This window comes from Pseudomonas sp. LPB0260, assembly GCF_013388395.1.
Map to the genome: position 1 here is coordinate 6,213,078 of NZ_CP058247.1, position 54,844 is coordinate 6,267,921.

Sequence of the window (54,844 nt, forward strand, 5' to 3'; positions counted from 1 at the left end):
GCGCGCAGCCGCTATCGGTGCTGCGCGAGCATGGGCCAAAGCTGGCGATAGAGAATTTCATGGAGTTGCGCAGTTGGCTGGAACGTCGCGCAGCCGGACTGATTGGTGGGGTGAGTCAATATGTCGGATGAATGGAAGGCGTCGGCTGTGGGTGAGAGTGATGCCAAGAGCTGGAAGTTGCTGGAGAAGACGCTTCTAGCGGGGGTTCAGGAGCAGCGCCGGGCGAGGCGTTGGGGGATCTTTTTCAAGCTGTTGACCTTTGTCTATCTGTTCGTCGCCTTGGCCCTGTTCGCGCCGCTGCTCGATTGGCAGAAGGGTGTCGCGAAGGGTGGTGCGCATACCGCGCTCATCGAGGTGCGAGGGATGATTTCCGACAAGGAGGTGGCCAGTGCCGACAACATTGTCGGTAGTCTGCGTGCGGCCTTCGAGGATGCCAATACCAGGGGCGTGGTTCTGCGGATCAACAGTCCGGGCGGCAGTCCGGTGCAGTCGGGTTACATCTATGACGAGATTCGTCGTCTGCGCGCCCAGTATCCGGCGATCAAGCTGTACGCGGTGATCAGTGATCTCGGGGCCTCGGGCGCTTACTACATCGCCAGTGCCGCGGATCAGATTTACGCCGACAAGGCCAGTCTGGTGGGCTCTATCGGTGTCACTGCGGCGGGCTTCGGTTTCGTCGGGGTGATGGAGAAGCTGGGGGTCGATCGTCGGGTCTATGCCTCGGGCGAGCACAAGACGTTTCTCGATCCGTTCCAGCCGCCCAAGGAGGAGGAGGCGCGCTTCTGGCAGGAGGTCCTCGAGACCACCCATCGCCAGTTCATCGACAGCGTCAAGCAGGGGCGTGGCGAACGCCTCAAGGTCGACGAGCATCCTGAGCTGTTCTCGGGGTTGGTCTGGTCGGGGGAGCAGGCGCTGGAGCTGGGCCTCGTCGATGCCTTGGGCAATAGCAGCTACGTGGCGCGGGAGGTGGTCGGGGTGGAGAAGCTGGTCGATTTCACCGTGCAGGAGTCGCCTCTCGATCGCTTTGCGAAGCAGCTGGGCGCCGGTGTTGCCGGGCAGGCGGCGCTGTGGATGGGGGTCCAGGGGCCGGCCCTGCGCTAGTTTTCCTTGTCGCGTTGAGAAGCCCGGCTTAGGTCGGGCTTCTTCGTTGTTGGGTTATGGGATGTCGATGCCCGCGTCGTGCAGCATGTCCACCAGGCGGATCAGGGGCAGGCCGATCAGGCTGCTGGCATCGGATCCTTCGGTGCTGCGGAAGAGGCTGATGCCCAGGCCTTCGGCCTTGAAGCTGCCGGCGCAGTCGTAGGGCTGCTCGGCTTCCAGGTAGCGGCGGATCTGGCTTTCGTTCAGTGCGCGAAAGTGCACGGTGAGCGGCACGCAATCGACCTGGCAGTGGCCGGTCTCGCTATTGAGCAGGGCCAGGCCGGTGAGGAAGGTGACGCTGTTTCCGCTTGCGGCGAGCAATTGGGCGTGCGCACGCTCGAATGTGTGGGGCTTGCCGAGAATGTCCTGGCCAAGAACGGCGACCTGGTCGGAGCCGATGATCAGATGCTTGGGATGGGAGGGGCTGAGGGCGCTGGCTTTTTCCTGGGCGAGGCGTCGAACCAGGCTGCTGGCGTCTTCGCCGGGCAGGCGACTTTCATCGATCGCCGGGGCGCTCCAAGTGAAGGGCAGGCGCAGGCGGGTCAGGAGCTCGCGGCGGTAAGGTGAGCTCGAAGCAAGTACCAAGGGCAGCATGATGGACTCCTTATATAAGGAGGGCGATTCTAGCTGTCGGTCCGGGTGCCGGACAGGCCGAATTTCCTTTGACAGGGGGTGGGCGCATCCCTAGAATGCGGCGCCTATGTCGAATGGTCCGATTCCACCTCACGTTGATCCGCGCAAACTGGCTGATCGTGGCACCGCTCTCGAGGGAACGGTTCCGCTGGCTGGCTTGCTGCGACTCTGCGACCCGCTTGCCGATAACCAAGGCATGGTGCGCGCGAAGTTTATCTTCGAGCGCGACGAGCGCAATGCTGTGGTCATGCGCAGCGAGCTCGAGGTTGAGGTCAAGATGGTTTGCCAGCGTTGTCTGGAGCTGGTCGCACTGCCGATCCAAAGCGCATGTGATTACGCTGTGGTGAAAGAAGGCGCGAATACCCAGTCTGTGCCGAAAGGCTATGACGTGCTGGAGTTGGGTGAAGAGCCATTGGATCTGCTGGCGCTGGTTGAGGATGAGCTGTTGCTCGCCTTGCCTATCGTTCCGGCTCATGACCCTGAAGATTGCCAGCAGCCGGCCGGCCTCGAAGAGCCCGAGTCGAGCGAGGACGAGGTAACGCGGTCCAACCCGTTCAGTGTATTGGCACAGTTAAAGCGTGACCCAAACGTTTAGGAGTTAATTAGTTATGGCTGTTCAGCAGAACAAAAAATCCCGTTCCGCCCGTGACATGCGTCGTTCGCACGACGCTCTCGAAGGCAATGCTCTGTCCGTCGAGAAGAGCACCGGTGAAGTACACCTGCGTCACCACGTCTCGCCGGAAGGTGTGTACCGTGGTCGCAAAGTGATCGACAAGGGCGCTGACGAGTAATCCTTGTCCGCTTCGATCATCGCGATTGACGCAATGGGTGGGGACTTCGGTCCCCACTGCATTGTTCCAGCCAGCATCGCCTGTCTGGCCGAGTTCCCCTCGCTGCACCTGGTCCTAGTCGGCCAAGCTCCCCTAATCGAAGACCTGGTCGCCCGTAACCCTGGTGTTGATCGCGCGCGCCTGCGTGTCGAGCACGCCAGTGAAGTGATCGCCATGGATGAGCGTCCGGCGCAGGCGTTACGCAGCAAGGCCGATGCCTCGATGCGTATCGCCCTGGAGTTGGTCCGTGACGGTCGAGCGCAGGCCTGTGTCAGTGCCGGCAATACAGGGGCGCTGATGGCGTTGTCACGCTACGTGCTGAAGACGCTGCCGGGTATCGATCGCCCGGCCATGGTGACGGCGGTTCCGACCCGGGCGGGGCATTGCCTTCTGCTTGATCTGGGGGCGAACGTCGACTGCAGTGCCGAGCATCTCTATCAGTTTGCAGTGATGGGGTCGGTGGCTGCCGAGGCCATGGGGATCGCCAGGCCGCGCGTCGCGCTGCTCAATGTCGGAACCGAAGACATCAAGGGCAATCAGCAGGTCAAGCTCGCCGCGAGTCTGCTGCAGCAGGCGTCGGGCTTGAACTACAGTGGCTTTGTCGAGGGCGACGGCCTGTATCGTGGCGAGGCCGATGTGGTGGTGTGCGACGGTTTTGTCGGCAACATTCTGCTCAAGTCCAGTGAAGGTCTGGCGTCGATGATTTCCGCACGCATCGAGGCGTTATTCCGGAGTGGTGCCGGTGCGCGCCTCGTCGGCGCGTTGGCGCTGCCGCTGTTGCGGCGCCTGCGGGCGGAGCTGGCGCCTGCGCGGCACAACGGCGCGAGCTTTCTCGGGCTGCAGGGCATCGTGGTAAAGAGCCATGGCGCGGCCGGTGAGGATGGCTTCAGAAGCGCAATCCGCCGGGCTTTGGCGGAGGTCGAAGAGAATCTTCCGCAGCGCCTGCATGGGCGGCTCGAGGACCTGTTGCTCTAGGATGTGACCGGGGCTGGCGCCCTGTCATCCAACCTTCAGTTTGTTGCGCTTGGCTATGTCTTGGTGCGACGTTGACCGACGCTAAGATCACTAGGGAAACCTATACATGTCTGCATCCCTCGCATTTGTCTTTCCTGGCCAGGGCTCCCAGTCCCTGGCGATGCTGGCCGAGCATGGTGCGCAGCAGAAGCTGATCATCGACACCTTTTCCGAGGCCTCCGATGCACTCGGCTACGACCTGTGGGCATTGACCCAGCAGGGGCCGGAAGAGCAATTGAATCAGACCGACAAGACTCAGCCGGCGATCCTCGCGGCCTCCATCGCGCTCTGGCGCCTGTGGCAGGCGCAGGGGGGGGCGCGTCCGGCATATGTCGCGGGCCACAGCCTGGGTGAGTACTCGGCGCTGGTGGCCGCCGGCAGTCTCGACTTTGCCGCCGCGGTGAAGCTGGTCGAACATCGTGGCCAGTTGATGCAGCAGGCGGTGCCCGCGGGGCAGGGCGGCATGGCTGCTATCCTGGGGCTGGAGGACGCCGACGTGCTGGCGGCCTGTGCGGAAGCCGCACAGGGTGAGGTGGTGAGCGCGGTCAATTTCAACGCTCCGGGGCAGGTGGTCATCGCCGGTGCCGCGGCTGCCGTGACACGGGCCGTCGAGGCCTGCAAGGCGCGCGGCGCTAAGCGCGCCATGCCGCTGCCGGTCAGCGTGCCTTCGCATTGCGCACTGATGCGCCCGGCTGCCGAGCGTTTCGCCGAGGCCGTGTCGGCCATCGCCTGGCAAACGCCGCAGATTCCGCTGGTGCAGAATGTCAGTGCGACGGCGGTGGCGGATCTCGATGCGCTCAAGCGTGATCTGCTGGCGCAACTGTATAGCCCGGTGCGCTGGGTCGAATCGATGGTTTGCCTGGCTGGGCAGGGCGTGACCGATCTGGTCGAGTGCGGGCCGGGCAAGGTGTTGTCGGGCCTGAACAAGCGCTGCGTCAAAGGCATCAATACCCATAATCTGGATACCCCGGACGCCTTCGCCGCCACCCGTGCGGCGTTGGCCTGATTGAGGAGAGGTTTTATGAGCCTGCAAGGTAAGGTTGCCCTGGTCACCGGCGCAAGCCGCGGCATTGGCCAGGCGATTGCGCTGGAGTTGGGGCGCCAAGGTGCCGTAGTCATCGGCACGGCGACCTCGGCATCCGGTGCCGAGCGTATCGCCGAAACCCTGAAAGCCAACGGCATCGAGGGCGCAGGTCTGGTGCTGGATGTCGGCAATGACGAGTCGGTGGCGAGCACCCTGGAGCACATCCAGCAGCATCTCGGCCAGCCGTTGATCCTGGTCAATAATGCCGGCATCACCCGCGATAATCTGATGCTGCGGATGAAAGATGACGAGTGGTTCGACGTCATCAACACCAACCTGAGCAGCCTGTACCGCCTCACCAAGGCCGTGCTGCGCGGCATGACCAAGGCGCGCTTCGGGCGCATCATCAATATCGGATCGGTGGTTGGCGCCATGGGCAACGCCGGGCAGGTAAACTACGCCGCCGCCAAGGCCGGATTGGAAGGTTTTGGTCGTGCGCTGGCTCGCGAAGTCGGGTCGCGGGCGATCACTGTGAACGCGGTGGCGCCGGGCTTCATCGATACCGACATGACCCGTGAACTGCCGGAAGCTCAGCGCGATGCGCTGTTGACGCAGATTCCGCTGGGCCGTCTGGGGCAGGCAGAGGAGATTGCAAAAGTAGTCGCTTTCCTCGCTTCCGATGGCGCAGCCTACGTCACAGGAGCTACTATCCCTGTGAACGGCGGTATGTACATGAGCTGAATGTGACGGATTCCTTGGGAAAACTGTCATAGACGCTGTCTAGAATCCGATATGAAGCTGCAACAGGTTTATAGACAGATCGTTGAAGTGTTCCTGAGGGCACCCCGGCATTCAGCTTGAAATGCTAAAAACCCTTTCTATACACTTGGCCGCAGACCAGCTGCCTGGATTTGTCCAATAGGAGTGAAAACAAGGTATGAGCACCATCGAAGAACGCGTCAAGAAAATCGTTGCCGAGCAACTTGGCGTCAAAGAAGAGGAAGTCACCAATAGCGCTTCCTTCGTCGAAGACCTGGGTGCCGACTCTCTTGACACCGTTGAGCTGGTGATGGCTCTCGAAGAGGAATTCGAGACCGAGATCCCGGACGAGCAAGCTGAGAAGATCACCACCGTTCAGGAAGCTATCGATTACGTGACTGCGCACGCGCAATAAGCGAATCGTCGATTCCCGACTTGGAAAAGCCGCACGCCTTCATCGGGCGTGCGGCTTTTCTTTAAGCGCATCGCAGGCGTTGTAAAACCGCACAAGAGGAGATTGCTGTGTCGCGTAGACGCGTCGTGGTTACCGGTATGGGCATGGTCTCACCGCTGGGTAACGATGTGCCGAGCAGCTGGCAGGGCATTTTGGCCGGGCGCAGTGGCATCGGCCTGATCGAGCACATGGACCTGTCGGCCTATTCCACCCGCTTCGGCGGCTCGGTAAAAGGCTTTGACGTCGAGCAGTACCTGTCGGCCAAAGAGGCTCGCAAGCTCGATCTATTCATTCAGTACGGCCTGGCGGCCAGTTTTCAGGCGGTGCGCGATTCCGGCCTGGAAGTGACCGATGCCAACCGCGAGCGCATCGGCGTCGCGCTCGGCTCCGGCATCGGCGGTCTTACCAACATCGAGAACAGCTGCAAGGCGCTGCATGAGCAGGGGCCGCGGCGGATTTCGCCGTTCTTCGTGCCCGGTTCGATCATCAATATGATTTCCGGCTTTCTGTCGATCCATCTGGGTCTGCAGGGGCCCAACTACGCCATTGCCACGGCATGCACCACCGGTACCCACTGCATCGGCATGGCAGCGCGCAACATCGCCTATGGCGAAGCCGACGTGATGGTGGCAGGCGGCGCAGAGATGGCCGCCTGCGGTCTGGGTATCGGCGGTTTCGCCGCGGCGCGCGCGCTGTCGACGCGCAACGACGAGCCGACCAAGGCCAGCCGTCCCTGGGACAAGGATCGTGACGGTTTCGTCCTGTCCGATGGCGCCGGCACCCTGGTACTGGAAGAGTTGGAGCATGCCAAGGCACGGGGCGCGACCATCTACGCCGAGCTTATCGGCTTCGGCATGAGCGGCGATGCCTTCCATATGACCTCGCCGCCGGAAGATGGCGCCGGCGCGGCGCGCTGCATGGCCAACGCCCTGCGCGATGCCGGGCTCGATGGCAGTCAGGTGCAGTACATCAACGCCCATGGCACTTCGACTTCGGCGGGCGACAAGGCTGAGGTGGCGGCGATCAAGTCGGTATTCGGCGAGCACGCCCACCAGCTGGCCGTCAGCTCGACCAAGTCGATGACCGGCCACCTGCTCGGCGCAGCCGGGGCGGTGGAGGCGATCTTCAGCGTGCTGGCGCTGCGCGACCAAGTCGCACCGCCGACCATCAATCTGGATCAGCCGGACGAGGGCTGTGACCTCGACTTCGTGCCGCACCAGGCCAAGGCGATGGACATCGACGTGGTTCTTTCCAACTCCTTCGGCTTCGGTGGTACCAACGGCTCGCTGGTGTTCCGCCGGTTCGCCGGTTGATGCTGAGCTGGGTCGACGGGCGCCCGGCCGAGCTGCTTTCCGTAAGGGATCGCGGCCTGGCCTACGGCGATGGTTTGTTCGAAACCATCGCCGTCAGCGGCGGTACGCCTAGATTGCTTGATCGCCACCTGGCGCGCCTGGCCGATGGCTGCGCGCGTCTGCGGCTGCCGTTCGATGGGGCGGTGCTGCGCGGGGAGCTGCTGGCCTTCAGTCGTCAGCTGGACGAGGGCGTGGCCAAGCTGATCCTCACTCGTGGCGATGGCCTTCGCGGCTACGCACCGCCGCAGCCGGCCTCAGTGCGGCGTATCCTGCTGGGCAGTGCGAAGCCGGTCTACCCGAGCCAGCATGCCGAACTGGGTGTACGCCTGTTCTCGTGCGCGACGCGTCTGGCCGAGCAGCCACTGCTGGCCGGCCTGAAGCACCTCAATCGCCTGGAACAGGTGCTTGCGCGGGACGAGTGGCAGGATGCCGAGCACGCCGAGGGCCTGATGCAGGATGGGGCCGGACGGGTGATCGAGGGGGTGTTCAGCAACCTGTTCATTTGCAAGGGCGGCGCGCTGCTGACGCCTGACTTGTCGCGCTGCGGGGTCGCCGGCGTGATGCGTGCGGAGCTGCTGGCGCAGGCCGATGCCCTCGGCATACGCTGCGAGGTGCGCGATATCGCGCTTGGCGAATTGCTGGGTGCCGACGAAGTCTTCCTCTGCAACAGCCTCTACGGAGTATGGCCGGTACGGGCGCTGCTCGAGCGCGACTGGTCGGTAGGCCCGCTCACCCGTAAACTGCAGGCCATAGCCCGCGATCTACTGGACTGCTGATCTGTGATACGCAAGATATTGTTGCTGCTCGAGGCCGGCGTTTTGCTGGCCGGCTTGCTGGTCGTCTTTGCTGCCTGGCAGCAGCACGCGGCGCTGCAGCAGCCGCTGCAGCTGAGTGAGGAGCGCCTGCTCGAGGTGCCTAGCGGTTCGACGCCGGGCGGCGTGCTCAATCGCCTGCAGGCCGAAGGGGTGCTGGAAGATGCCTTCTGGCTGCGGCTCTACTGGCGCTTCAACCTGCGCGGACATCCCCTGCACAGCGGCGAGTACCGTCTGGCCCCCGGCCAAACGGTGAATGACATGTTGCTGCAATGGCGCCGCGGGGACGTGGTGCAGTACAGCCTGACCCTGGTGGAGGGCTGGAACTTTCGCCAGGTACGTGCCGCCTTGGAGCGTGCCGACAAGCTCGAGTCGAGTCTGGCCGGCTTGAGCGATGAGCAATTGATGGAGCGCCTCGGGCTGCCCGGGGTCAATCCCGAGGGCCGCTTCTTTCCCGATACCTATCGCTATGTGCGCGGTACCAGTGACCTGGATCTGCTCAAGCAGGCCTATGCGCGCCTGCAGCAGGTGCTGGCCGAGGAGTGGCAGGGGCGGGCCGATGGGCTGCCCTATAGCGAGCCTTACGACGCCTTGATCATGGCCTCGATGATCGAGAAGGAGACCGGCGTGCCCGAGGAGCGCGGCGCTATCGCCGGGGTGTTCGTCCGCCGCCTGCGCAGCGGCATGCGCCTGCAGACCGACCCGACGGTGATCTACGGCCTGGGCGAGCGCTACAACGGCAAGCTGTCGCGAGCCCATTTGCGTGAGGCTACCCCCTACAACACCTACATGATCGACGGCATGCCGCCGACGCCTATCGCCCTGGTCGGGCGCGAGGCGATCCATGCGGCATTGCATCCGGTGCCGGGCAGCAGCCTGTATTTCGTGGCCCGTGGCGACGGCAGCCATGCTTTCTCCGATACCCTTGAGGCGCACAATCGAGCGGTGCGCGCCTACCAGCTCAATCGACGCGCGGACTATCGCTCCAGTCCCGCACCTGCACAGTCAAGCAACCATAAGGACGCCCCGTGAGCGGTTTGTTTATTACCCTGGAAGGTCCGGAAGGGGCAGGCAAGAGCACCAATCGCGAGTACCTGGCGGCGCGTCTGGCGGAGCAGGGGATCGAGGTGCTGCTGACTCGCGAGCCTGGCGGCACGCCGCTGGCCGAGCGAGTGCGCGAGCTGCTGCTGACGCCGAGCGATGAGCCGATGGCCGCAGACACCGAGCTGCTCCTGGTGTTCGCCGCGCGCGCGCAGCACCTGGCCCAGGTCATTCGCCCGGCCCTGGCGCGCGGCTGCGTGGTGCTCTGCGACCGCTTTACCGACGCCACCTATGCCTACCAGGGCGGCGGCCGTGGCCTGTCCGAGGCGCGGATCGCCGTGCTCGAAGACTTCGTCCAGGGGCCACTGCGCCCGGACCTGACCCTGGTTTTCGACTTGCCGATCGAGGTCGGCCTGGCGCGCGCCGCTGCGCGGGGGCGCCTGGACCGTTTCGAGCAGGAGGGGGGCACCTTCTTCGAGGCGGTGCGCCAGACCTACCTGCGTCGCGCCGAAGCGGCGCCGCAGCGCTATCGAATCCTCGATGCCGCGCAGCCGCTGAGCCAGGTGCAGCAAAGCCTGGACGTCCTGCTTCCGCAGATCGTGGAGCTGTGCCGTGGCTGAGGCCTATCCCTGGCAGGACGCGTTGTGGCAGCAGCTGGCCGGTCGTACCCAGCATGCCCATGCCTACCTGCTGCTGGGGCCCGCCGGGATCGGCAAGCGCGCCCTCGCCGAGCGCCTGATGGCGCGCCTGCTGTGCCAGCAGCCCGCCGGGCTGGAGGCCTGTGGCCAGTGCAAAGGCTGCCACCTGCTGGCGGCCGGCAGTCATCCGGATATGTTCGAGCTTAAGCCGAGCGGGGACAAGAAGAGCGTCGGCGTGGACGATGTCCGTGAGCTGATCGGCTTCGTCAACAAGACCGCGCAGCTGAGCGGGCGCAAGGTCGTGATGGTCGCCGAGCCGCCTGCCGAAGACATGACCCTGGCCGCATCCAACGCCCTGCTCAAGAGCCTGGAGGAGCCCTCTGGCGACACCGTGCTGCTGTTGCTCAGCCATCAGCCAAGCCGGTTGTTGCCGACCATCAAGAGCCGTTGCGTGCAGCAGGCCTGCCCGTTGCCTGATCCGGCGACCAGCCTGGCCTGGTTGGCGCAGGCGCTGCCGGAGTGCGACGAGCAGGAGTGTCGCGAGCTGCTGGTCCTGGCCGCGGGCTCGCCACTGACCGCGCGCGCCCTGCAGCAGCAAGGGGTGCGCGAGCAGCGCGCCCTGGTGGTCGAGGGGGTGAAGAAGCTGCTCAAGCAGCAGGCTGCCGCCAGCCAGTTGGCCGAGGCCTGGAAGGCCTTGCCGATGCCCATGCTGCTCGACTGGTTCTGCGACTGGGCGCAGCTGATGTTGCGTTATCAGCTGACCCGCGACGAGCAGGGGCTGGGGCTCGATGACATGCGCAAGGTGGTGCAGTACCTGGCGGAGAAGACCCCGCAAGCCAAGGTACTGGCCATGCAGGACTGGCTGCTGCAGCAGCGCCAGAAAGTGCTGGGCAAGGCCAACTTGAACGGCGTGCTGCTTCTCGAAGCGCTGCTGGTACAGTGGGCAAGCCTGCCCGGACCGGGCTAGAATCGGCCATTGAGTAATGAAGCCAGGAATGCCGCATGAGCTTGCCACCTAACTTGGGCCCGCGTAATGGAATCTTGTCTCTGACCATCAAGGACAAGTCCGTGCTCTATGCCGCCTACATGCCGTTCATCAAGAATGGCGGGCTGTTTATTCCGACCAACAAGAGTTACAAGCTTGGCGACGAAGTATTCATGCTGCTCAACCTGATGGATGAGCCGGAGAAGATTCCGGTCGCCGGCAAGGTGGTCTGGATCACCCCGAAGGGGGCTCAGGGCAACCGAGCGGCCGGTGTCGGCGTGCAATTCAACGAGGGTGACAACACCGCCCGCAACAAGATCGAGACCTACCTCGCGGGAGCGCTGAAGTCGGACCGCCCGACCCACACCATGTGACCCGCTGTCTTTCCATCCGGGCTTCGGAGCCCGCGGTGCCTGCTCTGGCATCGCTGTTCAAGTGATTGTTATCCATGCTGGTAGATTCCCACTGTCATCTCGACCGCCTCGATCTGGCCGCCCATGAGGGTTCGCTCGACGCGGCGCTGGCGGCTGCGCGCGGGCGCGGCGTCGGCCATTTTCTTTGCATCGGCGTGAGCGCCGACAACGCCGCGGCGGTCAAGGGCCTGGCCGAGCGATATGCCGATGTCGACTGCTCGGTGGGCGTCCACCCGCTGGACCTGCAGCCCGGCGCGGCGCCTGCCCTGGAGTGGTTGTTGGCCGAGTTGAATCACCCGCATGTGGTGGCCATCGGCGAGACCGGCCTGGACTATCACTACGAGCCGCAAGCCGCGCAGGCGCAGCAGCAGGCCTTTCGCCTGCACTTGCAGGCCGCCCAGGTCACCGGCAAGCCGGTCATCGTGCACACCCGCGAGGCCCGCGCCGACACGCTGGCGCTGCTGCGCGAGGCGGCCTTGTCGCAGGCCGGGGTGCTGCACTGCTTTACCGAGGATTGGGATATGGCCAGGGCGGCGCTCGATCTGGGGTTCTATATCTCCCTGTCCGGCATCGTCACCTTTCGCAATGCCGAGGCCCTGCGCGAGGTCGCCCGGCAGGTGCCAGCGGACCGCTTGCTGGTGGAAACCGACTCCCCCTACCTGGCGCCGGTTCCGCATCGTGGCAAGCCGAACCTGCCGGAGTATGTGCGTGACGTGGCCGAGTACCTGGCGCTGCTGCGTGGGGTGAGCTTCGAGACCCTGGCGGAGCAGACCACGGCCAATTTCAAGCGGCTGTTCCCGTTGGCGCGCGTCGCTTAGCGCGGCACCTGGGCCATGGGGACGGAATTCGGGACAAAAAAAACCCGGGTTCTGGGGGATGAATCCGGGTTAAGACCATTAGGAGTAAATCAAGGTACGCGGTCCACGGTACCTTGCCTGGCGGGGCACTTGGGGGGAGATGCCGCGCACCAGTACTCCTTAGTATTGGCGAAGATTCCCGATCGTCCACCCTGGTTCGCCGCGTTTTTAAACAGTTTTGGAATACTCGGGTAGCTGCTGAGTCCTCAACCTGCTGCAAGCCGGCGCAGCAGCTGCAAGGTTTCCTCGATTATCCGCGCTTCACTGTAGAAGTGTGGTGACAGGCGAATGCCCCCGCCACGCTGGGCGCAGATCACTTGTTCGTGCCTGAGGCGTTCGTACAGCGCCTGATTGTCCCAGCCAGCCAGGCTGAAGGTGACGATGCCGGCGCGCCGCGCAGGGTTGCGCGGGCTGTGCAGGCTGACGCCGGGCTGTGCCTCGAGGCCATCGAGCAGCCATTGCACCCGCTCCTGCAGCGCTTTGCCCACTTCGTCCATGCCGACTTCCTCGAGCAGTGACAGGCTGGCCTCCAGGGCCGTGGCGCCAAGCAGGTTCGGGCTGCCGCATTCGAAGCGCCGGGCGCTCGTGGCGACTTGCCAATCCTGGCGCTGGTAGTCGCCGGGATGCTCGAGCATGTGCCAGCCGTACTCGTGGAGTTTCAGCTGCTCGCGCAGCTCGCTGCGGCAGTAGAAGGCGCCCAGGCCTTCCGGGCCGAGCAGCCATTTGTGGCCATCGGCCATGGCGAAGTCGCACTGATAGCGCCTTACGTCGAAGGGTAGGGCGCCGAGTTGTTGGATGGCATCGATGCAGAACAGTACGCCACGCTCTCGGCAGCCATGGCCGAGGCGCTCCAGATCCAGGCGCAGTCCGCTGGCGTATTGCACCGCACTGATCGACAGCAGGCGGGTGCGCGGACCGCAGGCGGCGAGCAGGGCGGTTTCCGGGTCGCCCTGGTGCAGCTCGACCTGGATCACCTCCACTCCCTGCGGTTTGAGCGCTTCCCAGACTACCCGGTTGGAGGGGAACTCCTCGTTGCTGATCACCACCTGGTCGCCGCTTCTCCACTCCAGGCCAAAGGCCACGAACGACAGGGCTTCGGAGGTGTTCTTGACCAGCGCGATGTCATCTGTGCTCGGCGCGTTGAGCAACCGTGCCAGGCGTTCGCGCAGGTTGCTCTCGAGCTTTAGCCAGGCCGGGTAGTCGCGCGCACCGACCTGGGCGTTCTGTTCGGCGAAACGCTGGACCGCCGCCACGGCGCGCTGTGGCCAGGGGGCGACGGCGGCGTGGTTGAGGTAGCGCAGCTCGGCTATCTGGGGGAATTCTTCTCGAATGGCGTACATGGTCGGATGATCCGTGCAATTTGGCGCTAAACAGGCATAATAGCCGGCTTCGATTTTCGACTCCTTAGTCCCTTTATGCAGAAAGAACCCCGTAAGGTCCGTGAGTTTCGCCGCCGCGAACAGGAAATTCTCGATACCGCGCTGAAATTGTTCCTCGAGCAGGGCGAAGACAGCGTGACCGTCGAGATGATTGCCGACGCGGTCGGAATCGGCAAAGGCACCATCTACAAGCACTTCAAGTCCAAGGCGGAGATCTACCTGCGCCTGATGCTCGACTACGAGCGTGACTTGAACGAGCTGTTCCACTCTGCCGATGTGGATCGCGACAAGGAGGCGTTGTCGCGCGCCTACTTCGAGTTCCGCATGCGCGACCCGCAGCGCTATCGGTTGTTCGACCGCCTGGAGGAAAAGGTGGTCAAGGGCAATCAGGTGCCGGAGATGGTCGAGCAGCTGCACAAGATCCGGGCGTCCAACTTCGAGCGTCTGACCCTGTTGATCAAGGGGCGCATCGCCGAGGGCAAGCTGGAAGACGTGCCGCCTTACTTCCACTACTGCGCTGCCTGGGCTCTGGTGCATGGTGCTGTGGCGCTGTACCACTCGCCGTTCTGGAGCAACGTGCTGGAAGATCAGGAAGGTTTCTTCCAGTTCCTCATGGATATCGGCGTGCGCATGGGTAACAAGCGCAAGCGCGACGGCGAACAGCCGCTAGCCTGACGTTATTCGGCTGGTCAATAACGCTTGTGGTGCGGGTGCCCGCATGGCTTGCGGCGATATACTCGAGGCTATCAATCGCCGGAGTCGTTCATGATCGTTGATCGCCAAGGCAGACGCTTTCGCAACTTGCGCATCAGTCTGACCGCTGCCTGCAATTACGCCTGCACCTACTGCGTCCCGGATGGCAAGCGTCTGGTCGCCGCCCAGGATGAGCTGAGCGCCGAGGCCATGGTGCGAGGCGTCGCCTACCTGATCGAGGCGGCCGGTATCGAGCGGTTGCGCATCACCGGTGGCGAGCCCCTGGTCAGCCCGAAGCTGGAGCCCTTTCTGCGTGGCATCGGCGGCCTTGGCCTGGAGGACATCAGTCTGACCAGCAACGGCCAGCTGCTCTCGCGCAAGTTGCCGCTGCTGGTGGAGAGCGGCATCCGCCGCCTCAATTTGTCTCTCGATACCCTGGATGCCGGCGCCTTTCGGGCGATCGCCCGCGGCGGTGACCTGGCCACCGTGCTGGCGGGCATGGACGAGGCGCGAGCGGCCGGGCTGAAGATCAAGGTCAACATGGTGCCGTTGCGCGGGCAGAACCTCGATCAGGTCCTGCCGATGCTCGAATACTGTTTGGAGCGTGGCTTCGAGCTGCGCTTCATCGAGCTGATGCGCATGGGCCACCTGGCACGTGACGGCAACGGCTTCCTGCAGCGGTTCGTCGGGCTGGCGGAGTTGCTGGCGATGATCGACGAGCGTCATGACTTCGTCCAGGCCGATGCGCCGGTGGATGCAACGGCCCTGCGCTACGAGATTCCCGGCCTGGGTTACTTTGGCGTCATCGCCAACGAGAGCGTGCCCTTCTGCCGGACCTGCTCGCGCCTGCGACTGTCGTCGACCGGTTGGCTGCATGGTTGCCTGTCATCGAGCAATCGCCACTACGTCGGCGATCTGTTGGACAAGCCGCGCCATCAGGCGCTGCCGGCGCTGCAGCGGCTGCTGGTCAAGGCGCTTGGCGACAAGCAGGAGCTTGCCTTCTCCGGCGGTGCGACGGTGATGAAGATCATCGGCGGCTGAGCCGCGCGTCTGGCGCCTGCTTGTCCGGGCAGTAGAAGCCTGGCGGCAGTTGTGGCGTGGTTTCTGCATCGCTCGGCCATCTGACGATTTTTTGTCACCCGGACGGGAGAGGTGCAATGCGATTCCTGATGCTTACGCTGGCGCTGCTGGCCTTGGCCGGCTGCATGAAGGTCAGCGACCTGGCCGATGGCGCCGAATACCACCTGCGTGATGCCGGCATACTCGATCACGGGCGGACCGAGCGCATGGCCTCGCGTCGCTTGCAGCAGGACTCCTTTATCTATATCGCCCAGGGGCATTTCGTCCCGCCGGGTCACGGCTATCCGAGGCCCAATGTGATTGCCGAGGAGGCGTTCAACGGCTTCGTCCAGTACTTCCCCATGGTGCGTCGTGCCCGCAATCCGGCCGGCCTCGAGGAGGCCATGGCGCAAGCGCGTACGGCGGGCGCGCACTACCTGCTCTACAGTCGTTTCGCCTATAGCGATGATCGCATCGGCACCGCGGACGAGTGGGCCGATCAGGAGGCGCTGGATCGCCTCGGCACCGACCGCAGCGTGATTCAATTGATGCTGATCGAAACCAATACGCGCTTTTTGGTGGATACTGCCCGCATTCGCAGTCGTGGTGGTTTCCTGACCTTCTACGACGCGCAACCGCAAGACCTGATCGGCCCGCCGCTGCGCGACTATGCCCGCAGCCTGCTCGGTGTCGGTCGTTGAGGAGCTTTGATGAGCGATTCAGGCAAGGCCGGCGACCTGCTGGCACAGATTCCCAAGTCCGATAAGCCGGGCCTGCCGCCGGTTCACCTGTGGAATCCGGACTTCTGTGGCGACATCGACATGCGCATCGCCCGGGACGGCAGCTGGTTCTATATGGGTACGCCGATCGGCCGCAAACCGATGGTCAGGCTGTTCTCAACCATCATCCGTCGCGATGGCGATGACTATTTCCTAGTCACTCCGGTGGAGAAGGTCGGCATCCAGGTCGATGATGCGCCCTTCGTGGCGGTTACCTTGCGAGTAGAGGGGGAGGGGGAGCGGCAGGCGCTGTACTTCACCACCAATGTCGAGGATGAGGTTCTGGCCGGGGCGGAGCACCCGCTGCGGGTGGAGCTGGATGCCGCGACGCAGGAGCCTGCACCCTACGTGCATGTGCGCGCGAACCTGGAGGCGCTGGTGCATCGCAACGTGTTCTACCAGTTGGTCGAGCTGGCGGTACCTCGGGAGATCGACGGCCAGACCTGGCTGGGGGTGTGGAGCGCGGGTTCGTTCTTTCCACTCGGCCCGCAGCCGGATTAGTCGCGGGCTGTTGGCGGATAAAGAAAAGGCTCCCGAGGGAGCCTTTTTTGCGTGTTACATGTTGGGGTAGTTCGGCCCGCCGGTGCCCTCGGGGCTACCCAGGTGATGTTCTGGGCGGGGTCCTTGATGTCGCAGGTCTTGCAGTGCACGCAGTTCTGCGCGTTGATCTGGAACTTCTTCTCGCCGTCTTCCTGGGTGACGATTTCGTACACCCCAGCCGGGCAGTAGCGCTGCGCCGGCTCGTCGTACAGCGGCAGGTTCTTGCTCAGCGGAATGCTCGGGTCGGTGAGCTTCAGGTGGCAGGGTTGTTCCTCTTCATGGTTGGTGTTGGAGAGGAATACCGAGCTGAGCTTGTCGAAGCTGAGTTTGCCGTCGGGCTTGGGGTAGCTGATTTTCTGAGCTTCTGCTGCCGGCTTCAGGCAGGCATGATCCGGCTTGGTGTCGTGCAGGGTGAAGGGGATCTTGCCGCCGAAGATGTTCTGATCCAGCCAGTTGACGCCGCCGCCGACAATGGCGCCGAACTTGTGGATGGCCGGGCCGAAGTTGCGGCTGCGGAACAGTTCGTCATACAGCCAGCTGGCCTTGAAGGCCTCGACATAGCCGGTCAGCTCATCGCCACCTTCACGGCCGGCGAACAGGGCGTCAGCCAGCGCGTCGGCGGCGAGCATGCCGGATTTCATGGCGGTGTGGCTGCCCTTGATCTTGGCGAAGTTCAGGGTGCCGAGGTCGCAACCGATCAGTGCGCCGCCGTTGAAGACCATCTTCGGCAGCGAGTTGAGGCCGCCCTTGCAGATGGCGCGGGCACCGTAGGCCACGCGCTTGCCGCCTTCCAGATACTGGGCGACCACCGGGTGGTGCTTGTAGCGCTGGAACTCGTCGAACGGCGACAGGTGCGGGTTGCTGTAGGACAGGTCGACGATCAGGCCGACGACCACCTGGTTGTTCTCCAGGTGATAGAGGAAGGAGCCGCCGGTGTTCTCGGTGCCCATGATGTCCAGCGGCCAGCCGGCGGTGTGCACGACCAGGCCCTGCTCATGCTTGGCCGGGTCGATATCCCAGATTTCCTTGATACCGATGCCGTAATGCTGGGCGTCGGCCTCTGAGTCCAGGTTGAATTTGTTGATCAGCTGCTTGCCGATATGGCCGCGGCAGCCTTCGGCGAACAGGGTGTACTTGGCCCGCAGTTCCATGCCCGGGGTGTAGTAGCCTTCTTTCGGGTTGCCTTCGCGATCCACACCCAGATCGCCGGTGAGGATGCCGTAGACCGAGCCTTGCTCATTGATCAGGGCTTCCTGGGCGGCGAAGCCTGGGTAGATTTCTACGCCGAGGTTCTCGGCCTGCTGGGCCAGCCAGCGGCACAGGTTGCCCAGGGAGATGATGTAGTTGCCTTCGTTGTGCATGGTCTTGGGCACAAAGAAGTCGGGAATGCGGGTGCCCTTCTCGGCATCACGCAGCAGGTAGATGTCGTCGCGCTTGACCGGGGTGTTCAGCGGGGCACCCAGCTCTTTCCAGTCGGGGAACAGCTCGTTCAGGGCGCGGGGCTCGAACACCGCGCCGGAGAGGATATGTGCACCGACTTCCGAGCCTTTCTCGACCACGCAGACGCTGATTTCCTTACCCGCTTCGGCGGCTTTCTGCTTCAGTCGGCAGGCGGCGGACAATCCGGCAGGGCCGGCGCCGACGATGACGACGTCGAACTCCATAAATTCGCGTTCCACAGGCTATCTCCTACTCAAAGGCTCTCTAATTTTATTTGAGGATCAGGCTCGTTCCCCGGGCCAAGCGCGGGCATTATATCTACACCCTCTGGTCGGTCCAATACAAACGTTTGTTTGAATTTTCTGTAGGACTGGTAGAATCTTACTACATCGCAGATGCCTGACCGGCCCGTTGTATTGACCGGACTGGGTCGCGCGGTCAAGATACGGGCGGTTTGCGCCCGCCGTCTGGGCTGGAGAGCGGTTCCGGCCGACTCGCATCACCCGCCATGTTCGCTTTGGCGACATCCTTATTCACCGGAGAGTAACGAGGAATCCATGAAGGTTCTTGTAGCTGTCAAACGAGTGGTCGACTACAACGTCAAGGTTCGCGTGAAGGCGGACAACAGCGGCGTTGATCTTGCCAACGTCAAGATGTCGATGAACCCCTTCTGCGAAATCGCCGTGGAAGAAGCCGTACGCCTGAAAGAGAAGGGCGTGGCGAGTGAGATCGTCGTCGTGTCGATCGGCCCGACCGCAGCTCAAGAGCAGCTGCGTACCGCCCTGGCCCTGGGCGCAGATCGCGCCATCCTGGTCGAGTCCAGCGACGAGCTGAACTCGCTGGCCGTGGCCAAGCTGCTCAAGGCAGTGGCCGACAAGGAGCAGCCGCAGCTGGTGATCCTCGGCAAGCAGGCCATCGACAGCGACAACAACCAGACCGGCCAGATGCTCGGCGCCCTGACCGGCTTCGCCCAGGGCACCTTCGCCTCCAAGGTCGAAGTGGCTGGCGACAAGGTCAACGTGACCCGTGAAATCGACGGCGGCCTGCAGACCGTCGCGCTGAACCTGCCGGCGATCGTCACCACCGACCTGCGCCTGAACGAGCCGCGTTACGCGTCGCTGCCGAACATCATGAAAGCCAAGAAGAAGCCGCTGGAAGTCGTAACCCCGGCTGATCTGGGTGTCGCCACTGCTTCCACCGTGAAGACCCTGAAAGTCGAAGCGCCTGCTGCCCGCAGCGCTGGCATCAAGGTCAAGTCCGTGGCTGAACTGGTCGAGAAACTGAAGAACGAGGCGAAGGTAATCTAAATGACTATCCTGGTTATCGCTGAACACACCAATGCCGCCCTGGCGCCTGCCACTCTGAACACCGTTGCGGCCGCTCAGAAAATCGGTGGTGACATTCACGTGCTGGTTGCCGGCGCCGCCTGTGGTGCTGCTGCCGAAGCCGCCGGTAAGATCGCCGGCGTAGCCAAGGTGCTGGTCGCCGACAACGCCGCTTTCGCTCACCAGCTGCCGGAAAACGTCGCGCCGCTGGTAGCCGAGCTGGGTGCCGGCTACAGCCACATCCTGGCTGCCGCTACCAGCAACGGTAAGAACATCCTGCCGCGCGTAGCCGCCCAGCTGGACGTCGACCAGATCTCCGAGATCATCGCCGTCGAAAGCGCCGACACCTTCAAGCGCCCGATCTATGCCGGCAACGCCATCGCCACCGTGCAATCCAGTGCCGTCATCAAGGTGATCACCGTGCGCGCCACCGGTTTCGACCCGGTCGCCGCCGAAGGCGGCTCCGCTGCCGTGGAAGCCGTCGGCGCTGGCAGCGATGCTGGCAAGTCGGCCTTCGTGGGTGAAGAGCTGGCCAAGTCCGATCGTCCGGAGCTGACCGCAGCCAAGATCGTCGTGTCCGGCGGCCGCGGCATGCAGAACGGCGACAACTTCAAGCACCTCTACGCCCTGGCTGACAAGCTCGGCGCCGCGGTCGGTGCCTCGCGCGCCGCAGTGGATGCCGGCTTCGTGCCGAACGACATGCAGGTCGGTCAGACCGGCAAGATCGTCGCCCCGCAGCTGTACATCGCCGTCGGCATCTCCGGTGCGATCCAGCACCTGGCCGGCATGAAGGACTCCAAGGTGATCGTCGCGATCAACAAGGACGAGGAGGCGCCGATCTTCCAGGTGGCCGATTACGGCCTGGTCGCCGACCTGTTCGAGGCCATTCCGGAGCTGGAGAAGCTGGTTTAAACCACTTCTTCTCGTGCTACAAAAAACCCGCTCCTAGAGCGGGTTTTTTGTTGTTCAGCCAAGTAGCGCTACGGAAGCGCTCGGGCGTCTGCTGCGCCTTCGTCCGGACGCGTCGTGCTCCGCAAGAATGCCTGGTAATGCTCGGCGGTGTCCTGTGGGCGCTCGATCATCGGCGCGTGGCCGCAGTCCTTCATGATTACCACGCTTGGCTTCGGCAGCAATGGCCGCATTACCTCGATGCTGGAGACATCCAGCACGCGGTCACGGTCGCCCCACAGCAGCAGGGTCGGCGCCTGGATCTTCGGCAGTTCCGGCTCCAGCGGAATATAGCGCTCGACCAGCTGATCGAAGATTCGGCGGTAGTGCTCGCTGTTGGCGCTGGCGCGTTCGCCCAGGTGTTCCTTGAGGTGGAGGGGGAGTAAGGGCGGCTCGACGAAGACGAAGTCGAGCAGGCGCTCGAAGTCCCCCGGCTTCTCGACGATCAGCGGATTACCGGTACCGCTCTCCAGGCGCTGAATCAGCTCGCTCTTCTGCGGCGCACTGACTCCGGCGTTGTCGAACAGCGCCAGAGAGAGCACCTGCTGCGGATAGCGAGCGGCATAGAGCGCGGCAATGTGGCCGCCCATGGAGTTGCCGATCAGGTGCAGGCGATCGACCCCTAGTGCCTTGACGAAGCTGGCGACCCGCTCGGCCTGGGTGCCGACGTCATAGCTGGCGAGCGGCTTGCTGCTGTCGCCGAAGCCGGGAAGGTCCATGGCTATCACCTGGTAGCCTTCGCTCAGATGGCGGGCGAAGCGCAACCAGTTGTCCTTGTCGGCCGCGAAACCGTGGATCATCAGGATGGTTTCAGCGTCGCGCGGACCGCCGCGGTAGTAATGAATGCTAAGATCCGCGACCTCCATGCGCTCGTGGGACAGGCCGGCGGCCTGTTGCTCAAGCCACAGCACGCTGGCCAGCAGGGTAGCGGGAAAGGCATAGAACACCCCGGCCGCCGCGCCGACCAGCAGCAGGAGAGCGAGAAAGAGTTTTTTCATTGCATGTCCTTATCGCGAATTATTATTGCGCTGTCGCTAAGCTAGCATGGAAGCACGCGCCTGGCCTGCAGCCGCTGTGGGCGGGCCATCGAACGATCAACCGAGACCCATCGAATGCTCGAACGTCCTTTTCTCAAGTCCTGCCTGTTGCTCGTCGCCTTGCTGGCGATGCCAGCCCTGGCGCCCGCGGCCGGCAAATGTGAGCGTCTGGTCGCCACCGGTCATCCCGATTACCCTCCCTTCAGTTGGCGCGACCCGCAGAATCCGAAGCAGCTGATCGGTGCGCAGGCCGACCTGCTGGCCAGGCTGGGCAAGGAGCTGGGGGTGAACATCGAGGTGCTCTACAGCAGTACCTGGGACAAGGCCCTGGATGAGGTTCGCAGCGGGCGGATCGATCTGCTGGCTGGCGCGAGCCTGACGCTGGCCGAGCTGGAAAGCATGGATTACGTGCACCCGGCGGTGTTCAGCCGTGCCGAGGTGGTCTGGGTGCGCAATATCGCCAGCTTTCCCTATATCGAGTGGGCCGACCTGCGCGAACGTCGTGGCGCGTCCGTCGGCAAGCCTTTCGGGCCAGTCTTCGACGACTATGCCAAGGCGCACTTGAGCCTGGAGCAGGGCGGCAATCTGACCCAGCTGTTGCAGAAGCTGATGCTCGGCGAGGTCGACTACGTCATTCATGAGCGCGAGCCGGCGCAGGCGTTGGCCCTGACCCTGGGTCTGCAGGACGATCTGCTGACCCTGAGTCCGCCCATCCGCAGCGAAGGGCTGCACCTTGCGCTGTCGCACAACTCGGCGTGCAACGATCCCTGGTTGCGCGGACAGCTGGCGAAAAAAATGACAGAATTGGCCGCCGCCGGCGTGCCGGAAGCCTTGTTGCAGGGCAATCTGCAGCGTTGGAAGGCGCAGCAGTTGCAGCCCGCCAGCGTCCCGAATCCGTAGGAAAATCCAGTGATCAATCGATTTCTATGCGCCGTGCTGGCGCTGTTGGCCTTGACGGCTTGCGCCAATGATCCGGCGCCCACCGAGCAAATGCGCCTGAGCGAGCAGGCGGTTACCCAGGCCCGGGCCGTGGGGGCGGATGAGCAGGTGCCGGAGCTGGTCCTGGCCGAGGACAAGCTGAAGCGCGCCCAGGCCGCCATGGCCGCCGAGGCGTTCAAGGAGGCGCGGGTGCTGGCCGAGCAGGCCGAGCTGGATGCCCGCCTGGCGGAGGCCCGGGTGGTGACTGCCAAGAGCCAGGAGCAACTGAGCGAGCTGAGCAAGCGGATCAATCGTCTGCGTCGACAGTTGGGGGATCTGCAATGAAGGGGCCATTGCTGATGACCGGCGCGAGCCTGTTGCTCCTGCTGGGTGGTTGCGCCGGTTTGCAGCCGAGCGACGGCGAGGCGCTGGAGGCGGCCCGGGCGAGTTTCCAGACGGTCAAGGAGGATCCGGCCGTGCTGCGCAGCGCCGCCAAGGACGTGATCCGTGCCGGTGAGTCCCTGGCGCGTGCCGACCGCCTGTCCAGCTACTGGGGCAGTGCCGACGATGTCAGTCATTACGCCTACCTGAGCCAGCGCTACAGCGATATCGCCGCGCAGAAGAGTGTACTGGGGCTCAACCAGGAGCGCGCGGCCCGGCTCGAACTGGAACGCCAGCGCCTGCAGCTGGCGTTGCGCGAGGCCAAGCTGCTGAGTATTCAGGAGCAGAGCCACTGGCTCGAGGAGCAGATGCTCAGCCTGGCCACCACCGAGACCGAGCGCGGCCTGGTGATGACCCTGGGCGATGTGCTGTTCGATGCCGGGCACGCCGACCTCAACGTCTCGGCCAACCGTACGGTGCTCAAGCTGGTGCAGTTTCTCCAGCTCAACCCGCGCCGGGTGGTGCGGATCGAGGGCTATAGCGATAGCCGTGGCGACAAGCAGGAGAACCTCGAGCTGTCGCGGGCGCGGGCGCAGACCGTGGCCGACGTGTTGATCGACCTCGGCATCGATGCCAAGCGCATCGAGGTGCAGGGCTATGGCGAGGCCTTCCCGGTGGCCGAGAACGCCTCGGCCAAGGGCCGGGCGCGCAACCGCCGGGTCGAGATCGTCTTCTCCGACGAGCAGGGTCGCCTGGGCGCCCCTCGCTGATTGCCAGCGATCGAACCAGCCCCGGTAGCCGTCAGGCGCCGGGGCTTTTTCATGCCGGCAGCAATTAGCGCAACAGTTGTCCTTGTGGCCAATTGGTCTAATACAGTTGTTGGCTTGTCGGCATTGTCTCGGGCAGAATCCCCGTAGCTGTACCGGTACATTTTAGATGTGCCGGCTTACTGTTACGGTTCAGGCAAGCGGGAAAGCAGTCATGACCAATCTGTTGCTCTATCAGCGTATCGCTCAGCAGCTGGCGGAAGATATTCGTCGCGGCGTCTATCAGCCGGGTGAGCGCGTACCCTCCGTGCGCAAGATGAGCGCGCAGCTCAGCGTCAGCCATGCCACGGTGCTGCAGGCCTACGCCAACCTGGAGGACCAGGGCCTGATCCGCGCTCGCCCGCAGTCGGGCTTCTATGTGCACCAGACCCCCGCCCTGACCGCGCCGACTCCGGATATCGCCCGGGTCGAGCGTCCCAGCCTGGTGACCCGCAGCAGCATCATCAACCAGATCCTCACCGAGTCGCGCCGCGAAGGGGTGTTTCCCCTCGGCGCCGCGGTGCCCCATGTCGACTACCTACCGGTGCGCGCCCTGCACCAGCAACTGGCGAAGGTGACCCGCTTCCAGAGTCCTCGGGCCTTCAGCTACATGTTCAGTCCGGGTTTCGAGCCCCTGCGCCGGCAGGTGGCGATTCGGATGCGTGACGCCGGGGTGGTGGTCGACCCCTCGGAAGTGGTGATCACCCATGGCTGCGTCGATGCCCTGCAGATGTCGCTGCGCGTGTTGACCCAGCCGGGCGACCTGATTGCCGCCGAGTCGCCGACCTATTACGGCTTGCTGCAACTGGCCGATCTGCTCGGCCTGAAGGTCATCGAGATTCCCAGCGACCCGACCACCGGCATCAGCCTGGAGGCGTTGCAGCTGGCCGCCAGTCAGTGGCCGATCAAGGCCCTGGTGCTGACCGCGCGGTTGAGCAACCCGCTCGGCGGCACCATCCCCGAGGATCGCCAGAAACAGCTGCTGCGCCTGGCCGGCGACTTCGATATCAAGATCGTCGAGGACGACATCTATGGCGAACTGATGTTCGAGCAGGGACCGACCAAGTCGCTCAAGTCCCAGGACCGGGAAGGGCAGGTGGTGTATTGCTCGAGCTTTTCCAAGACCCTGTCGCCGGGCGTGCGCATCGGCTGGATAGTCGCCGGCAAGTACCAGGACGAGATCCAGCGCCTGCAGACCTTCAGCACCCACTCGGCGTGCAGCGTCACGCAGATGGCGGTGGCGGCCTATCTGGAGAATGGCGGCTACGACCGCCATCTGCGGCATATCCGCCAAGAGTACCGCAAGAACCTCAGTGCCTTCCAACTGGCGGTGCAGCAGTACTTCCCGGAAGGCACGCAGCTGAGCCGGCCCAAGGGCGGCTTCATCCTCTGGGTCAGCCTGCCGGTACGGGTCAACACCAAGGACCTGCACGTGCGCGCCCTGGAGCAGGGCATCAGCATCGCGCCGGGGCTGATCTTCAGTAACACCGAGCAGTTCAACCACTGCATCCGCCTGAACTGCGGCATCCCCTGGAACCGCGAGGCCGAGCGCGCGCTGATGACCCTCGGCCTGCTGGCCAGTCAACTGTGCCAGGAAAGCGGCAGCAGCCTATGACAGTGCCGCCGCTGTCTTAAGCCGGTCATGCTCCTCCCGGCTGCTCTAACAGGCAGTTGAAAAACCTTGGGCCGGCAGCCAGTGGATGGCAAAAACGGGCGAAAAATCGGTATTTACGCGCTGTAAATGAGCAAGTGAGTCTGTTGTTAACGCCGCAATGGCAACGCAGCTAGCTTTTCAACAGCCTGCAAAGGCCCATCCGCCGATGGGCCTTTTTTGTGGGTATTAGGAACCGTTTTATTACCTGCCCCGAGGAGTGAAATTTACAATCCCCTTCCGGGGTTCACTCCCGGTGAAGCAGGACCCAAAAGGAGCCAATGACTTGAGCAAGGAACGACGACGCATGCCGATGCCTCTCGGGGCTTATTCGCTGAACCTTTGTTTATGTTTATCGGGAGTCGCCTAGATGATCGGGCTAGGGAAGGCTTATTGCATTAAGCCCAGGGCTAAACCCTATTTGCTTGTCGCCCTGTTGCTGCTGGCCGGCTGCGACAGTGGCCAAGCACCGGCTACGAAGGCGGCCGCCGTGCCGCCCAGCGATCCGGCGGCCATGACCCCGCTGCAACGCGCCGAGGCGGGGCAGGCCTTGTGGAAGGAAAAGTGCCGCACTGTGGCCGGGGAGAAGATCTACCGAACGGTTGCGGATGTGGAGGGGTTGGTATTGCTTAAGGTGCGGCCTAAGGCAAGCGACCTCGAGTGGGCAGATCCCAATTGGCCGGGGGCGGCGTTTGCAAAGGAAGCCCGGAGGGATGAATACATCACCACTTTTCTCGGCTACGAATACGCCACTAGAACTAAGGGTGTACCAAACGAAATCACCAAGACGATGCGTGGTTATATCGAAACGGATCGCCGTCCCGGTCTTATGGATCGTCCAGGCTATCGCTATGTCGATGTAATCGATTCCGAAGATAAACAGCGGTACCGGTATGTATTGGTTCATAAGCCTAGACCTACGTCGAAGATAGGCTGGATAGATACCCTCCTAGAAAAGTCTCCTGCCCCCGACCCTACTCCACGCTATGGCGTGACCTTCGAGGACCATGTGATCCCTGAGGAACGTGCCCTGGGTGTGGCTAGTAGCACGGTCAGGGTCATCGATCTCGAGACCGATGAAGTGCTAGGGGAGATGCTGCGCTACGCCTGGAGTACTCCAGTCAGTAGCGCCAACCCTAGCCCCTGGCTAACTGCCTATCGCTGTCCAGATCATGAGGTCGGAGTCGCAGAAGCCACTCGTAAATTTGTCGATCAAGTTCTAATTCCAAGGAAGGAGCAATAAGCCATGACTGTCGTAAGCACCCTCAACATCGCCGACTACCTGAAGTACGCCAAGCCGCTCGGGGCTTGTTCGCTGAACCTTTGTTTATGTTTTTTGGAGTCGCCTAGATGATCGGGCTAGGGAAGGATTATTGCATCAAGCCCAGGGCTAAACCTCATCTGCTTTTCGCCCTGTTGCTGCTGGCCGGCTGCGACAGTGGCCAAGCACCGGCTACGAATGCGGCCGCCGTGCCGCCCAGCGATCCGGCGGCCATGACCCCGCTGCAACGCGCCGAGGCGGGGCAGGCCTTGTGGAAGGAAAAGTGCCGCACTGTGGCCGGGGAGAAGATCTACCGAACGGTGGCGGATGTGGAGGGGTTGGTGTTGCTTAAAGTGCGGCCCGAGGCAAGCGACCGCCAGTGGGCAGACCCCAATTGGCCGGGGGCGGCGTTTGCGGGTGAAGCGTACACCGATGAGTACATCAAAAGTTTCCTAGGTTATGAGCATTCACCTTTCCCCACTGGCGAGCCGGTGAGCTCTTCTTATCGCGGATATGTTAATACCGACTATCTTCCGGACAACCCAAGTAATCTTCCCGGCTACCGTTATGTCGATGTAATCGATTCTGAAGATGAACAGCGGTACCGGTATATATTGGTTCATAAGCCTAGACCTACGTCTAAGATAGGCTGGATAGATACCCTCCTAGAAAAATCTCCTGCCCCCGATCCCATTCCACGTTATGGCGTGACCTTTGAAGACCATATGATCCCCGAGGAGCGTGCCTTGGGTGTGGCCAGTAGCACGGTCAGGGTCATCGATCTCGAGACCGATGAAGTGCTGGGGGAGATGCTGCGCTACGCCTGGAGCACCCCAGCCAGTAGCGCCAACCCTAGCCCCTGGCTAACTGCTTATAAATGCCCTGGCCATGCCGTTGGTGCTGGAGCCGCAACTCGTAAATTTGTCGATCAAGTTCTTATTCCAAGGCAGGAGCACTAAACCATATATCTGGGCGGCTTAACCCGTTTCAGCAGAGGGCTGCGTCTACCTGGGTGAATGCGTTGTTTGCCTACTCAGGAGGTGCCCCATGTCGACTTACCCCGTTTTACTCAGCCGTCCCTTGGCTGCCGGTTTCGCCGCCGGTCTGTTGATTGCCCTCGGCGCTTGCAGCGCCTCCAACCCCGATGCGCAGGATCAGGCCAGCGCGCAGGCCAAGCCGGCCAGCCCCGCGTTGGCGACGGATCAGGCCGGGGCCAGCGGTCGTGGCGAGTTGCGCGAGCAGCTGGCCGCGCCTGTGGCCGAGTTGGCGCGCAAGGCCAAGGTGGAAAGCAGCGCCGCCATGCCGAGCATGGCCTATGCGCCCATGCCCAGCCCGCTTGCCGATGCTATGCCGCCGGGTTACCGCGACCAGGGCCGTGAGCAGTACCAGCAGCTCGCCGACAACCCGGTGCAGGCGGTGGCCGAGGCGCCGGTGTCGACCTTTAGCATCGACGTGGACACCGGTAGCTATGCCAATGTGCGGCGCTTCCTCAATTCCGGGCAGCTGCCGCCCAAGGATGCGGTGCGTCTGGAGGAGCTGGTCAACTACTTCCCCTATGCCTATCCGCAGCCCACCGGCGAGGTGCCCTTCGCCGTGGCAACCGAACTGGCGCAGACGCCGTGGAACTCCAACAGCCGCCTGCTGCGTATCGCCATCAAGGCCGGGGACAAGGCGCTGGCGACGCTGCCGCCGGCCAATCTGGTATTTCTGGTGGATGTCTCCGGTTCCATGGACCGCCGCGAGGGCCTGCCGCTGGTGCAGAGCACGCTGAAGTTGCTGGTCGATCAGCTGCGCGCCGAGGACAAGGTGTCGCTGGTGGTCTATGCCGGCTCAAGCAGCGTGGTGCTGGAGCCGACCGCCGGCAGCGACAAGGCCAGGATCCGCGCGGCCATCGAACAGCTGCGCGCCGGCGGCTCGACGGCGGGTGAGTCGGGTATTCAGCTGGCCTATCAGCAGGCGCAGCAGGGCTTTATTGCCGGCGGCATCAACCGCATCCTGCTGGCCACCGATGGCGACTTCAATGTCGGCATCAGCGACTTCGAGGCGCTCAAACAACTGGCCGCCGACAAGCGCAAGAGCGGGGTGTCGCTGACCACCCTGGGCTTTGGCACCGACAACTACAACGAGCGCCTGATGGAGCAGCTGGCCGACGCCGGCGACGGCAACTACGCCTATATCGACAACCTGCGCGAGGCGCGCAAGGTGCTGGTCGATCAGCTCGGCTCGACCCTGGCCACGGTCGCCAGCGACGTGAAGATCCAGGTCGAGTTCAACCCGGCCGAGGTCAGCGAATACCGTCTGCTGGGCTACGAGAACCGCGCGCTTAAGCGCGAGGATTTTGCCAACGACAAGGTCGATGCCGGCGAGATTGGCGCGGGGCATAGGGTCACCGCGCTCTATGAGGTGGTGCCGGTGGGGGCCAAGGGTTGGCTGGAGCCGCTGCGTTATCAGAACAGCGACAAGCCGGCAGGCAAGGCCGGCGAACTGGCCTGGTTGCGCATTCGCTACAAGACCCCGGGGCAGGCCAGCAGCCAGCTGCTGGAGCGGCCGATCGCGGCCGCCGAGGCGCCGGCCCTGGCCGATAGCAGCGAGGACCTGCGTTTCGCCGCGGCGGTGGCGGCCTTCGCCCAGCAGCTCAAGGGCGGCCAGTACACCGGGCGCTTTAGCCTGGCCGACAGCGCCGAGCTGGCGCGCCAGGCCAGGGGCGAGGACCGCTTCGGCCTGCGCGCCGAGTTTGTGCAGCTGGTAGAGCTGGCCCGGAGCCTGCAAACTCCAGCGGTGCTCTCCCCGCCACCCACCGCCAAGGTCGATTGAGTGTGACTGACACCCCACCTGCAAAGGTTCCTGCCGATACCGACGCCGCGTTGCTGCGGCGTTATCGCCAGGGCGATGCCGAGGCCTTCGCGCTGTTGTACCAGCGCCATCGCCTCGGCCTGTTCCGCTTTCTCTGCGGCCTGTGCGGCGAGCCGGCGCTGGCCGAGGAAATCTTCCAGGACACCTGGCTGAGCCTGATTCGCAGCGACTCGCTGCAGCGCGAGAAGGTGCTGTTCAAGACCTGGTTGTACCAGATTGCGCGCAACCGCCTGATCGATCACTGGCGCAAGCACGGCAAGCGCCAGAGCCTGCAGGACGCCTACGACGAGCGCCTGCACGCGGCGCCGGACGAGCAGGCCGACCCGGTCCAGCAGCTCGACCTGAGCCGCGACCGCCAGCGCCTGCAGGGGGCGCTCGACGACCTGCCGTTGGAGCAGCGCGAAGTGTTCCTGCTGCGCGCCCAGGGCGAGTTCGAGCTGCAGGAGATCGCCGAGCTGACCCACACGCCGGCGGAAACCGTGAAGAGTCGCCTGCGCTATGCCCTGCACAAGCTGCGCCGGCTGTTGGCCGACCCCACCGAGGCCAAAGAGGTATCCGCATGAAAGACCCGCACGCCAACTCCCCTGTCGACGCCGACGAGCAGCAGTTGTCGCAGCACTACCGTCGTCACCAGGACGAGGAGCCCTCGGCGGCGCTGGACGCCCGCATCCTCGCCGCTGCCCGTGAGCAAGCCCGCCCGCGCGCGACTGTGCTGGCGCGCCTGCATGGCTGGCTGTTCGGCCATTCGCCGCGCCTGCGCTGGAGTCTCGCGCTGGGCAGCGTGGCGGCCCTGGGGCTGGGCTTGGGCCTGAGCCTGAAGACCCTCGAACGGGTCCCGGCCGGCTTCGACAGCGCGCTGCCCGCCGCGCCGAGCCTGCAGCGCCAGGCCGCGCCAGCTCCTGCGCAGAAGACGCTGATGGCCGAGTCCGCCGCGGTCGGCGCGCAGGAGGCCATGGCCGACGCGGCCGCAGCGCCTCCCGCCCGCGTCGCCCCGGAGGCCATGGGCAAGGCGCAGGGGCCCAGGCTGGAGGCCGAGTTGGCCGAGGCGCTGCGCGAGATTCTCAGGCTGCGCGAGGAGGGCGAGCAGGGCGCGGCCGCCGCGCGCATCGAGGCGCTGCGCCAGCGTTATCCGCAGCTGGATATCGAGGCGCTGCTGGTCCGGCAGCAGGCGGCGGACGAGCTCGCGCGTTGAGCGAAATCCAGCTTGTCAGGCGACGCCGGGCAGGCGAGCATTGCCGCCTCGTTAGATCCATCAAGAGCGATCATGAGTGTCATGCGTTACCTGGCCCTGACCCTGCTGGTTCCCCTGCTGAGCGCCTGTGAGCCGGAGGTCAAGCCGGCCAAGGTCGAACCGTCGAAAAACGTCGCGCCGGCGGAGGCCAAGGCGCCTGCCCAGGCGCCTGCCCAGGCGCTGTCGACCCCGCCCGCTGACGCGCCTGCAGCGGCGCCGACCGAGGCGGGTCCGGGGCCTGAGGTGCCTGAAGAACCGCAGGCGGTTGCCCCCGTCCCGGCGGCTGTCACCCCGAGCAAGGCAGCCCCGCCGCCGGCCGCGAGCCGGGCCGAGGAGCAGCAGGCGTCGGCCCCGGTTGCCCCCGTGCAACCGGAGCACGCCACGCTGGACCTCAGCCTGCCGCCCGAGCTGCTCGAGCAGCTGAGCGCCGAGGGGGTACCAGGCGAGGTGGCGGCGCCGCTGCTGCCGCCCCTGTTCGAGGAAGATGCGGCAGGCGACCCATTCCAGCTCAGCGGCCGCTTGATCACCAATGAAGACGATGCCGACTACTGGGAGTCGGTGGACGGGGCCGAGCTGCAGTTCAAGTTCAAACGCTAGTCAGGCCCGTGGCCGCGCTCAATCGAGGAACAGGTCGGGGATCAGCGCGCCGCCGTCGGGATCGTAGCGGTATTGCTCGAACTCGCTCTGGCCCTGCTCGCGCAGCACCTGCTCGTCGATCAACAGGCGCCCGCTGATGCTGCGCCCGCTGCTGCTGAGGATGGCATGGGCGGCGTCGGCCATGATCTGCGGGGTGCGCGCGCGCTTGAACACCTCGCGGCTGCCCACCTCGAACTCGATGGCGGCGGTGGCGATCATGGTCTTGGGCCACAGCGCATTGACGCTGATGCCGTATTTCTTGAATTCCTCGTGCATGCCCAGGGTGAGCATGCTCATGCCGTACTTGGTGACCGTGTAGGGGCCGTGCTGGGCGAACCACTTGTTGTCCAGGCTCAGCGGCGGCGACAGGCTGAGGATGTGCCCGTTGGCGCTGTTCTTCAGGTAGGGCAGGGCGGCCTGGCTGCAGACCATCACCGCGCGGGTGTTGATCTGGAACATCAGGTCGAAGCGCTTGGGCTCCAGCTGTTCGACGCCCTGTAGCTTGATCGCCCCGGCGTTGTTGACCAACGCGTCGATGCCGCCGAAATGCTCGGCGGCGCGGTCCATGGCGACCTTCACCGCCTGCTCGTCGCGCACGTCCAGCTGCACGGCGAGGGCCTTGCCGCCCGCCGCCTCGACCTCGGCGGCGACGCTGTGGATGGTGCCGGGCAGCTTCGCATGGGCCTCGGCGCTCTTCGCCGCGATGACCACATTGGCGCCGTCGCGTGCGGCACGCAGGGCGATCTCGCGGCCGATGCCGCGGCTGGCGCCGGTGATGAACAGGGTTTTTCCGGTCAGTGACATGCTGAGTTCCTTGTGGGTAGTGGTAGGGGGCGTCGTGCGCGCCATCGACGGCGTCCGCTGCGCACAGCACGCCCTACCTGGGTGTCATGCCTCGATATCCACCAGCAGCTGGCGGTTCTTTACCTGCTCGCCCTTGCTTACCGCCACTCGGCCGACGACGCCGTCGATCGTCGCCTTGAGCGGGTGTTCCATCTTCATCGCCTCCAGGACCAGCAGCAGGGTGCCCTTGGCGACCCGCTGGCCTTCGTTCACCAGTACCTCGACGATGGCGCCGTCCATCGGCGCCTTCACCGCGCCGCAACCGGCGGCTGCGACGCTCCCCGCCGGTTGTTGGCTGATCTCCAGCAGTTCCAGGTGGCCTTCAGGGCCGTGCAGCCACAGCCGGCCCCCGTCCAGATGATAGGTCAGGCGTCGGCGAATGCCGTCCAGCTCCAGGCAGGCCCGGCGAGCGTCGCAGGCGAGCAGGCGCAGGGTCAGTCTTTCGCTGCTGACCTGGGCCTCGAGCTGTGCCTGCGCGCCGGCCTCCAGCACGCGCAGTTCGACCCCATGGGTGTGTTCGGCATGCTGGAGCAGGAAGCGTGAGGGCACGCCCGGTGCGTTGCTCCAGCCGCGCAGCCGGCCCTGCTGCGCTCGGGCCTGGAACAGCAGGGCGGCGGCACAGGCCAGTTGGCCCGGCGTCGGCGTCTGTGGCGCGAGGCTGGGATCGTCGGCGAAGTGCTCGGTGATAAAGGAGGTGGTGGCGTTGCCGGCGGCGAACTGCGGGTGGCGCAGCAGGTTGGCGAGGAAGCGCTGGTTGCCGTTGACGCCCAGCAGCACGCAGTCCTCCACCGCGCGCAGCAGCTTGCGTCGGGCCTCGTCGCGGGTGGCGCCGTGGGCGACGATCTTGGCCAGCATGGGGTCGTAGAAGGGGCTGACGGCCTGGCCTTCGAGCAGGCCGTGATCGACGCGGATGCCCTCGTCCTGCGCCGGTTCCCAGCGCAGCACGTTGCCGGTCTGCGGCAGGAAACCCTGGGCGGGATTCTCGGCGTACAGGCGCACCTCCATGGCGTGGCCCTGCAGCTGAATCTGCGCCTGTTCCAGTGGCAGCGGCTGGCCCGCGGCGACGCGCAGCTGCCAGGCGACCAGGTCCTGGCCGGTGACCAGCTCGGTGACCGGGTGCTCCACCTGCAGGCGGGTGTTCATCTCCAGGAAGTAGAAGGCGCCACTGGCATCGAGCAGGAACTCCACGGTGCCGGCGCCGACATAGTCGACCGAGGCCGCGGCCTTGATGGCGGCCTCGCCCATGGCCTGGCGCAACTCCTGGGTCATTAGCGGGCAGGGCGACTCTTCCACCACCTTCTGGTGGCGGCGCTGCACCGAGCAGTCGCGCTCGCCGAGGTGCACCAGGTTGCCATGACTGTCGCCGAACACCTGGATTTCCACGTGGCGTGGCTGGATCAGCGCGCGTTCGAGAATCAGCTCGCCACTGCCGAAGGCGTTCTGCGCCTCCGAGCGGGCGGTACGCAGCTGCGCCAGCAGCTCATCGGGGTGCTGCACCAGGCGCATGCCGCGGCCGCCGCCGCCGGCGCTGGCCTTGACCATCAGCGGGTAGCCGATGCGCTGGGCCTCGCGGCTCAGGGTCGCGTCGTCCTGCTCGGCACCTTCGTAGCCGGGAATGCAGGGCACCCCGGCTTCCAGCATGGCCAGCTTGGCCAGGCGCTTGCTGCCCATCAGCTCGATGGCCGCGGCGCTCGGACCGATAAAGACGATGCCGGCCTGCTCGCAGGCGCGGGCGAAGGCGGCGTTCTCCGAGAGAAAGCCGTAGCCGGGGTGGATGGCGTCGGCGCCGGTCCTGTCTGCGGCGGCGATGATGGCGTCGATGCTCAGGTAGGACTGCTGCGCCGGTGCCGGGCCGATGCAGACCGCCTCGTCGGCCAGCTGCACGTGACGGTCGTCGGCGTCGGCGGCGCTGTGCACCGCCACGCTGCGGTAACCGAGGGCGTGCACGCTGCGCAGCACCCGGCAGGCGATCTCGCCGCGGTTGGCAATCAGGACTTTGTTGAAGGTGGCCATGGGTGGCGCTCCGCTCTGTGGTTCATTGCGCCCAGCTCGGCGCGCGTTTCTGCACGAAGGCCAGGGTGCCTTCGGTTCCTTCGCTGCCGGTCACCGCGGCGGCGAACTGTGCGGCGGCGTTGTCCAGCAGCGCGTCCAGGGGCTGCGCCTGGCAAGCCAGCAGCAAGGCCTTGGTCTGGGCATTGGCCTGGGGCGCGCAGCGGCGAACCTGGGCCAGGGCCTCGGCCAGGCGTTGCTCGAGGGCCTCGTCCCCGGCCTCGCTGAAGTGCACCAGGCCCAGGCGCGCCGCCTCGCTGCCGTCGAAGCGCGCCCCGGTCAGGGCCAGGCGCCGGGCCTGGGTCAGGCCGATGCGCGTGGCGACGAAGGGGGCGATCTGCGCCGGCAGCACCCCCAGGGTGGTTTCCGGCAGGCCGAACTGGGCGTCCTGGCGGGCGATGGCGATGTCGGAGACGCAGGCCAAGCCCAGGCCGCCGCCGAGCACCGCGCCCTCCAGCACCACGATCAGTACCTGGGGCAGGGCCTGCGCCTCCTGCAGCAGGCTGCCGAAGGCGCGGTTCAGCGAGCGGAACGCCTCGCCCCCGGCGGCGCGAGCCGTGGCCATGTCCTTGATGTCGCCGCCGGCGCAGAAGTGCCCGCCAACGCCGCGCAGCACCAGGGCGCGAATCTCTGGGGCATGCCGCAGGCTCTCCAGCACCGCGCGCAGCTCGCCGACCATGGTCAGGCTCATGGCGTTGCGGCAGTCCGGACGGTTGAGGCTGAGGTGCAGCACGCCATCGGCCTGTTCCAGCAGCAGGGTTTGGCATTCGGGTAGAGCGGTCATCCGGTATTCCTTATGCGTGGGATGGGTGGAGCGCAGCGATACCCTTCGATGCGGCGGCGAGGCAATGGCGATGGGTATCGACGCGGCGCGTCTCAACCCATCCTGCGGTCGCCTGCTTCAGCCATTTCTATGGCCATGTCCCAATTACCTGTTGCCTGGGCGATTCAGGTCTGAGCCCTTCTCGCGTAGCCGGCAACGGGTAGGGTGCGCTATGCGCACCACGGCTGGCGACGAACCACTGGTGCGCACGGCGCACCCTACGAACCCAGATCGTCTCAAGCGCAGTGGCGATAGCCGAACGCACCCTAATTGGTCCATAGGCTATTTTTTCTTGCCGGGCAGGGTACCCATCAGCTTGCAGATGATGCCCAGCATGATCTCGTCGGCGCCGCCGCCGATCGAGACCAGGCGGGTGTCGCGGTAGGCCCGCGACACCGGGTTGTCCCACATGAAGCCCATGCCGCCCCAGTACTGCAGGCAGCTGTCGGTGACCTCGCGGCCCAGGCGCCCGGCCTTGAGCTTGGCCATGGAGGCCAGGCGGGTCACGTCCTTGCCGGCCACGTACAGCTCGGTGGCCTGGTAGACCAGGGCGCGCAGGGCCTCGATCTCGGTCTGCAGTTCGGCCAGGCGGAAGTGGATGACCTGGTTGTCGATCAGCGCGCTGCCGAAGGTCTGGCGCTCCTTGCAGTAGTCGATGGTGGCCTCGATGCAGTGCTCCAGGCCCTGGAGCATGTTGGCTGCGCCGAACAGGCGCTCCTCCTGGAACTGCAGCATCTGCATCATGAAACCCGTGCCCTCGGCACCGATGCGGTAGCGCTGCGGCACCCGCACGCCGTCGAAGAACACCTGGGCGGTCTCCGAGCTGCGCATGCCGAGCTTGTCCAGGGGCGGCGCGATGCTGATGCCCGGGCTGTTCATCGGCACCATGATCAGCGACTTGTTGACGTGGGGCTTGTCGTCCGAGGTGTTGGCCAGCAGGCAGATGAAGTCGGCGCTGGGGGCGTTGGTGATCCACATCTTGCTGCCGTCGATCACATAGTCGTCGCCGTCCTTGCGGGCGCGGGTCTTCAGCCCGGCCACGTCGGAGCCGGCGCCGACCTCGGAGACGCCGATGCAGCCGACCATCTCGCCGGAGATGGCCGGACGCAGGAACTGCTCGCGCAGCTCGTCGGAGCCGAAGCGGGCCAGGGCCGGGGTGCACATGTCGGTCTGCACGCCGATGGACATGGGGATGCCGCCACAGTAGATGCTGCCGAACGCCTCGGCAGCGACGATCGAGTAGCTGTAGTCCAGGCCCATGCCGCCGAACTGCTGCGGCTTGGAGATGCCCAGCAGGCCCAGTTCGCCGGCCTTGCGGAAGATCTCATGGATCGGGAAGCGGCCATCTCTTTCCCAGTCATCGACGTGGGGGTTGATCTCCTTGTCGACGAAATCGCGCACGGTGCGGCGCAGGGCTTCGTGTTCCTGGGTGAAGAGCATGGTTGTTGTTCTCCTGTAGGGTGCGCCGTGCGCACCGATATCTTGGGCGGTGCGCGGGGTCTGGGCGGCCCCGCGCACCCTGCGGGTCAGAAACGGGCCACGCCGAATGTGCTGGGTTTCAGCGGCCGCAGCGCGGCCTCGGCGCAGATGTCCAGCAGCAGAGCCAGCAGCGTGCGGGTATCACGCGGGTCGATCAGGCCGTCGTCCCACAACTGGGCGGTGCCGTACAGCGCGGTGGACTGGCTGTCGAGCTTCTGCGCGGTTGCGCTCTCCAGCATGTCGAGCATCTGCGGATCGGCCTCCTTGCCCTGTTTCCGGTGCTTCTCCTCGGTGACGATGCGCAACACCTTGCCGGCCTGGGCACCGCCCATCACCGCGGTCTTGCTGTTGGGCCAGGCGAAGATAAAGCGCGGATCCAGACCTCTCCCGCACATGGCGTAGTTGCCGGCGCCGTAGGAGCCGCCGACCACCAGGGTCAGCTTGGGCACCGTGGCGTTGGCTACCGCCTGGATCAGCTTGGAACCGTGCTTGATCACGCCCTGTTGCTCGGACTCGGTGCCGACCATGAAACCGGTGGTGTTGTGCAGGAACAGGATAGGGCTGTTGCTCTGCTCGCACAGCTGGATGAATTGCGCCGCCTTGGCCGCCCCCTGGGGGGTGATGGGGCCGTTGTTGCCGATCAGGCCGCAGGGCTGGCCCTCGATGCGCAGGTGGCCGCAGACGGTCTGCTGGTCGAACTCATGCTTGAAATCGAGGAACTCCGAGCCGTCGGCGATGCGCGCGATGATCTCGCGCACGTCGTAGGGCTTCTTGGCATCAGACGGCACCACGCCGAGCAGCTCTTCGGCCTGGTACAGCGGCTCGCGCCAGCTCTGCTGCGGGCGGGGCGGCAGCTGGGCATTCCACGGCAGCATGGCGAGAATCTCGCGGGCGATGCGCACGGCGTCGGCGTCGTTCTCCGCCAGGTATTCGGCGGTGCCGGCGACCTGGGCGTGCATCTCGGCGCCGCCGAGGGTCTCGTCCGTGGCCACCTCGCCGGTGGCGGCCTTGAGCAGCGGCGGACCGGCGAGGAACAGCTTGGCCTTGCCGCGCACCACCACCACGTAATCCGACAGCCCCGGCTGGTAGGCGCCGCCGGCGGTGCTGGAACCGTGCACCAGGGTGATCTGCGGCAGGCCCATGGCCGACAGGCGCGCCTGGTTGGCGAAGCCGCGGGCGCCTTCGACGAAGATCTCCGCCGCGTAGTTGAGGTTGGCGCCGCCGCTTTCGGCCAGGGTCACCAGCGGCAGCTTGTTCTCCATGGCGATCTGCTGCAGGCGCAGGGTCTTCTTCAGGCCGCTGGGCGAGATGGTGCCGCCCTTGATCGCGCTGTTGCTGGCGCTGACCAGGCAGCGCACCCCGGCGACATAGCCGATGCCGGCGATGATGCCGCCGCCGGCCTGGGTGCCGTCCTTGTCGTCGTGCAGCCGGTAGCCGGCCAGGGAACAGAGTTCGAGGAAGGGGCTGCCGGCATCGAGCAGCAGGCCGAGGCGTTCGCGGGGCAGCAACTGGCCGCGCTGCTCGAACTTGGCCTTGGCCTCGGCGGCCTTGGCCAGGCACTGCCGCTCGACGTCGCGGAAGGCGCCGATGGCAGCGAGCATGGCCTCACGGTTCTGCGCGAATGCTTCACCCTGCACGTCGAGTTCCGACTGAATCACCGGCATCGTTCTATTCCTCCTGCTCTTTCAGTACGTCGGGCAGGTAGGCACGGTGGAAGCCGTTGTAGCTCCGGCTCTGTCCCGGCTTGGTCTTGCCCAGGGGAAAGGCGCGGCTGCCCTGGCTGGCGGCGCCGTCGATGCGCACCGTGGTACCGCTGATATAGGCCGCGCCCGGCGACAGCAGGAAGACGATGGCGGCGGCGACTTCCGATTCGCTGCCGATGCGCTTGAGCGGCACGCTCTCGCGCAGGGTGGGGATCACCGCGCGAAAGGCGCCCTCGTAGGTGTCCATGCCGCTGGAGGCGATCCAGCCCGGCGCCACCGCATTGACCCGCACCCCTGCGTGGCCCCACTCGACCGCGGCGGTCTTGGTGAAATTCTCCATGCCGGCTCGCGCGGCGCCGGAGTGGCCCATGCCCGGCATGCCACCCCACATGTCGGCGAGCATGTTGACGATGCTGCCGCCGGTTCGGCTCATGCACTGGTTGAACACTTCGCGGGCGACCAGGAAGCCGCCGACCAGGTTGGTGCGCACCACGGTCTCGAAGCCCTTCTGGTTGATCGAGGCCAGCGGCGCCGGGTACTGGCCGCCGGCGTTGTTGACCAGGTGGTGGATGGCGCCACGCTCGGCGAGCACGGCCGCGACCATGGTCCTGACCGCCTCTTCGTCGCGAATGTCGCAGACGTGGAAGCTGGCGCTGCCGCCGTCCTCGGCGATCTCGCCTGCGGTGCTGGCCAGTTTCTCGGCCTTGCGCCCGACCAGCACCACATGGGCACCGAGGGCCGCCAGCTCATGGGCGGTGCAGCGGCCGATGCCGCTGCCGCCGCCGGTGACCAGGATGGTCTGGCCGGCGAACAGGCCGGGTTTGAAGATCGAGTCGTAGCTCATGCGGAGTGTCCTGGCTGAGTCCGGTGCGCGTGGCGCACCCTACGGGGTGGTCTAGGGTGCGCTGGGCGCACCGTTCAATGTGTCGGCCAGGGCGCGTGGCACCGGCACCGGAAATTCCAGCAGTTGCTGGGCGAAGGCCTTGCCCTGCGGGTCGATGCGCAGGCTGGCGATGCCGCCGCCGCCCAGGGCGTTTTCCAGCAGGAAATTGAGGCTGTGGCTGCCGGGCAGGTACCAGCGCTGGATGCGACCGCGCTGCGGGTCCAGCACGTGGCCCATCCAGTCGGCCAGGGCCGCCGTGGACAGCGCCTCGGCGATCCACGGCAGGTACTCGGGGCGGCGCGCCATCACGCCGATGTTGGCGTGATTACCCTTGTCGCCGGAGCGCGCCACCGCCAGCTTGATCAAGGGCACGCTGGCGTCGGCCGGGCCTTGCGCTGGCGCCGGCTCGATGGCGTCAGTCAGGGCCTCGGGGGTGAAGGTGTCGGTGGCGGGCAGGGCGACGGGCTGCCGCTCGTCCGCCAGTTCCACTTGCAGCGCGCAGGCGCGCTTGTCGACCAGGAAGGAGAACAGGCGAATCACCGGGTAGACCGTCGGCCGGCCGCCGACCAGGCCGGTGAGGCCCGGCGCCATGCCGGTGGCGGCCTGGGCGATCTCGCGGGAGAACAGTACCAGCGCTTCCTTGCGTGGATGGCGCACGGCCAGCTTGATCACCACCTCGCGGCTGTCCTGGCGGCGGCCGTGGGGGCCATAGGTGGCCTCGCTGCCGAGCAGTTCGATGCTGACTTCGCTGTAGGGGCCCCAGCCCCGCGCGGCGAACAGTTCCTCGGTCTTGGCGATGATCGCCTGGCTGACCCTCTGGGCCTTCTGCACCGCATCTATCCCGGCCATCAGGCAACTGGCACTGCAGCGGAAACCGTCCGGGTAGGTGGCGCTGACCTTGTACTGGGTGGTGGGCGGCAGGCCCCGGGCACCCGATACGGCGACGCGATCCTGGCCGATCTGCGCGAGGCGGACCTGGCTGAAGTCGCAGACCACGTCCGGCAGCAGGTAGGCCCGCGGGTCGCCGATCTCGTAGAGCAACTGTTCGCCCACGGTCAAGGGGCTGACCAGGCCACCGCTGCCCGCTGGCTTGGACACGACGAAGCTGCCATCGGCGGCCACCTCGACGATGGGAAAGCCGATGTGTTCGTAGTCCGGCACGCTTTGCCAGTCGGTGAAGTTGCCGCCGGTGCATTGCGCGCCGCACTCGATGATGTGCCCGGCCAGGGCGCCCTGGGCCAGCTTGTCGTAGTCGCGCCAGTCCCAGGCGAATTCATGGACCAGGGCGGCGCTGACCAGGGCGCTGTCGACCACCCGGCCGGTGACCACGATGTCGGCACCCCGCTCCAGGGCGGCGACGATGCCCGGGGCGCCGAGGTAGGCATTGATCGATACGCAGTGGGGCGGCAGGGCTGCGCCGCTGAACATCTCCACCGGGCCATCCTGGCGCAGCTCGGCGAGCCTGGGCTGCAGGTCGTCGCCGTGCAGCACGGCGATCTTCAGCTCGACCCCGGCCTTCTCGCAGGCGGCGCGCAGCGCCTCGGCGCAGGCCTTGGGATTGACCCCGCCGGCATTGCTGATCACCCGGATGCGTTGGGCCTCGATTTGCGTCAGCAGCGGCGCGAGGACCTCGACGAAGTCGCCGGCAAATCCCTGCTGCGGGTTCTTCAGGCGGGCGCCGGCCATGATCGACATCGTCACTTCTGCCAGGTAGTCGAACACCAGGTAGTCCAGCTGGCCGCCGTGCACCAGCTGGGCGGCGGCGGTGCAGGTGTCGCCCCAGAACGCGGAGGCGCAGCCGATGCGCACGGTGTTGGTCATTGGCAGGGGTCCGTCACGGAGAGAAGATGGATGAGACACTACCAAGCAAGCGCTTGGTTGAAAAGTGCAAAAGAACGGCTTTCCGGCCAAAAGTGCGGCCGAGCGCTTGCTTGGGGGCAGCGCCCGGCATAACTTTCACCAATAACGACAAACACTTGGCGCGATCAGCCAGGGTTGCGGGGATAATCCGGCGATAGTGCGGGCTGCCGCAGCGGATAGGGATAGGGGTAGGGGGAGTAACCAGCGTGGACGATCAACAGGCTCAGGCGGTGATGCGCGAATTGGTGGCCAAGGGGCTGGTCACCGATCCGGACAGCGCCCGCGGCAAGCTGCTGCAGACGGCGGCCCATCTGTTTCGCAGCAAGGGCTACGAGCGCACCACGGTGCGCGACCTGGCCAGCGCGGTGGGCATTCAGTCGGGCAGCATCTTTCATCACTTTAAGAGCAAGGATGAAATCCTCCGCTCGGTGATGGAGGAGACCATCCGTTACAACACCGCCCTGATGCAGGCCGAACTGGCCGAGGCGAGCAGCCTGCGCGAGCGGGTACTGGCGCTGATCCGCTGCGAACTTCAGTCGATCATGGGCGGAACCGGCGAGGCCATGGCGGTGCTGGTGTATGAATGGCGCTCGCTGTCCGAGGAAGGCCAGCGCTTCATTCTCGAGCTGCGCGCCACCTATGAGCAGCTTTGGCTGGAGGTGCTCGGCGAAGCCAAGGCGCAGGGCTACTTCAAGGCCGACCCGTTCATCCTGCGTCGTTTTCTCACCGGCGCCCTGAGCTGGACCACCACCTGGTTCCACCCCGAGGGGCCGATGACCCTCGAGCAGCTGGCCGAGGAGGCCTTGTCGCTCGTGCTCAAGGAAGTTTGAGCAGAATGGGCTAGGCTTAGCGGAGTCTTCGACTGCATCGTTGTGGCCAGGGAAGCGGCCGCGTGACATATACAGGGAACGGTCAGGGTCATGTGTGTTCCATGAGGTGTTCCTTGCGCGCGCGGTACGGAGTTCTGCTGGTCGCACTGAGTCTGCTGATGATCCAGCCGCTGGCGGCTGAGCTTCGGGTCGGCGTCGGCGCCTACCATTTTCCCCCCTATGTGATGAAGCCCGAGAGCGCCAGTCCTGGCGGGCTGTTGCCGGAGTTGCTGGTGGCGCTGAATCGCCTGCAGGGCGACTACCGTTTCGAGCTGGTGGCGACCTCGGTGACCCGCCGCTACCGCGACCTGCAGAGCGGCCGCTTCGACCTGATCCTGTTCGAGTCGCCGAGTTGGGGTTGGCAGGACATCGAGCACAGTGCCCTGGACCTGCAGATCGAAGATGCCGAAGTCTATGTCGCCCGGGTTGAGTCGGGGCGTGATCAGCGCTACTTCGACCAGCTCAAGGGCAAACGCATGGCCCTTTACAACGGCTATCACTATGGCTTTGCCGACTTCAATGCGGATCAGCAGTTTCTCGCTCAGGAGTTCGGCGCCGTGCTCACCTATTCCCACGACAGCAACCTGGCCATGATCCTGCGCGGGCGCGCGGACATCGCGGTGATCACCCGTTCCTACCTGCAGCTCTATCAGGACCGCCATCCCGAGCGCGGTGCGGCGCTGCTGGTGTCGCAGCGAGCCGACCAGCTCTATCAGCACCACGCGCTGTTCCGTCGGAACGGGCCCCTGGAGCCGGTTCGCTTCGCCGGGTTGATGAAGCGGCTAGAAGAGCAGGGCCAGCTGGAACCCTTGTTGAGGCGCTATCACCTGCTGGCACCCTAAATGGCGCAAGTCAGCCAGAGCCATACTGGCGGCCGGGGCCGGGATTAAGCAGGCCAATTATTAACCGTTAGGATCGATATTTTGGGGAAGCGTATGGGGATGTCGATGCGCAGGTTGCTGCGAGCTGGTGGGGTGCTGGGCGCATTGCTTCTGGCCATGCCGCTGGCCGCCGAGCAGGTGGTGCATGTCGGCGGCGTGCACTTCCCGCCCTATGTGGTCAAGCCGGAACAGCCGAATGCTTCCGGTCTGTTGCTCGAGTTGCTCGAGGCGTTGAACCAGGAACAGGGCGACTATCGATTCGTCATGGTGCCCACTTCGGTACCGCGTCGATTTCGCGACTTCCAGGACGGGCGCATCGATCTGGCGCTGTTCGAGAACCCGGCCTGGGACTGGCAGACCATTGCCCACGACACGGTCGACATGGGCCTGGAGGATGCCGAGGTGTTCGTCGCGCGGGTCGAGGTCGGTCGAGGACAAAGCTACTTCGACTCGCTGCAAGGCAAGCGCCTGGCGCTGTACAACGGCTATCACTACGCCTTCGCCGGCTTCAACGCCGCCCCCGAGTTCCTCCAGCAGAACTACAACGCTACCCTGACCTATTCCCACGACAGCAACCTGCTGATGGTGTTACGCCGCAGGGCCGATATCGCCCTGGTCACGCGTTCCTATATCGGCGAGTTTCTCGAGCGCCATCGCAAGTACGCCGGGCAGTTGCTGGTCTCCGAGCGGGTCGACCAGCGTTACAAGCACTATGCCCTGGTGCGCCCGCAGGGGCCGATCAGTGCCGAGCGTTTCGCGGCGCTGCTGGAGCAGCTGCGTCGCGGCGGTCAATTGGCGGAGATTTTCACCCCAAATCGCATCGCGGTCCGGCCTGGTTCGGTGGAGCGTTCGGGCGTGGCCGATGTGGCGGATTGATCGCTTGCTAGGGGCGGCGGGTCCCTGCCGAAAATAATTCCGACGCAGCTGGACGCCGTTCAGCGCACGAGCTCCGCGGGTCTAGTGGAAGTAGCGCTGCAGCAGGTGTGGATCGTCGAAGTGGGCCCGGCCGATGAAGGCCGTGGCATGGCGTCCCCATTGGCGCATGGCGCCGGGCGAACGTACCCCGGACGGCCACAGCAGCCAGCGCTCCAGGCGCTGGCTGCCGGGCACCAGGCCATCGGTGGCATACAGGCTGCGCTGCCCGCTGGGGTGCGGTAGTCGACGCAGCTGATCGAGGTCGGCCTGCTGGTAGGTCAGTGCCGGGTAGGGCGAGCGGCGTCCATCGACCCAGAGCAATTCATGGGTGCCGGCGTTCAGCCAGAGCGTCGCGGCCTGGCTACCGTCGAGGTGCAGACGGTGCGCCAGGCGGGCCTCCTCGTTCCTCGGCTGGCGAAAGCGCAGTGGCGAGTGTTGCGGCAGGTAGAAGCTGTGCCAGCAGCCGCAGGGGTGGATGCTGTCATACAGAACCGCATGGCCCTGGCGGTTGAGGGTGACGCGCCAGAGCAGGCCGTCCAGCTCGCCGCCGTACAGGTCCAAGGCGTGCGGTCGCGGTCGCTGGCTGAACCACAGCTGGTAGATCAACTGCAGGTGCCAACGACCGTCGATCCGGCTCCAGCCCAAGTGCCGATACAGGCGCGGCTGCTGGGCGTTGAAGGCGCGGCGGCCATCGGCGGCGAAATACGGGCTGCCGATGTGGTCGCTGCGGCTGGCCTGTTCGATACGCAGGTGCGGCGCATGGCGCGCGAACAGGGCATCGAGCTGGGCGGCGCTCGGCTGCGGCAGACCCAGAGGGTCATCGCTCAGAGGGATCGGACGACTGGTTTCCCGATTCGGTAGCGGCGCGTAGCTCAGCCAGCCAGGCCCGTCCGCGGGTGCCCGGGCCTGGGCCGCGGCCCGCTGCCAGGCGGCGATGCCCTGGCGGAAGGCGGGCTCGAACAGCGGATTGAGGCCGAGCACGCGCGCCCAGTCGCGGTAGTCGTCGGGCACCTGGGCGGCCTGGCGCGCGCGGGCGAAGGCTTCGGGGTCGTCGCTCAGGCGCTGTACTTGGTCGGCTCGGCAGGTCGCCAGTTGCTGGCGGCGGGCGCTGGCGCTCCAGATGCGCCGCTGGACTCCGGGTAGCTGGGCGATTTCCAGCTGGCTGGCTTCGGCATCGTGGGCGGCCAGGCGTTGGGCCCACAGACTGCGTTGCTGCGCGCCGCTCGCTTCGGCGCCCAGGCTGGCCAGAAGCCTGTCGCTGCGCAGGCCGGGAAAGTCCGCCAGGAGGTGGTATTGCGCGTCCCGCTGCGCCTGGGTGGCATCGTGCAAGCGGGCAAACAGCAGGGTGCAGTCGTCGAGTTCGGCGACGGGCGGAGTGATGCTGGCGCAGCCGGTTAGCAGCAGCGCCGACAGGCTAGCGCCGACTATCGTCCTTGGCGTCCTGCGCCTCCATCTCGATTTTTCGTTCACGGATCTTCTGCAGTTGTTCATCGCTCAGGGGCAGGGGCTTGGCGGTACGCAGCAGCACCAGCAAACCGCCGACTATGGAACCCAGGACGAGCAAGAGCAGTAGCCAGGCAAACCACGGCATGGTCGGTCCCTCTACAGGTGCATGGTCAGCTCACCATATCGCGTCAGCCACGCCTTGTCAGTTCGGTGCCGTGATTCGGGCGGCGAACGCCGGGGCTCTTGGGGCGGTGTCGGCCAAGGCCCTGGGCGGGCAGCCTGGGGCTGCCCGCCTGCGTGGGTCTAGCGGCGTACCTGCTTGAGGGTTTCGGCGATCAGGAAGGCCAGTTCCAGGGACTGGTCGGCATTCATCCGCGGGTCGCAGTGGGTGTGGTAGCGGTCCGACAGGCTGTCTTCGGTCACCGGACGGGCGCCGCCGATGCATTCGGTGACGTTCTGTCCGGTCATCTCGATATGAATGCCGCCGGCGTAGCTGCCCTCGGCCTGGTGTACGGCGAAGAACTGCTTCACTTCGGCGAGGATCTGCGCGAAGTCGCGGGTCTTGTACCCGGTGCTGGCCTTGATGGTGTTGCCGTGCATCGGGTCGGAGCTCCACAGTACCTGGCGGCCTTCGCGCTGCACGGTCTGGATCAGCCGTGGCAGGCCGGCTTCGACCTTGTCGGCACCCATGCGCACGATCAGGTTGAGGCGACCGGGGTCGTTGTCCGGGTTGAGGATGTCGATCAGGCGGATCAGGTCTTCGCTGTCCATGCTCGGGCCGACCTTGACCCCGATCGGGTTGCCGACGCCGCGCAGGAACTCGACATGGGCGCCGTCCAGCTGGCGGGTACGGTCGCCGATCCATAGCATGTGCGCCGAGCAGTCGTACCAACCGCCGGTGAGGCTGTCCTTGCGCACGAAGGCTTCTTCGTAGTTGAGCAGCAACGCCTCGTGGGCGGTGAAGAAGCTGGTCTCGCGCACCTGCGACGAGCCGTCCATGCCGCAGGCGCGCATGAAGGCCAGGGTCTCGTCGATGCGGTCGGCCATCTGGCTGTACTTTTCCGCCAGGGCCGAGTTGGCGATGAAGTCCAGGTTCCACTGGTGTACCTGGTGCAGGTCGGCGAAGCCGCCCTGGGCGAAGGCGCGCAGCAGGTTGAGAGTCGCCGTGGCCTGGTGGTAGGCCTGCAGCAGCCGCTCCGGGTCGGGCACGCGGCTCTGCGCATCGAAGCCGATGCCGTTGACGATGTCGCCGCGGTAGGCGGGCAGGGTGGTGCCGCCGATGGTCTCGTCGTTGGCCGAGCGCGGCTTGGCGAACTGGCCGGCCATGCGCCCGACCTTGACCACCGGGCAGCCGGCGGCGAAGGTCATGACGATGGCCATCTGCAGCAGCACCTTGAAGGTGTCGCGGATCTTCGCCGCGCTGAACTCGGCGAAGCTCTCGGCGCAGTCGCCGCCCTGCAGCAGGAAGGCGCGGCCCTGGGTCACTTCGGCGAACTGCCGGCGCAGCTCGCGGGCTTCGCCGGCGAACACCAGCGGCGGGTAGCCGGCCAGGGTCTGCTCGACTTTCGCCAGCTGGGCGGCATCGGGGTAGTTCGGCTGCTGCTGGATCGGCTTGGCTCTCCAGCTATCGGGACTCCAGGGTTGCGACATCAGGGCTCTCGGCTTCAGGCAATTTGGGCGGACTGGCATGGTAACCGATCAGCCGACTGCTTCAAGCCGATAGGCGCGATAGAGCCGCTGCATGATGCTGGATCGCGTCGAGGCGGGCGTTCGGCAGCCGGTCGGGCTGGTGTCGACGCGGCGAGTTTGCGCGTGACCCCGCTGCCGGCTTGTCGGACAATTGCCCCCTTTCCCGGTCCCGTTGGCTGGGCTACTCAAGGGTGGAGAGGTGGATGCCAGGTTTACCCCCGGTGGATGAGATGCAGGACGAGGTGCTGCTGGCCGAGGTGCAGGACGAGTTCGGCGTGATCCGTGTCGTGGAAATCGGCGCCTATCGCTTCCTCGAGTTCGGCGAGGCGATCGAGCAGAGCTGCGTGTTCACCGCCGACCCGAGCTGGCTGGAGTACGACTACACCCGCGCCATGCTGCTCGGCGCCCTGTGCCACGCGGCGCCGGAGAGTGCGCTGTTCCTCGGCCTGGGCGCCGGCAACCTGACCCAGGCCTGCCTCAAGTACCTGCCCCTGGACGATGTCGAGACCATCGAGTTGCGCCCCGCCGTGCCGCGCCTGGCCATGGAGTTCCTCGGCCTGGACGACGATCCGCGCCTGACCGTGCGCATCGGCGATGCCATGGAACTGCTGGATACGGCGGAGAGCGCCGACCTGATCTTCGTCGACCTGTACACCGACCATGGCCCCGGCGTCGGGCACCTGGCCTGGCGTTTTCTCGAGGACTGCCAGAAGCGTCTCAACCCAGGTGGCTGGCTGGTCATCAACCAGTGGGCCTGCGACGACGGCAGACCGCTCGGCGCCGCCCTGCTGCGCGGCCTCTACCATCGCCACTATTGGGAGTGCCCGGTGAAGGAGGGCAACGTGATCCTGCTGGTGCCGGCCGACCTGGACCAGCAGCTCGACCTGGCCGGCCTGCGCGACCGGGCTGAGGCCCTGGCGCCGCGCCTGGGCTACTCCCTGGAGCCCTTGATCGAGGTGCTGCGCCCGGCCAGCTGAGCCGGGTTCAGCGGCCCTTGAAGTCGCCGGGGCGACGCTCCTGCATGGCGCGCAGGCCTTCCTGGGCATCTTCGCTGGCCATCAGCCGGACCACGTTCGGATGCAGGCTGGCCGCCGCCGCGGTCTCGCCCTCGCGCACCGCCTGGCGCGCCGAGGCCAGGGTGGCCTGTACGCCGAGCGGCGCCTGGGCCGCGACCCGTTCGGCCAGGCGCAGCGCGCGCGGCATCAGGTCTTCACTGGCCACGACCTCCTGTACCAGCCCCAGGCGATAGGCCTCATGGGCGTCGAACTCGTCGCCGGTGAGCAGCCAGCGCATGGCATTGGCCCAGCCGGCGCGCTGGTGCAGGCGCAAGGTGGCGCCGCCGAACGGCATGATGCCGCGCTGTACCTCCATCTGGGCGAAGCGGGTGTTGCTGGCGCACAGGTTGATATCCGCGGCGAGCATCAACTCGATGCCGACTGTATAGCAGCAGCCCTGGGCGGCGACTATCACCGGCTTGCTGACCCGCGGCCCGCCGAACACCCCCCAGGGGTCGCAGCCACCCTCGGGGATCTGCCAGCCGGCGGCGAACTGGGCGGCGACATTGGCCAGGTCGAGGCCGGCGGTGAAGTGGTCGCCATGGGCGTGGATCAGGGCCACCCGGGCCTCGCTGTCGCGCTCGAACTCGCCGTAGGCCCGGCACAGGTCGTTGAGCATGTCCAGGTCGAAGGCGTTGCGCTTGGTGGCGCGTTCCAGGCCGAGCAAGGTGATGGGGCCGCGCTTCTCGCGACTGATCCGACCGCTGGCGTTTTGAGTCATGGCGAAACCTCAGGTAGAAGGGCGATTGCAGGGTGTATAGACGCCGGGTCCTCGCTTGTCCATGGGTAAAGCAGCAGCGCATGGCTGCCTGGCACAGCAGGACCACCCGGCGCCTTTTGCTTTTAATTCGAGGAAAACCAGCACATCCGTCAGGATTTCCGGTATAGTGCGCGCCGGTCAATTTTTGGCCACGTTCAGGTAGTGCAACTCGCCCGAAGGCTATCTTCGGCAGCCTGTCCGCTAAAGCGGGCAATCCTTGACGATTCATTCATCACTACGTTTTCGCAAATCCCCGCCGACAGGGCTGCCAGGGTGACTCTAGGGTCTTACACGGCATGCGCAGCTTTGGAACATGGGTCTTTGCGGATGCACTTGAGGCAGACCCATGACCCAGGAAATCGGCGGCTTCGCCGCGCTCGGACTTCATCCCAATATTCTCGCTGCGCTGACTGCCGTCGGCTACGAAGAGCCATCGCCCATCCAGGCCCAGGCCATTCCGGTGATCCTCGGCGGCCACGACATGATCGGCCAGGCCCAGACCGGTACCGGCAAGACCGCCGCCTTCGCCCTGCCGCTGCTGTCGAAGATCGACCCGGCCAAGCGCGAGCCGCAGGCGCTGATCCTGGCGCCGACCCGCGAGCTGGCCCTGCAGGTAGCCACCGCCTTCGAAACCTATTCCAAGCAGATGCCCGGCCTCAATGTGGTCGCGGTCTACGGTGGCGCACCGATGGGCCCGCAGCTCAAGGCCATCCGCCAGGGCGCACAGGTCATAGTCGCCACCCCGGGGCGCCTGGTCGACCACCTGCGTCGCGACGAAAAGGTCCTGTCGACCATCCAGTACCTGGTCCTCGACGAAGCCGACGAGATGCTCAAGCTGGGCTTCATGGATGACCTGGAGGTGATCTTCCAGGCCATGCCGGAGAGCCGCCAGAGCGTGCTGTTCTCCGCGACCCTGCCGCACTCGATCCGTGCCATCGCCGAGAAGCACCTGCGCAACCCGCAGCACGTCAAGATCGCCGCCAAGACCCAGACCGTGACCGCCATCGAGCAGGCGCACCTGATGGTTCACGCCGACCAGAAGCACGCTGCGGTATTGCGTCTGCTGGAAGTCGAAGAGTTCGACGCGCTGATCGGCTTCGTGCGCACCAAACAAGCCACCCTGGACCTGGCCGCCGCGCTGGAAGCCAAGGGCTACAAGGCTGCCGCGCTGAACGGCGACATCGCCCAGAATCAGCGTGAGCGGGTGATCGACTCGCTGAAAGACGGCCGTCTGGACATCGTGATCGCCACCGACGTCGCCGCGCGCGGCCTCGACGTACCGCGCATCACCCACGTGATGAACGTGGACATGCCCTACGATCCGGAGTCCTACGTGCACCGTATCGGCCGTACCGGCCGTGCCGGTCGTACCGGTCGCGCCCTGCTGCTGGTCACCCCGCGCGAGCGGCGCATGCTGCAGGTGATCGAGCGTGTCACCGGGCAGAAGGTCGGCGAGGTCAAGCTGCCCAACGGCCAGCAGGTGCTGGACGCCCGGATCAAGAAGCTCACCGCCAGCCTGGCGCCTTTGGTGGCCGGTGCCGAGGCCAGCCATGGCGATCTGCTCGACCGCCTGACCGCCGAGATTGGCTGCAGCCCGCGCGCCCTGGCCGCGGCCCTGCTGCGCAAGGCGACCAATGGCCAGGCCCTGACCCTGGCCGAGGTCGAGCGCGAGCAGCCGCTGGTGCCGAACAGCGGTCCCCGTGAGCGCAGCGAGCGTTCCGAGCGTGGCGAACCGCGCGAGCGTCGCGCGCCGATCCCGCTGGGCGAAGGCCGTGCCCGCTGCCGCACCGCCCTGGGCGCGCGCGATGGCATCGCCGCGAAGAACCTGCTGGGCGCCATCCTCAACGAAGGCGGCCTGGCCCGCGAAGCCATCGGCCGCATCCAGGTGCGCGAGAGCTTCAGCCTGGTTGAGCTGCCGGAGGACGGCCTGGAGCGCCTGCTGGGCAAGCTGAAGGACACCCGCGTCGGTGGCAAGCCGCTCAAGCTGCGCCGCTACCGCGAGGATTGATCCTCGGCCATTGAAGAAGCCCCGCAATGCGGGGCTTTTTTATGGCTATGTCCCAATAGCTTGTTGCATGGTTCGTCCTACCGCTTCCTGGATGCAGTGATCCGGCCGAATACTCTGCTGATAGCGCTCCAGCATGCGGCGCCAGCCCAGGTAATTCGGGAGGTAGCGGGTGGCCACGCCATGAAAGCGGGCCATCCAGTTCTTCAATCGACTGTGGTATGCGTTGACGTTCTGGATATGGAAGGCACCCTGGCGTACGCGCTCACCGGGGCGGGCATGCACGACGTGATGGGTAATGCCCTGGGTCCGGGCAAAACTGGCATAGACCGCCGCCCCATCAGTGCAGAGCACGGACTCCTGGTCGATCAGCGGCATCAACGCCTCACGCACATGAGCGGCATCGAGCTTGGCCAGCTTGAAGTCGGCGGTATGGCCCTCCCGGTCGCGTACCACCATCACCGGGATTTGGTCTTTACCCGTGCCCCGGGTCACGCTGACCCCACCTCGTTTGCGCGGCGGCCTCGGTAAGCGTCGCTGACCTTTGAATGACTCCAGAAAGAACGTCTCATCCACTTCGACAATACCGGTCTCATGGGTGGCGTGATGCCGAGCCGCAGCCGCCAGGAAGCGGTGCCTCCAGAGGAACGCGGTGTTCTTGCTGATACCGCACGCCTTGGCTGCCTTGCGCACGCTAAGCCCATTAATCAGTACCTGGGAATAGTCTTTCCAGCGCTCGGGATAGTGCAGGTGAGCAAGGCCGGTTGCCGAAAGCGCGGTACCCGTCCGGTGACAGCTACGGCAGCGATAGCGGCGCAGGCCGCGCGACCAGCCCCAGGGCGCAAGTTGCTTAGCACTGGCCTGACAATTCGGACAGTTCTGTAATGCCGGCAAGCAATCAACCACCGCTGCTGCGGGTGGGTGCTGCAGGGCTTGATGAAGCGTGGATTTCTGCTGGGTACTGAGCTGGCTCAATTGAGCCAGCCAGTGGTGAAAGGCTTGCGTATCCATGATCGGCAGACCCCTTCTGAGCGGATGCCTACCATTCAGGTTAGTTCTTGCAACACACCTTTGGGACATAGCCTTTTTTATGCCTGTGGTTCGCTGGCTCAGGCGAAGCTGTAGATGTCCATGCCCAGCGCGCCGTGGGTGAAGCCGCTGTGTTCGACGCGAAAGGCGCCGCCGGCGCCGTGGGCGAAGAACAGCGGCAGCAGGTGTTCGTCGGTCGGGTGATTGCGCACGGCTTGCGGCGCCAATCGCCGGTAGTCGTGCAGCGCCGCGTCGTCGTCGCTGGCCAGCTTCTCCACTATCCAGTCGCGGAACGCCTGGGCCCAGGGTTCGATGACCTCCGGGCCGGCGTGCCAGTCCAGTTCGCCCAGGTTGTGGGTGATGCTGCCCGAGCCGATCAGCAACACCCCTCGTTCGCGCAAGGCGCCCAGGGCGCGGCCGACCTTGCTCTGCAGGGCAGGACCTTGTTGGCTGGGCAGCGACAGTTGCAGCACCGGAATATCGGCCTGCGGGTACATCAGCGACAGCGGCACCCAGGCGCCGTGATCGAGCGGTCGCTCGGCGTCGAGACGGGCCGCCAGGCCGGCCTCGTTCAGGCGATCAACGATCTCGCCGGCCAGCTGCGGTTCGCCGGGAGCGGGATACTGCAGTGCGTAGAGCGGGGCGGGAAAGCCGCGGAAGTCGTGCCAGGTCTGCGGCCGTGTGGCGGCGGTCACGCGTAGCTCATGGCTCTCCCAGTGTGCCGAGACCACCAGGATGGCGCGCGGCCTCGGCAGCTCGGCAGCCAGGCGAGACAGGGCCGGACCGCTGGCGCCGGGGTCGAGGGCGAGCATGGGTGAGCCGTGGGAGATAAACAGCGAAGGCAGCATGGGGCAGGGCTCCTGCATTAGGATGGGGCCATCTTCGCGGCATGATATATCGAGTTCCAGTATAAATTACTGAGCTATTTCATCGAATTGACTGGAGGGTTGATGGATCGGGAGTTCTGGCAGGCGCGTTGGGCGACAGGGCAGATCGGCTTTCATCAGGATCGGGTCAATCCCTATCTGCAGCGGCACTGGTCCAAGTTGGCGCTGCCGAGCGCGACACGGGTGCTGGTGCCGCTCTGCGGCAAGAGCCTGGACCTGCTCTGGTTAGCCGAGCAGGGCTATCGGGTGTTGGGCGTGGAGCTGGCACAGCGTGCGGTCGAGGACTTCTTCGCGGAGCAGCGGCTGCAGCCGCAGGTCAGTCAGCAGGGGGATTTCGAGGTCTACCGCGCCGGTGCCATCGAGCTGTGGTGTGGCGACTTCTTTGCTCTGCAGGCCGAGCATCTGCTCGGCTGCACGGCGCTCTATGATCGCGCCGCGCTGATCGCCTTGCCGGCAGAGATGCGCGTCCGCTATGTCGCGCACCTGGGTGCAATCCTGGCGCCGGGGAGCAGCGGCCTGCTGGTCACCCTGGACTATGCGCAGGCGCAGATGGATGGGCCGCCCTTCGCCGTGGCCGATGCCGAGGTGCGCCGGCTGCTGGCCGGGGGCTGGCAGCTGCAGCTGCTCGAGGAGTGCGACGTGCTGGATGAGAACCGCAGGTTCCGCGAACGTGGCCTGCAGGGCCTGGATGAGCGGGTCTATCGCCTGGTGCGGCGCTGAACGAGAAGGGCGGCCCGCGGGCCGCCCTTTTTTCACTGCCGGTCGCTTAGCCGCGCTGGCGCAGGGCTTCGATGCGGTCTTCCAGCGGCGGGTGGCTCATCAGCAGGCCGGCCAGGCCGTTCTTCAGGCCGCCGTTGATGCCGAAGGCGGTCAGGCTGTCGGGCATGTGCACCGGCACGCCCTGTTCGGCGCGCAGGCGCTGCAGGGCGGCGATCATCGCACCGGTGCCGGCCAGGCGGGCGCCGGCTTCGTCGGCCTTGAACTCGCGCTTGCGCGAGAACCACATGACGATGATGCTGGCCAGGATGCCCAGTACCAGTTCGGCGAAGATGGTCGCGACGAAGTAGCCGATGCCGTGGCCGTCTTCATTCTTCAGGATCGCCTTGTCGACGAAGTTGCCGAAGATGCGCGCGAAGAACATCACGAAGGTGTTCACCACGCCCTGGATCAGCGCCAGGGTGACCATGTCGCCGTTGGCCACGTGGCCGATCTCGTGGGCCAGCACGGCGCGCACCTCATCGGGGGAGAAGCGCTCCAGCAGGCCCTGGCTGACCGCCACCAGGGCGTCGTTCTTGTTCCAGCCGGTGGCGAAGGCGTTGGATTCGTAGGCCGGGAAGATGCCCACCTCGGGCATCTTGATGCCGGCTTCGCGGGACAGTTCCTCGACCGTCTGCAGCAGCCACTGCTCGTGGCGGGTGCGCGGTTGGCTGATGATCTCGGTGCCGGTGCTCATCTTCGCCATCCACTTGGAGATGAACAGCGAAATCAGTGAGCCGGCGAAGCCGAAGACCGCGCAGAAAACCAGCAGGCTGCCATAGTTCTGGCCGGTGAAGCGATCAACCCCCAACAGCTTGAGAGTGATGCTGGCGATGATCAGGACCGCCAGGTTGGTGGCCAAAAACAGCAAGATGCGCATCATGGTGTGAAACTACTCCTTGGGAGAAAAGACGGTCCGGTTCTGCCGGCTATATAAGGGCGCGCCCCCCGGCTATTCAACCGAGGGACTATTTCAAACTGTGTCCTTTGCTCCGCCCAGAGCGCCGGCGAAGACCAGCCGGGTCAGTCGGGCGATTCGTTCGCCATGCCGCTGCGCCAGCGCCTCGCGCAACTGGTGCGCCAGGCTGCCCTGCACCCGGCGCACGCTCGGCGGCAGGGCCTCGCCTTCAGGCAGGGCATGGGGTACGCCACGGCTCAGGCGCAGAAAGCCCTTTTCGCTGAGTACCGCCTGATCCAGGGCGTCGTAGGCGATGGTCGAGTCGAAGCGCAGGTAGCCCTCCTCGGCCAGCCACAGCAGGGCGCTCAGGCAGCTCTGGTGGCGTTTGCTCGGCAGGCCGAACTCGTCCGGTTCCTCGCGGCCGATCAGGTCTTCAACGTACAGCGCCATCTTGCGCGGGAACACCTGGTAGAGCATCAGCAGGCCGCTGGCGGCGTCCTTGTAGAAGTCGTCTATCTGCAGGTCCATAGGATTTCGTCTGGCGTTCGCGCCGGCGCGTGGCGGCCGGCATGGGCGGTTACTGGCGGTAGTTCTTGAGGAAGGCGCCGATGCGCCCGATCGCCTGCTCCAGGTCGTCCACCCTGGGTAAGGTGACCACGCGGAAGTGATCCGGCCAGGGCCAATTGAAGGCCGTGCCCTGGACGATCAGCAGTTTCTCGGACAGCAGCAGGTCGAGGACGAACTTCTCGTCGTTGTGGATCGGACAGACCTTGGGGTCGATCTTCGGGAAGGCGTACAGCGCGCCCATGGGCTTGACGCAGCTGACCCCGGGAATGTCGTTGAGCAGCTCCCAGGTACGGTTGCGCTGCTCCAGCAGGCGGCCATTGGGCAGGACCAGGTCGTTGATGCTCTGGTAGCCGCCGAGGGCCGTCTGGATCGCGTGCTGGCTCGGCACGTTGGCGCACAGGCGCATGTTGGCGAGGATATCCAGGCCCTCGATATAGCTCTGGGCGCGGTGCTTGGGGCCGGAGATCGCCACCCAGCCGGAGCGGAAACCGGCGACCCGGTAGGACTTCGACAGGCCATTGAAGGTCAGGCACAGCACGTCCGGTGCCAGGGAGGCGG

The 54,844-nt window shown here is 65.3% G+C and carries 56 protein-coding genes and 1 pseudogene (2 of these 57 only partly in view); 37 read left to right on the forward strand and 20 right to left on the reverse strand.

Going from position 1 to position 54,844, the window contains the following annotated elements; all coding sequences use genetic code 11:
- Both LPB260_RS28020 and sppA read left to right on the forward strand, forming a co-directional pair.
- On the forward strand, positions 1–131 hold the 3' end of the coding sequence (locus LPB260_RS28020) for an HAD-IA family hydrolase (protein WP_208709296.1). The gene continues 565 nt to the left of window position 1, outside the view; 131 of the gene's 696 nt are visible here — the last part of the coding sequence; the start codon falls outside the window, past its left edge; its stop codon occupies positions 129–131.
- On the forward strand, positions 121–1,101 hold the full coding sequence (gene sppA / locus LPB260_RS28025) for a signal peptide peptidase SppA (RefSeq protein ID WP_208709298.1): 981 nt from the start codon (positions 121–123) through the stop codon (positions 1,099–1,101). Before LPB260_RS28020 ends, sppA begins: the two co-directional genes overlap by 11 nt.
- A gap of 54 nt (positions 1,102–1,155) precedes the next feature.
- Here sppA and LPB260_RS28030 read toward each other — a convergent pair whose 3' ends face one another.
- Complete coding sequence (locus tag LPB260_RS28030) at positions 1,156–1,734, reverse strand: nucleoside triphosphate pyrophosphatase (protein WP_208709300.1); 579 nt, start codon at positions 1,732–1,734, stop codon at positions 1,156–1,158.
- A 106-nt stretch (positions 1,735–1,840) separates the two neighbouring features.
- Between LPB260_RS28030 and LPB260_RS28035 the strand changes: the two genes are divergently transcribed.
- The 13 genes from LPB260_RS28035 (at position 1,841) to LPB260_RS28095 (ending at position 11,913) form a co-directional block, all read left to right on the forward strand.
- A complete protein-coding gene (locus LPB260_RS28035; RefSeq protein WP_208709302.1) occupies positions 1,841–2,368 on the forward strand; it encodes a YceD family protein in 528 nt (175 codons plus the stop codon).
- A gap of 13 nt (positions 2,369–2,381) precedes the next feature.
- On the forward strand, positions 2,382–2,564 hold the full coding sequence (gene rpmF / locus LPB260_RS28040) for a 50S ribosomal protein L32 (RefSeq protein WP_025167420.1): 183 nt from the start codon (positions 2,382–2,384) through the stop codon (positions 2,562–2,564).
- 3 nt (positions 2,565–2,567) lie between these two features.
- A complete protein-coding gene (plsX, locus tag LPB260_RS28045; RefSeq protein ID WP_208709304.1) occupies positions 2,568–3,578 on the forward strand; it encodes a phosphate acyltransferase PlsX in 1,011 nt (336 codons plus the stop codon).
- Between the two features lie 106 nt (positions 3,579–3,684).
- Positions 3,685–4,623: an ACP S-malonyltransferase gene (gene fabD, locus LPB260_RS28050; protein ID WP_208709306.1), complete on the forward strand. Its 939-nt coding sequence runs from the start codon at positions 3,685–3,687 to the stop codon at positions 4,621–4,623.
- A gap of 15 nt (positions 4,624–4,638) precedes the next feature.
- A complete protein-coding gene (fabG, locus tag LPB260_RS28055; RefSeq protein ID WP_208709308.1) occupies positions 4,639–5,382 on the forward strand; it encodes a 3-oxoacyl-ACP reductase FabG in 744 nt (247 codons plus the stop codon).
- A 196-nt stretch (positions 5,383–5,578) separates the two neighbouring features.
- Positions 5,579–5,815, forward strand: a complete 237-nt coding sequence (gene acpP, locus LPB260_RS28060) for an acyl carrier protein (RefSeq protein WP_003245177.1) — start codon at positions 5,579–5,581, stop codon at positions 5,813–5,815.
- A 107-nt stretch (positions 5,816–5,922) separates the two neighbouring features.
- Complete coding sequence (gene fabF / locus LPB260_RS28065) at positions 5,923–7,167, forward strand: beta-ketoacyl-ACP synthase II (protein ID WP_208709310.1); 1,245 nt, start codon at positions 5,923–5,925, stop codon at positions 7,165–7,167.
- Positions 7,167–7,982, forward strand: a complete 816-nt coding sequence (gene pabC / locus LPB260_RS28070) for an aminodeoxychorismate lyase (RefSeq protein WP_208709312.1) — start codon at positions 7,167–7,169, stop codon at positions 7,980–7,982. Before fabF ends, pabC begins: the two co-directional genes overlap by 1 nt.
- A 3-nt stretch (positions 7,983–7,985) precedes the next feature.
- A complete protein-coding gene (mltG, locus tag LPB260_RS28075; RefSeq protein WP_208709314.1) occupies positions 7,986–9,050 on the forward strand; it encodes an endolytic transglycosylase MltG in 1,065 nt (354 codons plus the stop codon).
- Positions 9,047–9,679 carry a dTMP kinase gene (tmk, locus tag LPB260_RS28080; protein ID WP_208709316.1) on the forward strand — a complete coding sequence of 211 codons (633 nt, stop codon included), beginning with the start codon at positions 9,047–9,049 and terminating at the stop codon, positions 9,677–9,679. Before mltG ends, tmk begins: the two co-directional genes overlap by 4 nt.
- Positions 9,672–10,664, forward strand: a complete 993-nt coding sequence (locus LPB260_RS28085; RefSeq protein WP_208709318.1) for a DNA polymerase III subunit delta' — start codon at positions 9,672–9,674, stop codon at positions 10,662–10,664. Before tmk ends, LPB260_RS28085 begins: the two co-directional genes overlap by 8 nt.
- 35 nt (positions 10,665–10,699) lie before the next feature.
- A complete protein-coding gene (locus LPB260_RS28090; RefSeq protein ID WP_042556691.1) occupies positions 10,700–11,056 on the forward strand; it encodes a PilZ domain-containing protein in 357 nt (118 codons plus the stop codon).
- A gap of 74 nt (positions 11,057–11,130) precedes the next feature.
- Positions 11,131–11,913 (forward strand): TatD family hydrolase, encoded by a 783-nt coding sequence (locus LPB260_RS28095; RefSeq protein WP_208709320.1) that lies wholly within the window; start codon positions 11,131–11,133, stop codon positions 11,911–11,913.
- Between the two features lie 245 nt (positions 11,914–12,158).
- Here the strand turns inward: LPB260_RS28095 and LPB260_RS28100 are convergent, their stop codons facing one another.
- Positions 12,159–13,292: an aminotransferase class V-fold PLP-dependent enzyme gene (locus tag LPB260_RS28100; RefSeq protein WP_208709323.1), complete on the reverse strand. Its 1,134-nt coding sequence runs from the start codon at positions 13,290–13,292 to the stop codon at positions 12,159–12,161.
- Between the two features lie 75 nt (positions 13,293–13,367).
- On the opposite strand from LPB260_RS28100, the gene LPB260_RS28105 reads away from it, so the two are divergent.
- The 4 genes from LPB260_RS28105 to LPB260_RS28120 all read left to right on the forward strand — a co-directional run bounded on the left by LPB260_RS28105 (position 13,368) and on the right by LPB260_RS28120 (position 16,363).
- On the forward strand, positions 13,368–14,006 hold the full coding sequence (locus LPB260_RS28105) for a TetR/AcrR family transcriptional regulator (protein WP_208709324.1): 639 nt from the start codon (positions 13,368–13,370) through the stop codon (positions 14,004–14,006).
- 90 nt (positions 14,007–14,096) lie between these two features.
- Positions 14,097–15,065, forward strand: coding sequence for a GTP 3',8-cyclase MoaA (locus tag LPB260_RS28110; protein ID WP_208709326.1), 969 nt, complete (start codon positions 14,097–14,099; stop codon positions 15,063–15,065).
- A gap of 116 nt (positions 15,066–15,181) precedes the next feature.
- Positions 15,182–15,784: a DUF4823 domain-containing protein gene (locus LPB260_RS28115; protein ID WP_208709328.1), complete on the forward strand. Its 603-nt coding sequence runs from the start codon at positions 15,182–15,184 to the stop codon at positions 15,782–15,784.
- A 9-nt stretch (positions 15,785–15,793) separates the two neighbouring features.
- Positions 15,794–16,363 (forward strand): DUF1285 domain-containing protein, encoded by a 570-nt coding sequence (locus LPB260_RS28120; protein ID WP_208709330.1) that lies wholly within the window; start codon positions 15,794–15,796, stop codon positions 16,361–16,363.
- Between the two features lie 54 nt (positions 16,364–16,417).
- Here LPB260_RS28120 and LPB260_RS28125 read toward each other — a convergent pair.
- A pseudogene (locus tag LPB260_RS28125) lies at positions 16,418–18,081 on the reverse strand (electron transfer flavoprotein-ubiquinone oxidoreductase).
- A 318-nt stretch (positions 18,082–18,399) separates the two neighbouring features.
- Here LPB260_RS28125 and LPB260_RS28130 point away from each other — a divergent pair.
- Together LPB260_RS28130 and LPB260_RS28135 are read left to right on the forward strand one after the other, a co-directional pair.
- The gene (locus tag LPB260_RS28130) at positions 18,400–19,149 is read left to right on the forward strand and encodes an electron transfer flavoprotein subunit beta/FixA family protein (protein WP_208709334.1); all 750 of its coding nucleotides are present in this window, start codon (positions 18,400–18,402) and stop codon (positions 19,147–19,149) included.
- Positions 19,150–20,079 carry an electron transfer flavoprotein subunit alpha/FixB family protein gene (locus LPB260_RS28135; RefSeq protein WP_208709336.1) on the forward strand — a complete coding sequence of 310 codons (930 nt, stop codon included), beginning with the start codon at positions 19,150–19,152 and terminating at the stop codon, positions 20,077–20,079.
- Positions 20,080–20,147: 68 nt separating this feature from the next.
- On the opposite strand, the gene LPB260_RS28140 is transcribed toward LPB260_RS28135, so the two are convergent.
- A complete protein-coding gene (locus LPB260_RS28140; RefSeq protein WP_208709338.1) occupies positions 20,148–21,113 on the reverse strand; it encodes an alpha/beta fold hydrolase in 966 nt (321 codons plus the stop codon).
- A gap of 114 nt (positions 21,114–21,227) precedes the next feature.
- On the opposite strand from LPB260_RS28140, the gene LPB260_RS28145 reads away from it, so the two are divergent.
- The 10 genes from LPB260_RS28145 (at position 21,228) to LPB260_RS28190 (ending at position 30,850) form a co-directional block, all read left to right on the forward strand.
- Complete coding sequence (locus LPB260_RS28145) at positions 21,228–22,052, forward strand: ABC transporter substrate-binding protein (RefSeq protein ID WP_208709340.1); 825 nt, start codon at positions 21,228–21,230, stop codon at positions 22,050–22,052.
- Positions 22,053–22,061: 9 nt separating this feature from the next.
- The gene (locus LPB260_RS28150) at positions 22,062–22,415 is read left to right on the forward strand and encodes a DUF4398 domain-containing protein (protein ID WP_208709342.1); all 354 of its coding nucleotides are present in this window, start codon (positions 22,062–22,064) and stop codon (positions 22,413–22,415) included.
- Entirely contained in the window at positions 22,412–23,221 is an 810-nt protein-coding gene (locus LPB260_RS28155) for an OmpA family protein (RefSeq protein WP_208709344.1), read from the forward strand. The genes LPB260_RS28150 and LPB260_RS28155 overlap by 4 nt, the downstream gene beginning before the upstream one ends.
- A gap of 211 nt (positions 23,222–23,432) precedes the next feature.
- Positions 23,433–24,872, forward strand: a complete 1,440-nt coding sequence (locus tag LPB260_RS28160; RefSeq protein ID WP_208709346.1) for a PLP-dependent aminotransferase family protein — start codon at positions 23,433–23,435, stop codon at positions 24,870–24,872.
- A 406-nt stretch (positions 24,873–25,278) separates the two neighbouring features.
- The gene (locus LPB260_RS28165; RefSeq protein WP_208709348.1) at positions 25,279–26,151 is read left to right on the forward strand and encodes a hypothetical protein; all 873 of its coding nucleotides are present in this window, start codon (positions 25,279–25,281) and stop codon (positions 26,149–26,151) included.
- 107 nt (positions 26,152–26,258) lie between these two features.
- On the forward strand, positions 26,259–27,128 hold the full coding sequence (locus LPB260_RS28170) for a hypothetical protein (protein ID WP_208709350.1): 870 nt from the start codon (positions 26,259–26,261) through the stop codon (positions 27,126–27,128).
- Positions 27,129–27,216: 88 nt separating this feature from the next.
- A complete protein-coding gene (locus LPB260_RS28175) occupies positions 27,217–28,983 on the forward strand; it encodes a VWA domain-containing protein (protein ID WP_208709352.1) in 1,767 nt (588 codons plus the stop codon).
- A gap of 2 nt (positions 28,984–28,985) precedes the next feature.
- Positions 28,986–29,585, forward strand: a complete 600-nt coding sequence (locus LPB260_RS28180) for an RNA polymerase sigma factor (RefSeq protein ID WP_208709354.1) — start codon at positions 28,986–28,988, stop codon at positions 29,583–29,585.
- A complete protein-coding gene (locus tag LPB260_RS28185; RefSeq protein ID WP_208709356.1) occupies positions 29,582–30,214 on the forward strand; it encodes a hypothetical protein in 633 nt (210 codons plus the stop codon). Before LPB260_RS28180 ends, LPB260_RS28185 begins: the two co-directional genes overlap by 4 nt.
- Positions 30,215–30,286: 72 nt before the next feature.
- Positions 30,287–30,850 (forward strand): hypothetical protein, encoded by a 564-nt coding sequence (locus LPB260_RS28190; RefSeq protein WP_208709358.1) that lies wholly within the window; start codon positions 30,287–30,289, stop codon positions 30,848–30,850.
- 18 nt (positions 30,851–30,868) lie between these two features.
- Here the strand turns inward: LPB260_RS28190 and LPB260_RS28195 are convergent, their stop codons facing one another.
- The 7 genes from LPB260_RS28195 to LPB260_RS28225 all read right to left on the reverse strand — a co-directional run bounded on the left by LPB260_RS28195 (position 30,869) and on the right by LPB260_RS28225 (position 40,490).
- Complete coding sequence (locus LPB260_RS28195) at positions 30,869–31,693, reverse strand: NAD(P)-dependent oxidoreductase (protein ID WP_208709360.1); 825 nt, start codon at positions 31,691–31,693, stop codon at positions 30,869–30,871.
- Between the two features lie 84 nt (positions 31,694–31,777).
- Positions 31,778–33,745 carry an acetyl/propionyl/methylcrotonyl-CoA carboxylase subunit alpha gene (locus LPB260_RS28200; RefSeq protein ID WP_208709362.1) on the reverse strand — a complete coding sequence of 656 codons (1,968 nt, stop codon included), beginning with the start codon at positions 33,743–33,745 and terminating at the stop codon, positions 31,778–31,780.
- Positions 33,746–33,767: 22 nt separating this feature from the next.
- Complete coding sequence (locus tag LPB260_RS28205; protein ID WP_208709364.1) at positions 33,768–34,565, reverse strand: enoyl-CoA hydratase/isomerase family protein; 798 nt, start codon at positions 34,563–34,565, stop codon at positions 33,768–33,770.
- A gap of 321 nt (positions 34,566–34,886) precedes the next feature.
- Positions 34,887–36,044 (reverse strand): acyl-CoA dehydrogenase family protein, encoded by a 1,158-nt coding sequence (gene atuD / locus LPB260_RS28210; protein ID WP_208709366.1) that lies wholly within the window; start codon positions 36,042–36,044, stop codon positions 34,887–34,889.
- An 86-nt stretch (positions 36,045–36,130) separates the two neighbouring features.
- Positions 36,131–37,747, reverse strand: a complete 1,617-nt coding sequence (atuC, locus tag LPB260_RS28215) for an acyl-CoA carboxylase subunit beta (protein WP_208709368.1) — start codon at positions 37,745–37,747, stop codon at positions 36,131–36,133.
- A gap of 4 nt (positions 37,748–37,751) precedes the next feature.
- A complete protein-coding gene (locus tag LPB260_RS28220) occupies positions 37,752–38,630 on the reverse strand; it encodes an SDR family oxidoreductase (protein WP_208709370.1) in 879 nt (292 codons plus the stop codon).
- 51 nt (positions 38,631–38,681) lie between these two features.
- On the reverse strand, positions 38,682–40,490 hold the full coding sequence (locus tag LPB260_RS28225) for an acyclic terpene utilization AtuA family protein (protein WP_208709372.1): 1,809 nt from the start codon (positions 40,488–40,490) through the stop codon (positions 38,682–38,684).
- 245 nt (positions 40,491–40,735) lie between these two features.
- Between LPB260_RS28225 and LPB260_RS28230 the strand changes: the two genes are divergently transcribed.
- From LPB260_RS28230 to LPB260_RS28240, 3 genes are all read left to right on the forward strand, one after another.
- Entirely contained in the window at positions 40,736–41,359 is a 624-nt protein-coding gene (locus LPB260_RS28230) for a TetR/AcrR family transcriptional regulator (protein WP_218281518.1), read from the forward strand.
- Positions 41,360–41,517: 158 nt separating this feature from the next.
- Positions 41,518–42,240: an ABC transporter substrate-binding protein gene (locus LPB260_RS28235; RefSeq protein WP_256625624.1), complete on the forward strand. Its 723-nt coding sequence runs from the start codon at positions 41,518–41,520 to the stop codon at positions 42,238–42,240.
- A gap of 99 nt (positions 42,241–42,339) precedes the next feature.
- Positions 42,340–43,155: a substrate-binding periplasmic protein gene (locus LPB260_RS28240; protein WP_371926143.1), complete on the forward strand. Its 816-nt coding sequence runs from the start codon at positions 42,340–42,342 to the stop codon at positions 43,153–43,155.
- An 81-nt stretch (positions 43,156–43,236) separates the two neighbouring features.
- Here the strand turns inward: LPB260_RS28240 and LPB260_RS28245 are convergent, their stop codons facing one another.
- From LPB260_RS28245 to LPB260_RS28255, 3 genes are all read right to left on the reverse strand, one after another.
- Positions 43,237–44,523 carry a hypothetical protein gene (locus tag LPB260_RS28245; RefSeq protein ID WP_208709376.1) on the reverse strand — a complete coding sequence of 429 codons (1,287 nt, stop codon included), beginning with the start codon at positions 44,521–44,523 and terminating at the stop codon, positions 43,237–43,239.
- A gap of 85 nt (positions 44,524–44,608) precedes the next feature.
- Entirely contained in the window at positions 44,609–44,785 is a 177-nt protein-coding gene (locus LPB260_RS28250; protein ID WP_208709378.1) for a DUF2897 family protein, read from the reverse strand.
- Between the two features lie 158 nt (positions 44,786–44,943).
- Positions 44,944–46,290: a class II 3-deoxy-7-phosphoheptulonate synthase gene (locus LPB260_RS28255; RefSeq protein WP_208709380.1), complete on the reverse strand. Its 1,347-nt coding sequence runs from the start codon at positions 46,288–46,290 to the stop codon at positions 44,944–44,946.
- A 242-nt stretch (positions 46,291–46,532) separates the two neighbouring features.
- Here LPB260_RS28255 and LPB260_RS28260 point away from each other — a divergent pair, with 242 nt between their 5' ends.
- Positions 46,533–47,306, forward strand: a complete 774-nt coding sequence (locus LPB260_RS28260; RefSeq protein ID WP_371926144.1) for a spermidine synthase — start codon at positions 46,533–46,535, stop codon at positions 47,304–47,306.
- A 7-nt stretch (positions 47,307–47,313) separates the two neighbouring features.
- On the opposite strand, the gene LPB260_RS28265 is transcribed toward LPB260_RS28260, so the two are convergent.
- Positions 47,314–48,105 carry a crotonase/enoyl-CoA hydratase family protein gene (locus tag LPB260_RS28265; RefSeq protein ID WP_208709382.1) on the reverse strand — a complete coding sequence of 264 codons (792 nt, stop codon included), beginning with the start codon at positions 48,103–48,105 and terminating at the stop codon, positions 47,314–47,316.
- Positions 48,106–48,490: 385 nt separating this feature from the next.
- Between LPB260_RS28265 and LPB260_RS28270 the strand changes: the two genes are divergently transcribed.
- Positions 48,491–50,152 carry a DEAD/DEAH box helicase gene (locus tag LPB260_RS28270; protein ID WP_208709384.1) on the forward strand — a complete coding sequence of 554 codons (1,662 nt, stop codon included), beginning with the start codon at positions 48,491–48,493 and terminating at the stop codon, positions 50,150–50,152.
- Positions 50,153–50,197: 45 nt separating this feature from the next.
- Here the strand turns inward: LPB260_RS28270 and LPB260_RS28275 are convergent, their stop codons facing one another.
- Together LPB260_RS28275 and LPB260_RS28280 are read right to left on the reverse strand one after the other, a co-directional pair.
- Positions 50,198–51,160 (reverse strand): IS1595 family transposase, encoded by a 963-nt coding sequence (locus LPB260_RS28275; RefSeq protein ID WP_208709386.1) that lies wholly within the window; start codon positions 51,158–51,160, stop codon positions 50,198–50,200.
- 98 nt (positions 51,161–51,258) lie between these two features.
- Entirely contained in the window at positions 51,259–52,026 is a 768-nt protein-coding gene (locus tag LPB260_RS28280) for a class III extradiol ring-cleavage dioxygenase (RefSeq protein ID WP_208709387.1), read from the reverse strand.
- 102 nt (positions 52,027–52,128) lie between these two features.
- Between LPB260_RS28280 and LPB260_RS28285 the strand changes: the two genes are divergently transcribed.
- Positions 52,129–52,785: a thiopurine S-methyltransferase gene (locus LPB260_RS28285; RefSeq protein WP_208709389.1), complete on the forward strand. Its 657-nt coding sequence runs from the start codon at positions 52,129–52,131 to the stop codon at positions 52,783–52,785.
- Positions 52,786–52,831: 46 nt separating this feature from the next.
- Here the strand turns inward: LPB260_RS28285 and htpX are convergent, their stop codons facing one another.
- From htpX to LPB260_RS28300, 3 genes are all read right to left on the reverse strand, one after another.
- Positions 52,832–53,704: a protease HtpX gene (gene htpX / locus LPB260_RS28290; protein ID WP_208709391.1), complete on the reverse strand. Its 873-nt coding sequence runs from the start codon at positions 53,702–53,704 to the stop codon at positions 52,832–52,834.
- 90 nt (positions 53,705–53,794) lie between these two features.
- A complete protein-coding gene (locus tag LPB260_RS28295) occupies positions 53,795–54,247 on the reverse strand; it encodes a hypothetical protein (protein WP_208709393.1) in 453 nt (150 codons plus the stop codon).
- Positions 54,248–54,296: 49 nt separating this feature from the next.
- Positions 54,297–54,844, reverse strand: the 3' end of a protein-coding gene (locus tag LPB260_RS28300; protein ID WP_208709395.1) for a pyridoxal phosphate-dependent aminotransferase. It continues 664 nt past the right edge of the window; 548 of the gene's 1,212 nt are visible here — the last part of the coding sequence; its start codon lies off the right edge, out of view — the gene reads right to left on this strand; it ends in the stop codon at positions 54,297–54,299.

Bases quoted from the DNA above. Each gene is read 5' to 3' on its own strand.
- fabG (WP_208709308.1), top strand. From the start codon at position 4,639: ATGAGCCTGCAAGGTAAGGTTGCCCTGGTCACCGGCGCAAGCCGCGGC.
- LPB260_RS28110 (WP_208709326.1), top strand. From the start codon at position 14,097: ATGATCGTTGATCGCCAAGGCAGACGCTTTCGCAACTTGCGCATCAGT.
- LPB260_RS28095 (WP_208709320.1), top strand. From the start codon at position 11,131: ATGCTGGTAGATTCCCACTGTCATCTCGACCGCCTCGATCTGGCCGCC.
- LPB260_RS28165 (WP_208709348.1), top strand. From the start codon at position 25,279: ATGATCGGGCTAGGGAAGGCTTATTGCATTAAGCCCAGGGCTAAACCC.
- LPB260_RS28030 (WP_208709300.1), bottom strand. From the start codon at position 1,734: ATGCTGCCCTTGGTACTTGCTTCGAGCTCACCTTACCGCCGCGAGCTC.
- LPB260_RS28175 (WP_208709352.1), top strand. From the start codon at position 27,217: ATGTCGACTTACCCCGTTTTACTCAGCCGTCCCTTGGCTGCCGGTTTC.
- LPB260_RS28090 (WP_042556691.1), top strand. From the start codon at position 10,700: ATGAGCTTGCCACCTAACTTGGGCCCGCGTAATGGAATCTTGTCTCTG.
- LPB260_RS28195 (WP_208709360.1), bottom strand. From the start codon at position 31,693: ATGTCACTGACCGGAAAAACCCTGTTCATCACCGGCGCCAGCCGCGGC.
- atuC (WP_208709368.1), bottom strand. From the start codon at position 37,747: ATGCCGGTGATTCAGTCGGAACTCGACGTGCAGGGTGAAGCATTCGCG.
- LPB260_RS28295 (WP_208709393.1), bottom strand. From the start codon at position 54,247: ATGGACCTGCAGATAGACGACTTCTACAAGGACGCCGCCAGCGGCCTG.
- LPB260_RS28260 (WP_371926144.1), top strand. From the start codon at position 46,533: ATGCCAGGTTTACCCCCGGTGGATGAGATGCAGGACGAGGTGCTGCTG.
- LPB260_RS28155 (WP_208709344.1), top strand. From the start codon at position 22,412: ATGAAGGGGCCATTGCTGATGACCGGCGCGAGCCTGTTGCTCCTGCTG.
- LPB260_RS28140 (WP_208709338.1), bottom strand. From the start codon at position 21,113: ATGAAAAAACTCTTTCTCGCTCTCCTGCTGCTGGTCGGCGCGGCGGCC.
- LPB260_RS28115 (WP_208709328.1), top strand. From the start codon at position 15,182: ATGCGATTCCTGATGCTTACGCTGGCGCTGCTGGCCTTGGCCGGCTGC.
- LPB260_RS28190 (WP_208709358.1), top strand. From the start codon at position 30,287: ATGAGTGTCATGCGTTACCTGGCCCTGACCCTGCTGGTTCCCCTGCTG.
- LPB260_RS28185 (WP_208709356.1), top strand. From the start codon at position 29,582: ATGAAAGACCCGCACGCCAACTCCCCTGTCGACGCCGACGAGCAGCAG.
- LPB260_RS28145 (WP_208709340.1), top strand. From the start codon at position 21,228: ATGCTCGAACGTCCTTTTCTCAAGTCCTGCCTGTTGCTCGTCGCCTTG.
- htpX (WP_208709391.1), bottom strand. From the start codon at position 53,704: ATGATGCGCATCTTGCTGTTTTTGGCCACCAACCTGGCGGTCCTGATC.
- LPB260_RS28135 (WP_208709336.1), top strand. From the start codon at position 19,150: ATGACTATCCTGGTTATCGCTGAACACACCAATGCCGCCCTGGCGCCT.
- LPB260_RS28160 (WP_208709346.1), top strand. From the start codon at position 23,433: ATGACCAATCTGTTGCTCTATCAGCGTATCGCTCAGCAGCTGGCGGAA.
- LPB260_RS28120 (WP_208709330.1), top strand. From the start codon at position 15,794: ATGAGCGATTCAGGCAAGGCCGGCGACCTGCTGGCACAGATTCCCAAG.
- pabC (WP_208709312.1), top strand. From the start codon at position 7,167: ATGCTGAGCTGGGTCGACGGGCGCCCGGCCGAGCTGCTTTCCGTAAGG.
- sppA (WP_208709298.1), top strand. From the start codon at position 121: ATGTCGGATGAATGGAAGGCGTCGGCTGTGGGTGAGAGTGATGCCAAG.
- LPB260_RS28200 (WP_208709362.1), bottom strand. From the start codon at position 33,745: ATGGCCACCTTCAACAAAGTCCTGATTGCCAACCGCGGCGAGATCGCC.
- LPB260_RS28235 (WP_256625624.1), top strand. From the start codon at position 41,518: ATGATCCAGCCGCTGGCGGCTGAGCTTCGGGTCGGCGTCGGCGCCTAC.
- LPB260_RS28250 (WP_208709378.1), bottom strand. From the start codon at position 44,785: ATGCCGTGGTTTGCCTGGCTACTGCTCTTGCTCGTCCTGGGTTCCATA.
- LPB260_RS28255 (WP_208709380.1), bottom strand. From the start codon at position 46,290: ATGTCGCAACCCTGGAGTCCCGATAGCTGGAGAGCCAAGCCGATCCAG.
- LPB260_RS28270 (WP_208709384.1), top strand. From the start codon at position 48,491: ATGACCCAGGAAATCGGCGGCTTCGCCGCGCTCGGACTTCATCCCAAT.
- LPB260_RS28105 (WP_208709324.1), top strand. From the start codon at position 13,368: ATGCAGAAAGAACCCCGTAAGGTCCGTGAGTTTCGCCGCCGCGAACAG.
- LPB260_RS28170 (WP_208709350.1), top strand. From the start codon at position 26,259: ATGATCGGGCTAGGGAAGGATTATTGCATCAAGCCCAGGGCTAAACCT.
- fabD (WP_208709306.1), top strand. From the start codon at position 3,685: ATGTCTGCATCCCTCGCATTTGTCTTTCCTGGCCAGGGCTCCCAGTCC.
- LPB260_RS28035 (WP_208709302.1), top strand. From the start codon at position 1,841: ATGTCGAATGGTCCGATTCCACCTCACGTTGATCCGCGCAAACTGGCT.
- LPB260_RS28130 (WP_208709334.1), top strand. From the start codon at position 18,400: ATGAAGGTTCTTGTAGCTGTCAAACGAGTGGTCGACTACAACGTCAAG.
- LPB260_RS28220 (WP_208709370.1), bottom strand. From the start codon at position 38,630: ATGAGCTACGACTCGATCTTCAAACCCGGCCTGTTCGCCGGCCAGACC.
- atuD (WP_208709366.1), bottom strand. From the start codon at position 36,044: ATGCTCTTCACCCAGGAACACGAAGCCCTGCGCCGCACCGTGCGCGAT.
- acpP (WP_003245177.1), top strand. From the start codon at position 5,579: ATGAGCACCATCGAAGAACGCGTCAAGAAAATCGTTGCCGAGCAACTT.
- LPB260_RS28265 (WP_208709382.1), bottom strand. From the start codon at position 48,105: ATGACTCAAAACGCCAGCGGTCGGATCAGTCGCGAGAAGCGCGGCCCC.
- LPB260_RS28240 (WP_371926143.1), top strand. From the start codon at position 42,340: ATGTCGATGCGCAGGTTGCTGCGAGCTGGTGGGGTGCTGGGCGCATTG.
- LPB260_RS28285 (WP_208709389.1), top strand. From the start codon at position 52,129: ATGGATCGGGAGTTCTGGCAGGCGCGTTGGGCGACAGGGCAGATCGGC.
- LPB260_RS28275 (WP_208709386.1), bottom strand. From the start codon at position 51,160: ATGGATACGCAAGCCTTTCACCACTGGCTGGCTCAATTGAGCCAGCTC.
- LPB260_RS28225 (WP_208709372.1), bottom strand. From the start codon at position 40,490: ATGACCAACACCGTGCGCATCGGCTGCGCCTCCGCGTTCTGGGGCGAC.
- LPB260_RS28205 (WP_208709364.1), bottom strand. From the start codon at position 34,565: ATGACCGCTCTACCCGAATGCCAAACCCTGCTGCTGGAACAGGCCGAT.
- LPB260_RS28280 (WP_208709387.1), bottom strand. From the start codon at position 52,026: ATGCTGCCTTCGCTGTTTATCTCCCACGGCTCACCCATGCTCGCCCTC.
- LPB260_RS28100 (WP_208709323.1), bottom strand. From the start codon at position 13,292: ATGTACGCCATTCGAGAAGAATTCCCCCAGATAGCCGAGCTGCGCTAC.
- rpmF (WP_025167420.1), top strand. From the start codon at position 2,382: ATGGCTGTTCAGCAGAACAAAAAATCCCGTTCCGCCCGTGACATGCGT.